Source organism: Nonomuraea antimicrobica (genome assembly GCF_039536965.1).
GTDB lineage: Bacteria > Actinomycetota > Actinomycetes > Streptosporangiales > Streptosporangiaceae > Nonomuraea > Nonomuraea antimicrobica.
Genome location: NZ_BAAAZP010000060.1, coordinates 1 through 51,290 on the forward strand (window position 1 = coordinate 1; position 51,290 = coordinate 51,290).

Annotated in this window: 55 protein-coding genes and 2 pseudogenes; 34 read left to right on the top strand and 23 right to left on the bottom strand. The window is 70.4% G+C overall.

Annotated elements, in window-relative coordinates; genetic code table 11:
- From ABD844_RS15860 to ABD844_RS15870, 3 genes are all read left to right on the top strand, one after another.
- A partial coding sequence (locus ABD844_RS15860) for a GyrI-like domain-containing protein (protein ID WP_344877547.1) occupies window positions 1-459 on the top strand: 459 nt, incomplete at its 5' end.
- The gene (locus ABD844_RS15865) at window positions 456-983 is read left to right on the top strand and encodes a hypothetical protein (RefSeq protein WP_344877549.1); all 528 of its coding nucleotides are present in this window, start codon (window positions 456-458) and stop codon (window positions 981-983) included. The genes ABD844_RS15860 and ABD844_RS15865, both read left to right, overlap by 4 nt.
- 441 nt (window positions 984-1,424) lie before the next feature.
- Window positions 1,425-3,941 carry an ATP-binding protein gene (locus ABD844_RS15870; RefSeq protein WP_344877551.1) on the top strand — a complete coding sequence of 839 codons (2,517 nt, stop codon included), beginning with the start codon at window positions 1,425-1,427 and terminating at the stop codon, window positions 3,939-3,941.
- A 46-nt stretch (window positions 3,942-3,987) separates the two neighbouring features.
- On the opposite strand, the gene ABD844_RS15875 is transcribed toward ABD844_RS15870, so the two are convergent.
- Window positions 3,988-4,689: a hypothetical protein gene (locus tag ABD844_RS15875; protein WP_344877553.1), complete on the bottom strand. Its 702-nt coding sequence runs from the start codon at window positions 4,687-4,689 to the stop codon at window positions 3,988-3,990.
- A 131-nt stretch (window positions 4,690-4,820) separates the two neighbouring features.
- Entirely contained in the window at window positions 4,821-5,774 is a 954-nt protein-coding gene (locus tag ABD844_RS15880) for a radical SAM protein (RefSeq protein WP_344877555.1), read from the bottom strand.
- Between the two features lie 126 nt (window positions 5,775-5,900).
- Between ABD844_RS15880 and ABD844_RS15885 the strand changes: the two genes are divergently transcribed.
- The 5 genes from ABD844_RS15885 to ABD844_RS15905 all read left to right on the top strand — a co-directional run bounded on the left by ABD844_RS15885 (window position 5,901) and on the right by ABD844_RS15905 (window position 8,126).
- The gene (locus ABD844_RS15885; protein ID WP_344877557.1) at window positions 5,901-6,224 is read left to right on the top strand and encodes a DMT family transporter; all 324 of its coding nucleotides are present in this window, start codon (window positions 5,901-5,903) and stop codon (window positions 6,222-6,224) included.
- The gene (locus ABD844_RS15890; RefSeq protein ID WP_344877559.1) at window positions 6,221-6,799 is read left to right on the top strand and encodes a TetR/AcrR family transcriptional regulator; all 579 of its coding nucleotides are present in this window, start codon (window positions 6,221-6,223) and stop codon (window positions 6,797-6,799) included. Before ABD844_RS15885 ends, ABD844_RS15890 begins: the two co-directional genes overlap by 4 nt.
- A gap of 20 nt (window positions 6,800-6,819) precedes the next feature.
- The gene (locus ABD844_RS15895; RefSeq protein WP_344877561.1) at window positions 6,820-7,374 is read left to right on the top strand and encodes a GNAT family N-acetyltransferase; all 555 of its coding nucleotides are present in this window, start codon (window positions 6,820-6,822) and stop codon (window positions 7,372-7,374) included.
- Window positions 7,371-7,685 (top strand): DUF952 domain-containing protein, encoded by a 315-nt coding sequence (locus ABD844_RS15900; RefSeq protein WP_344877563.1) that lies wholly within the window; start codon window positions 7,371-7,373, stop codon window positions 7,683-7,685. The genes ABD844_RS15895 and ABD844_RS15900 overlap by 4 nt, the downstream gene beginning before the upstream one ends.
- A 66-nt stretch (window positions 7,686-7,751) precedes the next feature.
- On the top strand, window positions 7,752-8,126 hold the full coding sequence (locus tag ABD844_RS15905) for a nuclear transport factor 2 family protein (protein ID WP_344877565.1): 375 nt from the start codon (window positions 7,752-7,754) through the stop codon (window positions 8,124-8,126).
- A gap of 55 nt (window positions 8,127-8,181) precedes the next feature.
- On the opposite strand, the gene ABD844_RS15910 is transcribed toward ABD844_RS15905, so the two are convergent.
- From ABD844_RS15910 to ABD844_RS15920, 3 genes are all read right to left on the bottom strand, one after another.
- On the bottom strand, window positions 8,182-8,379 hold the full coding sequence (locus ABD844_RS15910) for a hypothetical protein (protein WP_344877567.1): 198 nt from the start codon (window positions 8,377-8,379) through the stop codon (window positions 8,182-8,184).
- Between the two features lie 215 nt (window positions 8,380-8,594).
- Window positions 8,595-9,614 (bottom strand): beta propeller repeat protein, encoded by a 1,020-nt coding sequence (locus tag ABD844_RS15915; RefSeq protein WP_344877569.1) that lies wholly within the window; start codon window positions 9,612-9,614, stop codon window positions 8,595-8,597.
- 65 nt (window positions 9,615-9,679) lie between these two features.
- Window positions 9,680-10,642, bottom strand: a complete 963-nt coding sequence (locus ABD844_RS15920; RefSeq protein WP_344877571.1) for an LLM class flavin-dependent oxidoreductase — start codon at window positions 10,640-10,642, stop codon at window positions 9,680-9,682.
- Between the two features lie 88 nt (window positions 10,643-10,730).
- On the opposite strand from ABD844_RS15920, the gene ABD844_RS15925 reads away from it, so the two are divergent.
- Window positions 10,731-11,534 carry an MmyB family transcriptional regulator gene (locus ABD844_RS15925; protein ID WP_344877573.1) on the top strand — a complete coding sequence of 268 codons (804 nt, stop codon included), beginning with the start codon at window positions 10,731-10,733 and terminating at the stop codon, window positions 11,532-11,534.
- A gap of 159 nt (window positions 11,535-11,693) precedes the next feature.
- On the opposite strand, the gene ABD844_RS15930 is transcribed toward ABD844_RS15925, so the two are convergent.
- Both ABD844_RS15930 and ABD844_RS15935 read right to left on the bottom strand, forming a co-directional pair.
- Window positions 11,694-12,458 carry a class I SAM-dependent methyltransferase gene (locus tag ABD844_RS15930; RefSeq protein WP_344877575.1) on the bottom strand — a complete coding sequence of 255 codons (765 nt, stop codon included), beginning with the start codon at window positions 12,456-12,458 and terminating at the stop codon, window positions 11,694-11,696.
- Between the two features lie 925 nt (window positions 12,459-13,383).
- Window positions 13,384-13,710 carry a putative quinol monooxygenase gene (locus tag ABD844_RS15935; protein ID WP_344877577.1) on the bottom strand — a complete coding sequence of 109 codons (327 nt, stop codon included), beginning with the start codon at window positions 13,708-13,710 and terminating at the stop codon, window positions 13,384-13,386.
- A 56-nt stretch (window positions 13,711-13,766) separates the two neighbouring features.
- On the opposite strand from ABD844_RS15935, the gene ABD844_RS15940 reads away from it, so the two are divergent.
- From ABD844_RS15940 to ABD844_RS15955, 4 genes are all read left to right on the top strand, one after another.
- Window positions 13,767-14,081: an ArsR/SmtB family transcription factor gene (locus ABD844_RS15940; RefSeq protein WP_344877579.1), complete on the top strand. Its 315-nt coding sequence runs from the start codon at window positions 13,767-13,769 to the stop codon at window positions 14,079-14,081.
- Window positions 14,082-14,421: 340 nt separating this feature from the next.
- A complete protein-coding gene (locus tag ABD844_RS15945) occupies window positions 14,422-16,125 on the top strand; it encodes an enoyl-CoA hydratase-related protein (protein WP_344877581.1) in 1,704 nt (567 codons plus the stop codon).
- 16 nt (window positions 16,126-16,141) lie between these two features.
- Entirely contained in the window at window positions 16,142-17,671 is a 1,530-nt protein-coding gene (locus ABD844_RS15950; RefSeq protein ID WP_344877583.1) for a helix-turn-helix domain-containing protein, read from the top strand.
- Window positions 17,672-17,740: 69 nt separating this feature from the next.
- On the top strand, window positions 17,741-18,781 hold the full coding sequence (locus tag ABD844_RS15955; protein WP_344877585.1) for a tyrosine-type recombinase/integrase: 1,041 nt from the start codon (window positions 17,741-17,743) through the stop codon (window positions 18,779-18,781).
- Window positions 18,782-18,931: 150 nt separating this feature from the next.
- Here ABD844_RS15955 and ABD844_RS15960 read toward each other — a convergent pair whose 3' ends face one another.
- A complete protein-coding gene (locus ABD844_RS15960) occupies window positions 18,932-19,186 on the bottom strand; it encodes a helix-turn-helix domain-containing protein (RefSeq protein ID WP_344877587.1) in 255 nt (84 codons plus the stop codon).
- 165 nt (window positions 19,187-19,351) lie between these two features.
- A complete protein-coding gene (locus tag ABD844_RS15965) occupies window positions 19,352-19,813 on the bottom strand; it encodes a MarR family winged helix-turn-helix transcriptional regulator (RefSeq protein ID WP_344877589.1) in 462 nt (153 codons plus the stop codon).
- A gap of 124 nt (window positions 19,814-19,937) precedes the next feature.
- On the opposite strand from ABD844_RS15965, the gene ABD844_RS15970 reads away from it, so the two are divergent.
- Together ABD844_RS15970 and ABD844_RS15975 are read left to right on the top strand one after the other, a co-directional pair.
- The gene (locus ABD844_RS15970) at window positions 19,938-20,297 is read left to right on the top strand and encodes a DMT family transporter (protein WP_344877591.1); all 360 of its coding nucleotides are present in this window, start codon (window positions 19,938-19,940) and stop codon (window positions 20,295-20,297) included.
- Window positions 20,298-20,393: 96 nt separating this feature from the next.
- Entirely contained in the window at window positions 20,394-20,714 is a 321-nt protein-coding gene (locus tag ABD844_RS15975) for a DMT family transporter (protein ID WP_344877593.1), read from the top strand.
- A 36-nt stretch (window positions 20,715-20,750) separates the two neighbouring features.
- Here the strand turns inward: ABD844_RS15975 and ABD844_RS15980 are convergent, their stop codons facing one another.
- The 3 genes from ABD844_RS15980 to ABD844_RS15990 all read right to left on the bottom strand — a co-directional run bounded on the left by ABD844_RS15980 (window position 20,751) and on the right by ABD844_RS15990 (window position 25,312).
- Entirely contained in the window at window positions 20,751-21,944 is a 1,194-nt protein-coding gene (locus tag ABD844_RS15980; RefSeq protein WP_344877595.1) for a L,D-transpeptidase, read from the bottom strand.
- Between the two features lie 186 nt (window positions 21,945-22,130).
- Window positions 22,131-24,353 (bottom strand): SF1B family DNA helicase RecD2, encoded by a 2,223-nt coding sequence (recD2, locus tag ABD844_RS15985; protein ID WP_344877597.1) that lies wholly within the window; start codon window positions 24,351-24,353, stop codon window positions 22,131-22,133.
- Between the two features lie 215 nt (window positions 24,354-24,568).
- On the bottom strand, window positions 24,569-25,312 hold the full coding sequence (locus ABD844_RS15990) for a TetR/AcrR family transcriptional regulator (RefSeq protein ID WP_344877599.1): 744 nt from the start codon (window positions 25,310-25,312) through the stop codon (window positions 24,569-24,571).
- 64 nt (window positions 25,313-25,376) lie between these two features.
- On the opposite strand from ABD844_RS15990, the gene ABD844_RS15995 reads away from it, so the two are divergent.
- From ABD844_RS15995 to ABD844_RS16020, 6 genes and pseudogenes are all read left to right on the top strand, one after another.
- Window positions 25,377-26,579: an FAD-dependent oxidoreductase gene (locus ABD844_RS15995; protein WP_344877601.1), complete on the top strand. Its 1,203-nt coding sequence runs from the start codon at window positions 25,377-25,379 to the stop codon at window positions 26,577-26,579.
- Window positions 26,580-26,768: 189 nt separating this feature from the next.
- Window positions 26,769-28,880, top strand: coding sequence for an NACHT domain-containing protein (locus ABD844_RS16000; protein ID WP_344877603.1), 2,112 nt, complete (start codon window positions 26,769-26,771; stop codon window positions 28,878-28,880).
- Window positions 28,880-29,281: a S8 family serine peptidase gene (locus tag ABD844_RS16005; RefSeq protein ID WP_344877655.1), complete on the top strand. Its 402-nt coding sequence runs from the start codon at window positions 28,880-28,882 to the stop codon at window positions 29,279-29,281. Before ABD844_RS16000 ends, ABD844_RS16005 begins: the two co-directional genes overlap by 1 nt.
- Window positions 29,282-29,500: 219 nt before the next feature.
- Window positions 29,501-29,686, top strand: a pseudogene (locus ABD844_RS16010) (helix-turn-helix domain-containing protein); the annotation flags it as partial.
- Window positions 29,687-30,006: 320 nt separating this feature from the next.
- Entirely contained in the window at window positions 30,007-30,774 is a 768-nt protein-coding gene (locus tag ABD844_RS16015) for an alpha/beta fold hydrolase (RefSeq protein WP_344877605.1), read from the top strand.
- 58 nt (window positions 30,775-30,832) lie between these two features.
- Complete coding sequence (locus ABD844_RS16020; RefSeq protein ID WP_344877607.1) at window positions 30,833-31,054, top strand: hypothetical protein; 222 nt, start codon at window positions 30,833-30,835, stop codon at window positions 31,052-31,054.
- Window positions 31,055-31,135: 81 nt separating this feature from the next.
- Here the strand turns inward: ABD844_RS16020 and ABD844_RS16025 are convergent, their stop codons facing one another.
- Entirely contained in the window at window positions 31,136-31,411 is a 276-nt protein-coding gene (locus tag ABD844_RS16025; protein WP_344877609.1) for a hypothetical protein, read from the bottom strand.
- 496 nt (window positions 31,412-31,907) lie between these two features.
- Here ABD844_RS16025 and ABD844_RS16030 point away from each other — a divergent pair, with 496 nt between their 5' ends.
- Window positions 31,908-32,306: a hypothetical protein gene (locus ABD844_RS16030; protein ID WP_344877611.1), complete on the top strand. Its 399-nt coding sequence runs from the start codon at window positions 31,908-31,910 to the stop codon at window positions 32,304-32,306.
- A 506-nt stretch (window positions 32,307-32,812) separates the two neighbouring features.
- On the opposite strand, the gene ABD844_RS16035 is transcribed toward ABD844_RS16030, so the two are convergent.
- The gene (locus tag ABD844_RS16035) at window positions 32,813-33,481 is read right to left on the bottom strand and encodes a hypothetical protein (protein ID WP_344877613.1); all 669 of its coding nucleotides are present in this window, start codon (window positions 33,479-33,481) and stop codon (window positions 32,813-32,815) included.
- Window positions 33,482-33,955: 474 nt separating this feature from the next.
- Between ABD844_RS16035 and ABD844_RS16040 the strand changes: the two genes are divergently transcribed.
- The 3 genes from ABD844_RS16040 to ABD844_RS16050 all read left to right on the top strand — a co-directional run bounded on the left by ABD844_RS16040 (window position 33,956) and on the right by ABD844_RS16050 (window position 36,585).
- Window positions 33,956-34,114, top strand: coding sequence for a hypothetical protein (locus tag ABD844_RS16040; RefSeq protein WP_344877615.1), 159 nt, complete (start codon window positions 33,956-33,958; stop codon window positions 34,112-34,114).
- 618 nt (window positions 34,115-34,732) lie between these two features.
- Window positions 34,733-35,995, top strand: coding sequence for a phage major capsid protein (locus ABD844_RS16045; protein WP_344877617.1), 1,263 nt, complete (start codon window positions 34,733-34,735; stop codon window positions 35,993-35,995).
- Entirely contained in the window at window positions 35,992-36,585 is a 594-nt protein-coding gene (locus ABD844_RS16050; protein ID WP_344877619.1) for a phage major capsid protein, read from the top strand. The genes ABD844_RS16045 and ABD844_RS16050 overlap by 4 nt, the downstream gene beginning before the upstream one ends.
- 77 nt (window positions 36,586-36,662) lie before the next feature.
- On the opposite strand, the gene ABD844_RS16055 is transcribed toward ABD844_RS16050, so the two are convergent.
- The gene (locus ABD844_RS16055; protein ID WP_344877621.1) at window positions 36,663-36,890 is read right to left on the bottom strand and encodes a hypothetical protein; all 228 of its coding nucleotides are present in this window, start codon (window positions 36,888-36,890) and stop codon (window positions 36,663-36,665) included.
- Window positions 36,891-36,893: 3 nt separating this feature from the next.
- On the opposite strand from ABD844_RS16055, the gene ABD844_RS16060 reads away from it, so the two are divergent.
- Window positions 36,894-37,148: a LamG-like jellyroll fold domain-containing protein gene (locus tag ABD844_RS16060; protein WP_344877623.1), complete on the top strand. Its 255-nt coding sequence runs from the start codon at window positions 36,894-36,896 to the stop codon at window positions 37,146-37,148.
- A gap of 64 nt (window positions 37,149-37,212) precedes the next feature.
- Here ABD844_RS16060 and ABD844_RS16065 read toward each other — a convergent pair whose 3' ends face one another.
- Window positions 37,213-37,458 (bottom strand): hypothetical protein, encoded by a 246-nt coding sequence (locus tag ABD844_RS16065; RefSeq protein WP_344877625.1) that lies wholly within the window; start codon window positions 37,456-37,458, stop codon window positions 37,213-37,215.
- Window positions 37,459-37,682: 224 nt separating this feature from the next.
- Between ABD844_RS16065 and ABD844_RS16070 the strand changes: the two genes are divergently transcribed.
- The 4 genes from ABD844_RS16070 (at window position 37,683) to ABD844_RS16085 (ending at window position 40,897) form a co-directional block, all read left to right on the top strand.
- Window positions 37,683-39,125, top strand: coding sequence for an alpha/beta hydrolase (locus ABD844_RS16070; RefSeq protein WP_344877627.1), 1,443 nt, complete (start codon window positions 37,683-37,685; stop codon window positions 39,123-39,125).
- A 141-nt stretch (window positions 39,126-39,266) separates the two neighbouring features.
- Window positions 39,267-39,806, top strand: coding sequence for a GNAT family N-acetyltransferase (locus ABD844_RS16075; protein WP_344877629.1), 540 nt, complete (start codon window positions 39,267-39,269; stop codon window positions 39,804-39,806).
- A 188-nt stretch (window positions 39,807-39,994) separates the two neighbouring features.
- Window positions 39,995-40,339, top strand: a complete 345-nt coding sequence (locus tag ABD844_RS16080) for a hypothetical protein (RefSeq protein WP_344877631.1) — start codon at window positions 39,995-39,997, stop codon at window positions 40,337-40,339.
- A gap of 345 nt (window positions 40,340-40,684) precedes the next feature.
- On the top strand, window positions 40,685-40,897 hold the full coding sequence (locus ABD844_RS16085) for a hypothetical protein (RefSeq protein WP_344877633.1): 213 nt from the start codon (window positions 40,685-40,687) through the stop codon (window positions 40,895-40,897).
- A gap of 51 nt (window positions 40,898-40,948) precedes the next feature.
- Here ABD844_RS16085 and ABD844_RS16090 read toward each other — a convergent pair whose 3' ends face one another.
- Complete coding sequence (locus ABD844_RS16090) at window positions 40,949-41,839, bottom strand: UTP--glucose-1-phosphate uridylyltransferase (RefSeq protein ID WP_344877635.1); 891 nt, start codon at window positions 41,837-41,839, stop codon at window positions 40,949-40,951.
- Between the two features lie 223 nt (window positions 41,840-42,062).
- On the opposite strand from ABD844_RS16090, the gene ABD844_RS16095 reads away from it, so the two are divergent.
- Both ABD844_RS16095 and ABD844_RS16100 read left to right on the top strand, forming a co-directional pair.
- A complete protein-coding gene (locus ABD844_RS16095) occupies window positions 42,063-43,046 on the top strand; it encodes a CE1 family esterase (RefSeq protein ID WP_344877637.1) in 984 nt (327 codons plus the stop codon).
- 56 nt (window positions 43,047-43,102) lie between these two features.
- Window positions 43,103-44,434, top strand: a complete 1,332-nt coding sequence (locus tag ABD844_RS16100; RefSeq protein ID WP_344877639.1) for a serine hydrolase domain-containing protein — start codon at window positions 43,103-43,105, stop codon at window positions 44,432-44,434.
- Window positions 44,435-44,539: 105 nt separating this feature from the next.
- Here the strand turns inward: ABD844_RS16100 and ABD844_RS16105 are convergent, their stop codons facing one another.
- Window positions 44,540-44,968 carry an SRPBCC family protein gene (locus tag ABD844_RS16105; protein WP_344877641.1) on the bottom strand — a complete coding sequence of 143 codons (429 nt, stop codon included), beginning with the start codon at window positions 44,966-44,968 and terminating at the stop codon, window positions 44,540-44,542.
- Between the two features lie 226 nt (window positions 44,969-45,194).
- On the opposite strand from ABD844_RS16105, the gene ABD844_RS16110 reads away from it, so the two are divergent.
- The gene (locus tag ABD844_RS16110) at window positions 45,195-46,400 is read left to right on the top strand and encodes an MFS transporter (RefSeq protein WP_344877643.1); all 1,206 of its coding nucleotides are present in this window, start codon (window positions 45,195-45,197) and stop codon (window positions 46,398-46,400) included.
- Window positions 46,401-46,486: 86 nt separating this feature from the next.
- Here the strand turns inward: ABD844_RS16110 and ABD844_RS16115 are convergent, their stop codons facing one another.
- Window positions 46,487-46,756 (bottom strand): zinc-binding dehydrogenase, encoded by a 270-nt coding sequence (locus tag ABD844_RS16115; protein ID WP_344877645.1) that lies wholly within the window; start codon window positions 46,754-46,756, stop codon window positions 46,487-46,489.
- Between ABD844_RS16115 and ABD844_RS16120 the strand changes: the two genes are divergently transcribed.
- Entirely contained in the window at window positions 46,748-47,059 is a 312-nt protein-coding gene (locus tag ABD844_RS16120) for a hypothetical protein (protein ID WP_344877647.1), read from the top strand. The genes ABD844_RS16115 and ABD844_RS16120 overlap by 9 nt on opposite strands.
- Before the next feature lie 701 nt (window positions 47,060-47,760).
- Here the strand turns inward: ABD844_RS16120 and ABD844_RS16125 are convergent.
- The 4 genes and pseudogenes from ABD844_RS16125 to ABD844_RS16140 all read right to left on the bottom strand — a co-directional run.
- Entirely contained in the window at window positions 47,761-48,159 is a 399-nt protein-coding gene (locus tag ABD844_RS16125) for a hypothetical protein (RefSeq protein WP_344877649.1), read from the bottom strand.
- 72 nt (window positions 48,160-48,231) lie between these two features.
- On the bottom strand, window positions 48,232-49,254 hold the full coding sequence (locus ABD844_RS16130) for a cytochrome d ubiquinol oxidase subunit II (RefSeq protein WP_344877651.1): 1,023 nt from the start codon (window positions 49,252-49,254) through the stop codon (window positions 48,232-48,234).
- A 2-nt stretch (window positions 49,255-49,256) separates the two neighbouring features.
- Window positions 49,257-50,645, bottom strand: a complete 1,389-nt coding sequence (locus ABD844_RS16135) for a cytochrome ubiquinol oxidase subunit I (RefSeq protein WP_344877653.1) — start codon at window positions 50,643-50,645, stop codon at window positions 49,257-49,259.
- A gap of 161 nt (window positions 50,646-50,806) precedes the next feature.
- Window positions 50,807-51,290: pseudogene (locus tag ABD844_RS16140) on the bottom strand (SWIM zinc finger family protein); the annotation flags it as partial.

The following is a 51,290-nucleotide window of genomic DNA, read 5'->3' on the forward strand; positions in this document are numbered from 1 at the left end:
CGGCGTGTCGTGCTGGTGCGCGAGCGCGCCGCGGGCACCGAGGACATCGCCAGGGCCACCTCGGCCGCGGTGGCGCGGCTCACCGCCGCCCACGCCGGCAACGACCCGGGACCCGGGCCTGTTCGGCTGGTCGGGCTGTTCCCGATCGACCTGGAGGAGGTGGTCGACGTCGCGGTCGCCCTTGAGCCGCCGCGGACGGACTGGGAGACGGCCGCGCGCACGGCGCGGCAGGCGGCGGGCGAGGTGGACGTGCTGCCCGGCGGGCGGTTCGCCCGCGCCACCCACGTGGGCCCCTACGACCAGATGGCGCTGACCGTGCACGCCGTGCTGGCCTGGTGCGCGGAGCGGCGGCAGACGGCACGGGGCCCGATCCGGGAGGTGTACGTGTCCGACCCGGCCGTGACCTGCCCGGAGGAACTGGTGACACACGTGATGATCGGTATGGAGGAGCAATCATGAGTCCTGTGCTGGCCACGTACGGGCCGGTGACGTGCCTGAGCGTGACGGGGGTGGGCGCGCCGGGCGGCGACGAGCACACCGGCGCGATCCGGGCCCTGTACACGGTGGCCTCGGCGATGGGCGGCCCCCCGGCGCCGCTGGAGGGGCTGTGGTGGGTGGAGGAGGACGGCCCCCCGCTGGAGGTCCCGCGCGAGCGGTGGCGCTGGCACATCGTGCTGCCGCTCGCCCAGCCGCCCGCGCCCGGAGCGGTGGAACGCGCGCGCGAGGCGGTGCGGCCGTCCGGGGCCGCCGTCGACCGGGTACGCGTGACGTCCTTCACCGAGGGGGAGTGCGTGGAGGTGCTGCACGAGGGGCCGTTCAGCGAGGAGCACCGGTCGCTGGCGCTGATGGAGGCGTTCATGGCCGAGCGGGCGCTGGTTCCCAACGGGCCGCACCACGAGGTGTACCTGACCCCGCTGGACGACCCGTCCCCGCGCACCGTGCTGCGCCAGCCCGTCCGCCCCGCCGGCGACCCCCCGGCCTGACCCGCGAAAAAAGCAGGTACCCCTACGGGGATTTTCGCCCTCCTGCCCGGGGCGGGGGAGGGGGCACGCTGAGGGGGTGAGCACGATCCGCCCCGGCGCGACCCGATCGTGCGTCCCGAGTTCCCCCTCCCCGAGCCCGGCACGGCCCGCCCGCCGTGCCGGGCTCCCCGCATGACCGGCCACCCCGGCGCGCAACCCCATGTGACGAGCCCTGTGTGACGAGCCCCGTGCGCCGAGCCGCAGGTGCCAAGCCACGGTGTGACGAGCCGCCTGTGCCAAGCCGGACCCGCCTCGGCCCCATGGCATGGTCAAAACTTCCTGTGGCTTCTTGACCAGGGCATCCTCACCGGCCGGACGCGACATAACCTGGGTGCACGACGGCTGCCCGGCGTGCCACCGTGGCACGGCGGCGCACCTCGTCCAAGAGGCACCATGACAGCGGTGACGACCCACACCTCCCGCGGCCGCCCGGGCGGCCTCCCGGCGGAGGTGACGAGTTTCGTCGGACGTCGGCACGAGGTGACCGAGGTCCGGCGACTGCTGGCCGCGTCCAGGGCGGTGACGCTGACCGGCACCGGCGGCGTGGGCAAGACCCGGCTGGCCGTACGCGTCGGCCAGGAGGTCCGCCGCGCCTTCCGCGACGGCGTCTGGCTGGTCGAACTCGGCGCCCTCGACTGCCCCGACGTGCTGGCCGACGCCGTGGCCGAGGCGCTGGAGATCCGCGACGGCGCCGGGCCGCCGCTGACCGCGCTGACCGGCCACCTGCGCGACAAGCAGGCCCTGATCATCCTCGACAACTGCGAGCACCTGCTGGACGCCTGCGCCGTCCTGGCCGACACCCTGCTGCGCCGGGCCCCCGAACTGCGCATCCTGGCCACCAGCAGGCAGGCGCTGGGCATCGCCGGAGAGCAGTCACTGCCGGTGCCGCCGCTGAACCTGCCCGACTGCCGCACCGCGCGCACGTCCTCACTGGACGGCTTCCTGCAGAGCGAGTCAGTGCGCCTGTTCGCCGAACGCGGCCGCGCCGCCCACCCGGGCTTCGCCGTCACCGACGACAACCGCGAAGTGGTGTGCCACATCGTACGCCGCCTCGACGGCCTGCCCCTGGCGATCGAACTGGCCGCGGTGCGGCTGCGCGCACTGTCGGCCCAGCAACTGCTGGACCGCCTCGATGACCGTTTCCGCCTGCTCAGCGCCGGGAGGCGGGCCGTGCTGCCCCGCCACCAGACGCTGCGGGCGCTGATCGACTGGAGTTACGCCCTATGCTCACACGAGGAAAGGCTGCTGTGGCAGCGCGCGTCGGTGTTCGCCGGGGGGATGGACCTGGAGGCGGCCGAGGCGGTCTGCTCCGGCGACGGGATCGCCCGCCAGGACGTCGTGGACCTGGTGATCGCCCTGGTGGACAAGTGCGTGCTGATACGCGAGGACCATCCGGACGGCGTCCGCTACCAGATGCTGGAGACCCTGCGCGCCTACGGGGCCGAGCGCCTGGCCGGTCCGGGGGAGCGGGCTGCGCTGCGCGAGCGGCATCGAGGTTATTACCGCGACCTGGCCGCCCGGGCTCGGGCGGAACTCTTCGGTCCGGATCAGGTTCGGTGGCTGCGGCGCCTGCAGGCCGAGCACGCCAACCTGCGCACCGCCCTGGAATCGGGGCTGGCGTCGCGGGAGACGTCCGCGGAGAGCCTGAGCATGGCCACGGATCTGCTGTATCACTGGATCACCAGTTATTACCCCGGTGAGGGGCGCGGCTGGCTGGAACGAGCCCTGGCCACCGCGCCCGGCCCCGCCCGTAGCCCGGCCCCGCTGCGCGGCCGGGCGCTGTGGGCGGCGGCCTGGCTGGCGATCATCCAGGCCGACCTGCCCGCCGCCACCCGCCTGCTGCGGGAGAGCGAGCGGATCGGGCGGCGGCTGGGCGACGCGTCGATCCTCGGGTACGTGGCACTGTTTCGCGGCATGGCCGCCATGTGCGCGGGACGGGCGCCGGAGGCGATCGACCTGTACCGGCAGGCGCTGGAGCACCACCGCGGCACCGGCGACCCCGCGGCGGCCGCTCTGACGCTGATCCGGCTGTCGATGGCGTACTCCTTCCTGGGCCGCTCGCCCGAGGCGGTGCGGGCGGGACAGGAGTGCCTGGAGCTGTGCGACGCCCACGGGGAGGGCTGGCACCGGGCCTACATGATGACGGCGCTCGGGATGGAGATGTGGCGGCAGGGAGACCTGACGCGCGCCACCGAGCTGGAACGCGGCAGCCTGTCCTTCGACCGGTCGCTGGACGACCTGCTGGGGGCGGGCGTCACCATCGAGGTACTGGCGTGGATCGCCGCCACCCGCGGCGACTTCCAGCGGGCCGCGCGCCTGCTGGGGGTGCTGCGCGGGGTGTGGGGCGCGGTGGGGGCGCCCCTGTCCGGGTTCGGGCATCTGGCCGGATACCACGAGGAGTGCCGGGAACGTACGCGGGCGGCGCTGGGGGAGGCGGCCTACGAGACGGCGCTGCGGCGCGGGGCCGCGCTCGGCCCGCGGGAGGCGCTGGCGTACGCGCTGGGGGAGGACCCCGCCGGCGTACGGGCTTCGCGCACGCGCCCGGGCGACGGGGACGGCGCCGCGGTGCTGACCCGGCGCGAACACGAGATCGCCGGGCTCGTCGCGCGAGGGCTGACGAACAAGGAGATCGCGGCGGCCCTGGTGATCGCGCAGCGGACGGCCGAGGGGCACATCGAGCACATCCTGGCCAAGCTGGGGTTCAACTCGCGGGCGCAGATCGCGGTGTGGGTGGGGGACCACGCCCGCGACGAGCAGGCCACGGACGGCCCTCCGAACGGCTCACCGGACGGCTCTCCGGATGGTGACGGCGGGCACGTGAACGGGGCACGGGCACGCCGACCGGCCGCCCGCGACGCGGATGGGTGCGACGCCGGCGGATGCGCCGACGGGCGGGTGACGAGGGGAGGGCGGCGCTGACTCCGCCGCCTCCCGCGCACTCACCCGGCGGTTGAGGCCGGTCGAGTCATCCGGCGGCACCTCGCGTGCGCTCGCGATGGACGCCCGCGTGGCCGCCGGTGGGCAGCTCGAACCAGGTCACCTGGCCGGCCACCCCCCAGCAGCAGGCCAGGCTCTCCAGCAGCGGCGGGCACGGCGGCGGGCACGGCCGGGCCTGCGTCCGACGGCCGCTCTCCCGGGCCTCGCCCCTGCCCGGGCCGCTATCGAGGTCACTGTCGAAGTCACCGTCGAAGTCACTGCCGAGGCCATGGTCGAAGCCATGATCAAAGCCCGAGCCGAGGTCGCCGTCGATCCCGCGATCGGCGCCACGCCCGGGGCCGCCGCCCCGGCCGGCTCTGTGGACGGCTTTGTGGTCGATCTTGCCGCCCTCGACCTCGCCGCGCAGCAGCCCGTCCTCCAGCCCGATCGTGAGCCGAACGGTGCCCGCGCCGCGGCGTACGGCGTCTCCGACGAGTTCGGCCGCGAGCAGCGCGGCGGTGTCGGCGTGCTCGTTCAGCCCCCAGTGCGACAGCCGGGACGCGATCAGCCCGCGGGCGCTCAGCACCGCGGACGGGTGCCGCGTCAGCACCCACGACACGGCCCGATCGCGGCCGGTCCATCCAGCACGGGCGGCAAGGTGACTGGCCAGGGCCAGGAAGGTGTTCCACGACGGCAGCCGCAGCGCACGCCGGAACGGGCCACGGTGCCCCGGCCGGCAGGTGGTTCCCACGTCGATCCTCCCCCCAAGGTTGACGGGTGTACTTTCAGCCTGCGTACACCACGCCACCCACAACAACCGGAGATATCCCCATACCGATACCTATAGCGGGATTCAGGTAGTCGTCGGGTGGGACGTACCGGTCACACCAGCGCGAGCTGCGCCGCCCGCGGCTCACCCCGCCCGGCCACCGGCGCCCCGCACTCCATCCCGTACACCCGGCACAACTGCTCGATCTGCCCCGTGATGCGCCCCTCATACCCCGGCGACGGCAGCCCCGCCCGGTCGTACAGCTCCTCGTAGCGGCCCACGAGCTGCGGATGCGCCCGCTCCAGCCACTCCACGTACCACTCCCGCGTCCCCGCAGGCAGCCGCAGCACCACCGGCTCCACCACCCGCACCCCCGCCGAAGCGATCCGCCGCACCGTCGCCGCCAGCTGATCGGCGGCGTCACTGAGCAACGGCAGCACCGGCGCCATCAGCACCCGGCACTCCACACCCGCCTCCACCAGCGCCGACACCAGCTCCAGCCGCGCCTGCGCCGACGGCGCCCCCGGCTCCACCGCCCGCCGGATCCGCTCGTCGACGAACGCGATCGACACCGCCACCCGCGCCCCCGGCCGCGCCAGCAGCGGCGCGTCCCGCAACACCAGCGCGCTCTTGGTGTACACCGTGAACGGCGTGCCCGCATCCGCCAGCGCGCCGATCACCCCGGGCATCAGCCGATAGGTCTCCTCGGCCCGCTGGTAGCAGTCGCCGCCGACGCCCACCGCCAGCTCCTGGCCGTCCCAGCGGGCCAGCTCGGCCCGCAGCCGCTCCACCACGTTCGGACGCACCACGACCCGCGTGTCGAAATCACTCCCCGCGTCCAGCCCCAGACGCCGATGCCCGGCCCGGGCACCGCAGCCGCGGCAGGCATGGGCGCAGCCGCGGTAGGGGGAGATGGCCCACTGCTGGGCGACGCCCGCGGCCTGCGGCACCCGCTCGATCACCGTGCGGGCCTGCAGCTCGAAGAAATCGCCCCGCACCACCGCGCGCCGCTCGATCAGCGGGCGGTCGTCGGCGGCGTCAACAAGCGAAAGCGCGTCCCAACCCACACCCCCCAGTGGAACACGTATTCGACTGGGTTTTCAAGCAGTTCCCGCCACCCCGCCCAACCGGCGGGGGAGAAGAACCCCCTAAAATCCGGACGACCGTACCACTTCCAGTCAGGGAGAACCCCCATGGCCTGGCTCCTGCTCGCCTTCGCCATCGCCTCAGAAGTCCTCGCCACCTCCGCGCTCAAACTCAGCAACGGCTTCACCCACCTCGGCTGGAGCATCGTCGTCGCCGCCGGCTACATCACCTCCTTCGCCCTGCTCGCCCAGGTACTCAAACTCCAGCTCGACGTGGGCACCGCCTACGCCGTCTGGTCCGGCGCGGGCACCGCCGCCATCGCCCTCATCGGCGCCGCCTTCATGGGAGAGACCCTCACCCCCCTCAAGATCGGCGGTATCCTGCTCATCATCGGCGGCGTCGTCGTCCTCAACCTCGCAGGTGGCCATTGAACCCACACCACGAGCCCCCGGCACGCCCCCGCACCGCCCCCGCCCAAGCCCGCAGCAGGCACCGCCGCGCCACCCTCCTCAACGCCGCCGTCGACCTGCTCACCCAAGGCGGATTCGCCGCCGTCACCCACCGGGCCGTCGCCCACCACGCCCGCCTGCCCCTGGCCGCCACCACCTACTACTTCACCTCACGCCACCAGCTCCTCGCCGAAGCCTTCGCCCAGCTCGTCGAAACCGAACTCGCCACCACCCGCGCCTGGCTCACCCGCCACGGCCCCGCCGCCCTCATCGACCAGGTAGCCGCCGCCGACCACACCCGCCAGCTCGGCCTCTGGGAGCTGTACGTCCACGCCGGCCGCGACCCCGTACTCCAGCACATCGCCCGCCGCTGGAGCGACGGCTGCCTGCGCATCCTCGCCGACACCCTCCACCTCCCGCAGACCGACCCCCGCCTGCGCCTGCTCTACACCACCGTCTCCGCCCTCTGGCTCGAGCACCTCGTCGAACAACGCCCCCTCGACGAAGCCCGCGCCCTGCTCACCCTCGCGCTGCAAAACGCGTTGCCACCCACCTGACCACTCCCTACACTGCCCCCGTGCTCAAACCCAGCTACCCGATCATCACCCCCCGCCTCCACCTTCGCCCCTACACCCACGACGACCTCGACGCCGTCAACGCCTACGAATCCCTCCCCGACGTCACCCGCTACCTCTACTGGGACACCCGCGACCGCGACACCAGCCGCACCTTCCTCGACAAGAAGACCACCCGCACCGCCATCACCGAAGAAGGCGACGCCATCGACCTGGCCGTCACCCTCGCCACCACCGGCCGGCTCATCGGCAACTGCCTGCTCATCTGGACCAACCGCGAAAACCGCCAAGGCGAGATCGGCTACATCCTCCACCCCGACCACCACGGCCACGGCTACGCCACCGAGGCCGCCCGCGCCATGCTCGCCCTCGGCTTCACCGGGCTCGGCCTCCACCGCATCACCGGCCGCCTCGACAACCGCAACACCGCCTCCGCCCACGTCCTGGAAAAACTCGGCATGCGCCGCGAGGCCACCCTCGTCGACAACGGGTACGTCAAAGGCGAATGGACCAGCGAAACCATCTACGCCATCCTCGAAACCGAGTGGACCCCGTGACCACCCCCACCCTCATCCACCACCTCGCCCTGCGCACCGACTGGGAAGCCGCGCAGCAAGCGGGGGAGTACCGCATCTCCACCCTCGGCCGCACCCTCGAACAAGAGGGCTTCATCCACTGCAGCCGTGACCTCACCCAGCTCCACGGCGTCCACACCGCCTTCTACCACCACCTCACCCAGCCCCTGCTCATCCTCGACATCGACCCCACCGGCCTCGACCTCCGCATCGAGAACGGCTTCCCCCACCTGTACGGCCCCCTGCCCCTCACCGCCGTCACCGCCACCCACCCCTACACCGCCCCCCGATAAGCCCACCAGGGGCAGGCGCACCCGTTCACCCCCCGACGGGCCGGCGCCAGCCCCACAATGGACCCCATGGACACCCGAGCAGCCGCCCAACGCTTCGCCGACACCTGGCAGCACGGCTGGACCCACCACGACACCGCCGCCATCACCGCCCTCTACCGCGACGACGCCGTCCACACCAGCATGCCCTTCCGCCCCCCACACCAGGGCAGACAGGCCATCGCCGACTACATCACCTGGTCCTTCACCGGCGAGACCAACCCCCAGGTCACCTTCGCCGACCCCATCGTCGACGGCGACCAGGCAGCCATCGAGTTCCGGGTCCACGCCCACGACAACGGCCACCCCGTCACCCTCGCCGGCTGCGTCTTCGCCCGCTTCGACCCCGACGGGCTCGCCGTACAGACCCGCGACTACTGGCACACCACCGACGGCCACCACTGACCCGCACCCCTGCGCGGGCCACCCCCATCAAAAAGCCGTCACCATCACAAGAACGTCAGCGCGCCACCCGCAACGGCGCACGCCCCGCACCCACCACCGGCACCGGCCCCGTCGCGGGCCCCGGCATCGGAACGGGAGCAGGGGAGGGGGACTGCGACCGCGCCCTCTGCCGCTGCGCCTCCATCTGCGCCTGACGCTGGGCCTGCTGCTCGGCCACCTCGGCGCACCCGCCCTCGCAGTACCCGTTCGTCACGATCAGCCGCCCCCGAAGCGGCGTGTACGACTCCTTACCCGAAGCGGGCAGAACCCCCTGACACACCGGACATAACACCGACTGATTCCCCACGTGCTGCTCCTCTCGCGGCGCGATAGCAGAACTCCCACCCTAAAACCACGCACCACACCAAGGACAGCGAATCAACAGAACGTCAAGCCATCCGTCAACCCGCGAACCCCGGAACCAGACACTCAGACCAGACCGCGAAAGACCCCCCGAGCCCCGCCGATCACCCCCGTGACCAGGAGCGGGCCACCGGCAACGGCCGACAGCGAGGTCAGTTCGCCACCGCACGGAACCTTCGACCAGCGGCCCGAGGAATCCCGACGAGCCAACGCGGAATCACTGCCGTCGACGTCGGACGAACCGGCGAACCAGTGGCCACCCACACCATCAGGCACCGGCGCCAGGCCACGGACCATACGACCCGCCGTCACCGAGGTGTCCTCACCACGCCAGCCGGAACCCGTCTGGAAGACCAGGAACGACGACATCCCGATCTCCCCAATGATCCACACACCCGACGGATCGGCGGTGATCGCGCTCAGCCGAAAATCCGCCGGACCAGGAGGCGACTCATCGGACGGAGGCGGAGCCTGCGGCAACACCCCAGCCAGATCAACTACGGCCCACCCCACCCCGTCGAAGCGATACACCCAAGGCGCGGCGCCGTCGAGCACCCAGATATCGGAACCCGAACGAGCGCTGACCCGGAAAGCACTGAAAGGCACATCCCGCTCCGACCAGGTGACACCGTCGAAACGCCACGCCCTGCGGTCACCGAACACCCACACATCGTCGTCGGCGACGACGGCCAGGGCCGACGCAGGCGTCTCCCGCACGACCGTCCAGGAACGCCCGTCCCAGCGCACGACGGAACCGCCGGCCAGAGCCCACACATTGGACGGACCTGACGCGGCCACCGAGCCGACATCCCCCAACTCAACAGGGAAGTCACTCTTCCTCCAACGACCGCCGTCCCAGCGGAAGGCCGTGGGCCGGTGCGGCCCGTCAGCCACCGGGACCCAGGCGGCAATACCGAGAATGTCCCAGCCGAAGGCCCAAGCCTCACGCTCGCCGGTCGCGACGACCTCACCGTAAGCGACCGACCGCAGAGCGGCCACCAACTCCCAGCGATCGTTGCCACCCACCCAAGGAGCAGCCCGCAACAGCCACAACCACAGCCCGGCCACCGCCCGCCTCAAAAACACGATCGAAGCCTACGGAGACCACCGCCACGAAACCTGAGTACGCGTACTCAGACTCTCCGTCATCCTCACGGTCGACGGAGAAGCGGAACGAGGCCCGCGATCCGACGCAACTGATCCCGCTGCCCCTCGAGATCGAGGGCACCGATCCGGCAGACGAGATGCCGGGCCCCGGCATCGACGTAACCGCGCAGCCGAGCCGCCACATGCTCCGGCGGCCCGGTGACGACGGCCTGGACCTTTTCAAGCTCGTCAAGCGCAAGCCCATAGTTGGCCCTGCCGAAGCCCTCCAGAGCCTGCCGCCCACCCACCACACTGTCGGCGACCAACACGACGACGTAGCAAGCGGGCATGACCACATCCGGGGCACGACCCGCGTCGGCAGAAGCCCGCCGGATCCGGGCCAGGCCGGTCCGATAGTCCGCCGAGTCGGGAGGATAGGGCAGCCACCCGTCATAGAGACGGCCAGTACGGGCCAGCGCCGCCGGGCCGGCACCGCCCAGCCAGATGGGCGGCCCACCCGCCCGGTACGGCGGCGTCGCCGGCGGGATCTCGTCGAAACGCACGAACTCGCCGTGGAAAGACGTGACGCCGTCGCTCGCCCACAGACGCCGCCACAGCGCGACGGTCTCATCCAGCCTGGCGAACCGTCGCTCCCACGGCACCTCCGACAGGTCGTACAGCGGCCGCCCGAAACGACCGGGGAAACCGGCCCCCACGGCCACGGTCAGGCGTCCACCGGACAGCAGGTCGATGGCGGCCAGAGTCTGCGCCACCTGCACCGGCCGGCGCAGCACCGGAAGGAGCGCCGCAGTGCCGAGTGTGACGCGATCGGTCACCGCAGCCGCCGCGGCCAGCATGGTCAGCGCTTCGATGCGAGGGCTCAGCAGCGTGTCATTGGCCCACAGAGAGTCATAGCCGAGCCCCTCGGCCCGGACCGCGAAGTCGATGAGATCTCGAGGATCCGCGCCCTCGCCCCATTGGGCCCTTCCCGTCGGCAGCAGCACGCCGAAACGGATGTCGTCGTCCATGGACCGCATCCTGAGCGCCACCGGTGAATGGCGGCAATTCCCCTGAGGGAATGACCCGGCCCGGATGGCGGGCGGTACAACTGGTCGAGTGGACTTTCCCCAAGCACTCCGCGAACACCGGACCCGCCACCGCCTCAGCCAGCTCGAACTCGCGCTGAAAGCCGGCACCACTCAGCGGTACGTCAGCTTCCTGGAGAGCGGCCGGTCGCAGCCAGGCCGGGAGATCGTCATACGCCTGGGGGAGTCACTGGACCTTCCACTCCGGGAACGCAACAGCCTGCTGCTCGCGGCCGGCTACGCCCCCGCCTACCCGCAGACCCCCCTGGACGACCCGGCGCTGGCCCCGGTGCACACCGCGCTGACACACATCCTGGCCGCCCACCAGCCCTATCCCGCGATCGTCATCGACCGCCACGGCGACCTGGTCGCCGCCAACGCGGCATTCGCGCTCATCACCGACGGCGCGGCACCGGACCTGCTCGAACCTCCGGCGAACGTCTACCGCCTCGCTCTGCACCCCAACGGCCTCGCTCCGCGGATCGCGAACTTCGGCGAATGGGCCCAGCACATCCTCGAACGCCTCCACACCGAGGTCCTGCGAAACCCCAACGAGCGGCTCACCGACCTCCACGCCGAACTCCAACAGCACGTATCGGGCCGTCCCTTGGAGCCCGGCCACCTCGGCTTCGCCGTTCCGCTGCGGCTCCGTACGGTGCAGGGCGAACTGCACCTCATCACCACCATCACCACCTTCGCCACCGCTGTCGACATCACCCTCGCCGAACTGAAGCTCGAGGCCTTTCTCCCAGCAGACGAGATCTCGTCCTCGATCCTTGCCCGAACGGCCCGCAAGGGCCCCGACGCCGCTGATGTCCCGTCTCAATTGATGTGACCCACAGATGTTCGTCCACCTCGGGTGTGCCAGTTCTATTGAGACAGCAGAGGAGCGCGGAGTCTCAAAACAACTGACACAACTGTGACTGAGCGCTTCGGTTGGCGAGATCGCCCGCTGAAACGCTGAGTCACCACAGCCGATCGTGACCAGGAGCCGTTAGCTGGCTTCCAGAACGAAGAACAGGAAGCACACGAACCTCGTGCCGGTGATCTCGCGGAACTCCTCGGGGAACAGTTCGCGGGCTTCCGGCACATACGGCGGTTCGCTGATGACGTTGATACGAAAGCCCGCCGTGGTGAAGGCTTCGGTCATCGCGTGCAGCGGCCGGTTCCAGAAGCTCATCTGGGCGGTCTGCCCACCCATGGTCCATTCTTCGGTCCGGGTACGGGTCTCGAAATACTTGGGCTTTTCACCGGCCATGTGCTGATAGAGGGTGACCGAGAAAGGATGATCGACCGAGACGAGGAGTCGGCCGCCAGGCCTCAGCACGCGTCGCAGCTCGGCCAGCGTCGGCCCCCAGTCTTCCAGGTAGTGCAGCACCAGGGACGCGATGACGTCGTCGAACACGTCGTCGGGGAAGGACAGCGGGCCGGCCAGGTCGGCGACCCGCAGATCCGCGTCGGCACCCAGCCGCCGTCGAGCCTGCTCCAGCATCCCGGCGCTCGCATCGATGCCGGTGACGAGGGCGCCTCGATCGCGCAGCTCGGCGAACAGGGGACCCGAGCCGCAACCGGCGTCGAGGATGCGCCGGCCGGACACATCCCCGGCGAGCTCCAGCATCGCGGGCCGCTCGTAGTACGCGTTCAGGAGACTGGTCTCGTTCTCGGCCGTGTACCCCTCGGCGATCCTGTCGTAGTCGTTGAATCGCGACGGATGGGCGGTCCTGACATGGTTCTCGGGCGTAGTCGTCATGCGGGACATTTTGACCCACCCGCTGAGACTGTGTCGGCTCAGTTGAGACCCGACAGCCCGCAAGGGCCCCGACGCCGCTGAAGGCGCCGGCCCACTCCCAGAGGAGCCTTACTTGACATAATGTTCATTATCAAGCAACGACAGAAGGACCCAAGCTCCCGCGAACGACACGCTTACCAACGTCAGCGCCTGCGCCTACAAAGGACGGCTTTCGTCACCATGGAGGGACGGAACTTCGGCAACGGCGACGACCGCGCCGACACCTGATCGCCGACCGGATCGGTCACCGCACCCTGCTACGGTTTCGGGTGCTGTGCTACCGCCATACGATTCACGGTGTTCTCTCCGCCGGATTGAACGCCAGGCTGGCTCCGCCCGACTCGGGCTCCTTGCGGTTCTTCGCCTTGCCCGCCTTTTTCTTCTCTTGATTCGTCGATCCGGGCCACCTCGGAGGGCTTGGCCTCCGTACTTCCTCCTGGCCCTCGCGAGCAGACTCCAGCGGAACGGCTTCCAAGCCGTCCTGAATCTCCGTCTGATGAGCGTGAGGCGTGATCACCTCGGAAGCATGCCCGCATGTCGGCACGGCGCAATGGGTTGCCGGCGAAACAGCGGTGTTGACCTCAAATTCGGTGCCGCATGCGAGAGACGGACGAAGTCGGTGCAATCCTCGCTCCAGGCACTAAATGATGTCATACCAGACAGAAGGTGGATTCTGTTTGGTATGGCAAAGGTTCTATCGACCTCAGCTCAAACCGCCGACAAACATCCAGGTCACTGTCCTGTCCCCGTTGAGCTGACATGCGCGGCCGCCAGGGTGTCGATCGAACGCGGAGCATCGGCAACGCCGCGTTCGCCCGGGAAGCGTGACACCGGCCGGGCGCCGATCGGACTTCTCGGCGTCAGGGTGTACTCCCCCGGTCCAGGCTGGGGTGGGTCAGGGGGTTGTGGTGAGTGGTGTGAGCCAGTGGATCTCGAGGTCTTCTCGCAGGTAGTCCATGCGGTGCTGCTGGAAGTGGGTGAGTTCGGGGCGGGTGAGGTGGGCGCGCAGGTCGTCGGCTGAGCGCCAGAGTTCGTAGAAGACGAATGCGGTGGGGTCGGTGGTGTCGCGGTGGACCTGGTAGTGCAGTGAGCCTGGTTCGGCTCGGGTGGGCTGGACGAAGGACAGCAGGAGTTGTTCCAGTTCTGCGGCGCGTTCGGGTTTGGGGCGGGCGAAGCCGTAGAGGGCGATGGTGCCGCTTGCTTCAGGTATGACGATTTTCATACCTGGGGACGTTAGCCGCCCCGTTAGGTATGATGCAGGTCGTACCTGGGAGGGGCATGGATCTGGGCAAGGTGTTCGCGGCGCTGGCCGACGACTCCCGCCGCCGGGTGGTGGCCGAGCTCGCGGCCGATCCCGGGGACGGTGAGCGTGCCTGTGGGTCGTTCGAGCTGCCGGTGAAGAAGGCCACGCGTACGCATCACTTCCGGGTGTTGCGTGAGGCGGGGTTGATCGTGCAGCGTGACCACGGCAATGGCAGTGCCGTCTCGTTGTGCAGGCGGGACATCGAGCGTCACCTGCCGGGCCTGCTGGCACTTCTGACCGGGGAGCTGGAGTCCGGTGGTGGGCCGAGGCGGCGGGATGGGGTGCGGTAGGGCGAGAGGGTCGTCGCTGCCGGGTGGGTTCGTTGTCGCCGGGGTGTCCGTCGGGGCCGCCCCCCCGCTCCCCCGCTCCCCCGTTCGGGTGCGGCTGGTGTGGCGGGTGTGGCATGGTGATGGTGGGATCTTTTGGGCAAAGTGGGGCAATTGGGGTTAGTTGGGGTGGGTTTTTGCGGTGAACGGTCACCAGTAGTAGGCGATTCGTGTCAGCATCGAAGGTATGTATGGGTCGTATGGGTCTGCCATAAATGCGTGTGACGTGTGGGGCAGCCCGCCGTCCATCCGGTAGTGCTCCGCCCCGATACCGTCTGCTCCCCCGCCCGGAAAGAAGCCCCCGTTGCGTATCCTGCTGCTCTGCTCATCCTTCAACGGCCTCACCCAGCGTGCCTGGCTGGAGTTGCGCCGTGCCGGTCATGACGTCGCCGTGGAGCTGGCGCTCTCCGAGGAGCTGATGGTGGAGGCGGCCGAGCTGGTCAAGCCGGATCTGATCATCTGCCCGTTCCTGAAGGAGCGGGTGCCGTCGGCGTTGTGGCGGGGCTACCGTACGGTGATCATCCACCCGGGGCCGCCCGGGGACCGGGGGCCGTCGTCGCTGGACTGGGCGATCACCGACGCCGAGACGGAGTGGGGCGTGACGGCGCTGCAGGCGGTGGAGGAGATGGACGCCGGCCCGATCTGGGGCTACCGGACGTTCCCGCTGCCGGGTGAGGCGCCGCGCAAGTCGGCGCTGTACAACGGGCCGGTGGCGGACGCGGCGGTGGAGCTGGTGGCGGAGGTGGCGGCCAGGGCGGCCGATCCGGCGTTCGTGCCGGAGCCGCTGGACTACCGCTCCCCCGAGGTGCGCGGGCGGCTGCGGCGGGCGATGCGGCATGCCGACCGGGAGTTCTCGTGGGAGGAGCCGACGGAGGAGATCCTGCGGCGGGTGCGGGCGGCCGACGGGGCGCCGGGCGGGCGGGCGCGGTTGTTCGACCTGCCGGTGCGGGTGTTCGACGTGTACCGGGGGCCGGAGGTTGCGGGTCCGGCAGGTGAGGTGTCGGCGCGGCGTGAGGGCGCGGTGCTGGTGCACACCGGCGACGGGACGGTGTGGGTGGGGCACGTGCGGGTGGAGCAGGAGGGCGCGGTCAAGCTGCCGGCCGCGCTGGCGTTGGGTGAGCTGGTGGCGGAGGTGCCGCAGCGGCCCGGCTACAGCGAGATCACCTACGATCGCAGCGAGGGTGTGGGGGTGGTGAGCTTCGACTTCTACAACGGGGCGATGTCGACCGATCAGTGTCGTCGGCTGGCTTCGGCGTTGCGGTACGCGGTGGCGCAGGACACGCGGGTGCTGGTGGTGCGGGGCGGGGAGGTGTTCTCGAACGGCATCCATCTGAACGTGATCGATGCGGCGCGTCACCCGGAGCTGGAGGCGTGGATGAACATCAACGCGATCAACGCGGTGTGCCGGGAGATCGTGGGGTGCACGAGCCAGTTGGTGGTGACCTCGATCGGGGGGAACGCGGGGGCGGGTGGCGTGATGATGGGGCTGGGGGCCGATCGGGTGATCGTGCGGGAGTCGGTGGTGCTCAATCCGCACTATCGGACGATGGGGTTGTTCGGCAGTGAGTACTGGACGTATGTGCTGCCGCGCCGGGTGGGTGCGGAGCGGGCGCGGCGGCTGACGCAGGAGGCGTTGCCGATCGGGGCGGTGGAGGCGGTGGAGTGCGGGCTGGCGGACAAGGCGCTGGGTGGTTCGCGGCTGGACTTCGAGCGGCGGGTGCTGGAGTACGCCGAGCGGCTGGCGGCCGATACGGGCTACGATCGGTTGCTGACGGGGCGGCGGCAGGTGCGTGAGGTGGACGAGCGGCGTAAGCCGCTGGACGCCTACCGGGCCGAGGAGCTGGCGGAGATGAGCCGGGACATGTTCGATGATCGCAACGGGTTCCGGCAGGCGCGGCGGGCGTTCGTGCACAAGGTGAAGGCGCAGGCGACGCCGGAGCATCTGGCGGGTCATCGGGAGTTGTCCGGCGCGTCGGACCCCTCTGGCGCAGTGGCATCTCATATGTGAGATATGGTCTGCTGTTGTGGCAGATGATTACCTTGTGCGGATCGGCCGGTTGATCCGTGACGCGCGTCAGCATCGCGGTTGGACACAGCTCCAGCTCGCCGATGCGCTGGCGACGAGCCAGAGCGCGGTGAACCGGATCGAGCGCGGCAACCAGAACATCAGTCTTGAGATGATCGCCCGGATCGGTGAGGCGCTCGACAGTGAGATCGTCTCGCTGGGTTATGCCGGGCCGATGCATCTTCGGGTGGTGGGCGGTCGCCGGTTGTCGGGCAGCATCGATGTCAAGACGTCGAAGAACGCGTGTGTGGCGCTGCTGTGCGCGTCGCTGCTGAACTCCGGGCGCACGATCTTGCGGAAGGTGGCGCGGATCGAGGAGGTGTACCGGATCCTGGAGGTGCTGGCCTCGATCGGGGTCCGGGCGCGGTGGATCAACGAGGGCAGCGACCTGGAGATCGTGCCTCCGGCGCGGCTGGAGCTGGAGGCGATGGACACCGAGGCGGCCCGCCGTACCAGGAGTGTGATCATGTTCCTGGGGCCGTTGATGCATCGTACGGAGCAGTTCCAGATCCCGTACGCGGGCGGCTGTGATCTGGGCACCCGTACGGTGCAGCCGCACATGTCGGCCCTGAAGCACTTCGGGCTGGACATCACCGCGACCGGTGGCTTCTACCACGCGCGGGTGGATCGGGGGGCGGCGCCGTCGCGGCCGATCGTGCTGACCGAGCGCGGTGACACCGTGACGGAGAACGCGCTGCTGGCGGCGGCCCGGCACGACGGGGTGACGGTGATCCGCAACGCCTCGTCCAACTACATGGTGCAGGATCTGTGCTTCTTCCTGGAGCAGCTCGGGGTGCGGGTGGAAGGAGTGGGGACGACGACGCTGACGGTGCACGGGCTGCCGTTCATCGAGCGGGACGTCGACTACTCCCCCTCCGAGGATCCGGTCGAGGCGATGAGCCTGCTGGCGGCGGCGGTGGTGACCTCCTCGGAGCTGACGATCTGCCGGGTGCCGGTGGAGTTCCTGGAGATCGAGCTGGCGGTGCTGGAGGAGATGGGCCTGGATCACGATCGGGGGCGGGAGTACGCGGCGGCCAACGGGCGTACGCGGCTGGTGGACCTGACGGTCCGGCCCTCGAAGCTGGTCTCCCCCATCGACAAGATCCATCCGATGCCGTTCCCGGGGCTGAACATCGACAACGTGCCGTTCTTCGCCGCGATCGCGGCCTCGGCGCAGGGTTCGACGTTGATCCACGACTGGGTGTATGACAACCGGGCGATCTATCTGACGGAGCTGACGCGGCTGGGGGCGTCGGTGAAGCTGCTGGATCCGCATCGGGTGCTGGTGGAGGGGCCGACGCGGTGGCGCAGCGCGGAGATGATGTGCCCGCCGGCGTTGCGTCCCGCGGTGGTGGTGCTGCTGGCGATGATGGCGGCCGAGGGCACGTCGGTGCTGCGCAACGTGTACGTGATCAACCGGGGGTATGAGGACCTGGCGGAGCGGCTGAACGCGCTGGGGGCTCGGATCGAGACGTTCCGCGACATCTAGCAGGAGGTTTTGTCGGTGCCGGCCGCTACCGTCGTGGGTGGATCTTCGACCTGACGGAGGGGGTGGCCGGTGCGGCCTGCGGAGCTCGACCGGGTGACGGTGGCGGAGGCGGTGGCGCGCTATGTGGAGCTGGTGCGGGCCAAGACGCTGACGGGGGCGCTGGCGGCCTCGACGGCGGAGCTGTACGCGCGTGACGTGGCCACGCTGGTGGAGCTGGCCGGTGAGCAGGTGGTGCTGGACGATCTGACCGGCGTGGATGTCGACGCGATCCTGCTGGCGTTCGCGCGCCGGCCCGACGGCCGGTCGGCGGGCCGGTCTGCCGGGGTGCCCGCCGCCGTGTCGGGGGCGGGGCAGTCGGCGTCGTCGCAGGCGCGTTTTCGCCGGTCGGTGTCGGCGTTGTTCAAGCATGCGGTGCTGGTGGGGTGGGTGCAGGTCAATCCGATGACGCAGTCGACGGTGACGGCCAAGGAGCGGGGCGGGCTGCGGGCCGAGCGGCGGGCGCTGACGCGTGAGCAGGCGCAGGGGCTGGTCGGGGCGGCGCGGGCGCTGCTGGAGGCGCCGGCGCAGGAGGCCAAGCGGCGTGATCAGCGTACCGGGTTGCGTGACGCGGTGATCGTGCTGCTGCTGGCGACGGTGGGGCCGCGGGTGTCGGAGCTGGTGCGGGCGAACGTGGAGGATTTCTTCACCAACGACGGGGTGCGTTACTGGCGGATCTTCGGCAAGGGCGGGCGCACGCGGGATGTGCCGTTGCCGGGTGATGTGGGGCGGGTGCTGGAGGCGTACCTGGAGCGGGGGCGGGCGCGGGTGGACGACAAGGCGCTGCTGCTGTCGTGGCGGGGGCGGCGGCTGGCGCGCGGTGACGTGCAGGCGGTGATCGACCGGGTGCAGCAGGGGGTGGCGGCCGATCAGCGGCGGTCGGTGACGCCGCACGGGCTGCGGCACACCACGGCCACGCATCTGCTGGCCGACGCGGTGGACATGGACGCGGTACGGCGGGTGCTGGGGCACAGCGACCTGTCGACGCTGGGGCGATACCGGGACGAGTTGCCGGGTGAGCTGGAGGTGGCGATGCGGACGCACCCGCTGCTGCGCTCCCGCCCGCCGTCGTGAACCGCCGTCGTGAGCCACTGCCGTGAGTCGTCGCCGTATCGGCGTCGGCGGCACGGTCGGCGGCAGGTGGGTACGCGTGGTTGCGGGAGTGGTCGTGCTCGGAGAGTGCGCCCGGTTGCCCTTTCCGTGATCGGCGGGCTGGGCGCGCGGTCAGGGAGCGGGGGCGGGGGTGGAACGGATGGTGAGGTGGTCGAGGGAGATGTCGAGGACGTCGGCCAGGGCGGCGATGGTGAAGAACGCCGGGGTGGCGATGCGCCCGGTCTCGATCTTGCGGAGGGTCTCTGCGGACATGCCCGCCGCGGCGGCGACCTCGACGATGCTGCGCTCGCCACGTGCCTCGCGCAGCACCAGGCCGAGTTGCTCGCCGCGGAGCCGCTCTTCGGGGGTCAGCGGTGGTCGCACCATGCTCCCACTGTATACCCGAGGCGGCGGGCGGGGCTGCGGTGACGGGCGCGCCCCGAAGCCCCCGTCTGAGTGGCCCGTCTGAGTGGCCCGGGTGGGTTCTCCGCGTGAGTGCTGTGGGTGGGGGTGGCGTGTGGGGGTGGCTCGCGCCCGGAGGGTGGCGGGTCGTCAGCGCAGCGCGCCCAGGGCCGTGAGGGCGGCGGCGAGGCCCGGGTCCGCCTGTCCCGCCTCCGCCAGGGCTGCGCTCAGCGTCTCCTCGTAGGTACGGCTCGCCTCGGCGAACTTGACCCGGCCCGTCTCGGTGACGACCGTGTAGACCCCTCGCTTGTCGTCGGGGCACAGGTCCCGGTAGGCGAAGTCCGCCGCGTGCAGGCGGGCCACCAGGCGGGTCACCGAGCTCTGGTTGAGCCCGACCTTGTCGGCCAGTTCCTGCATGCGCAGTTCGCCGTTGGCGGACGTGGTCAGGTGGCCGAGCGCGCGGTACTCCGACAGGCCGATGCCGTGCCCGCGTTGCAAGGCGGTGGCCAGGTGGCTCTCCACGCGGGCGTGCAGGAGCAGCATGCGGTGCCAGGCGGCGGCGGTGTCCGAGACGGGCGGCGCGGGGACCGGGGTGGGGGTTGCGGGGGTCATGGAACCTCCTCGTTCGGCGACCGTTCCGATCCTTGTGAGACCGGCTTGACACCAGCATACATGTACATGCATCATTCTGCGGGATAGTTACTTGCATACACATACAAACAGGAGGGCCTCTCTCGTGGCCTGGATATATCTGCTCATCGCGTCCGTCTTCGAAGTCGTCTTCGCCCTGGCCACCAACGCCACCGAGGGCTTCACACAGCTCTGGCCGTCCCTGCTCACGGCGGGCGCGGCGGCCGGTGGCATCTTCTTCCTCAGCCTGGCGCTCAAGACGCTGGACGTCGGCGTCGGCTACACCGTCTGGACCGGCATCGGCTCGGTCGGCACGGTCGTGCTGGGCTCGGTGATCTTCGGAGAGGAGATCACCATCTGGAAGGCCCTGGCCTTCCTCCTGATCATCGGCGGCGTGCTCGGGCTGAAGCTCGCCGACCGCCTGACTGCGGGCCCCGGCGCCGCCGACAAGCCGTCCGCAGCCTGAACGCCTGCCAACGCCTGCCAACGCCTCCCGAACGCCTCTCCCCCACCACCCGAACACGCCCCGGCTCCGCCGCCAAGCCCCAAAGGAAACCTCGTCATGGCCTGGATCTACCTCTCGATCGCGATCATCTTCGAGATCGGCTTCGCCCTCGGCACCAACGCCACCAACGGCTTCACCCGCCTGTGGCCGTCGGTCTTCACCCTGGTGTCGGCCGCCGGCGGCATCTTCTTCCTGAGCCTCGCGCTCAGGACGCTGGACGTCGGCGTCGGCTACACCGTCTGGACCGGCATCGGCTCCATCGGAACGGTCCTGCTCGGCGCGCTCATCTTCAAGGAGCGGATCACCCCGGCCAAGCTGGGCTCGTTCGCCGCGATCATCGGCGGCGTCGTCCTGCTCAGGCTCGCCGCCGGGGTCTGACCCACCGAGGGCCGGTGCCGGTGCCGGTCGGCGTGGCTACTTGTCGTCGTCCAGGGCGCTGCCCTTCTTCCACTGGGAGAACGACATCTGCCAGTAGCCCCAGCCGTTGTTCCACTCCAGCTCGCGGTCGGTGCCGACGATTTCGACGACGTCGCCGCGCTGGACGTTGTCGTAGAACCACTTGGCCTGGTCGGGGCGGGCGTTGATGCAGCCGTGGCTGACGTTGCGCACGCCCTGGGCCCACACGTTGTCCTTGGCGTGGACGTACTCGCCGGAGTTGGAGATGCGCACGGCGTGGTTGATCATCACGTCGTAGAAGCCGGGGTCGCCCTTCTCGCGGCCCGGGGAGATCATCCGGACCGGGTTGCCGCGTTCCATGGTGAGGTGGACGCCGGAGGTGGTGGTGTATTCGCGGGTGGTGGCCATGCCGGCGCTGATGCGCATGGTCTGGACGCGCTTGCCGTCCTTGTAGACGTACATCATCTTCTTGCGGGTGTCGACCTTGCTGATCTGCTTGGCGCCGATCTTGAGGTTGGCCGTGTAGTCCTTGACCCCGTACAGGCCCTTGCCGCCCTTGATGCCGTCGATGTCGGCGGTGAAGGTGACCTCCTGGTGGGCGGGCCAGTATTTGGCGGTGCGGTAGATGACGACGGTGTCGTTGATCCACCGCCAGGCGCCGTCCACCGGCTTTTCGGCCTCGACCTGCAGGGCGCGCTCGATGGTGGCCTTGTTGGTGACCGGCTGGTTGAAGGTGACGATGATGGGCGCGCCGACCCCGAGGGTCTCGCCCTTGGCGTTGGGGGTCACGTCGGCGACCTGCAGGGCGCGTTCGGCCTTGGCCGTGCTGAACGTGCTGGTCTTCGTGGTGACGCCGGCCCGGGCGGTGACGGTGTAGCTGGTGGACGGCTTCAGCGCGGTCTTGGACATCCAGCGGGTCTTGTCGGTGTTGTACTTGCCCTCGAGCTGTTCGCCGTCGGCCTCGACGACGACGTCCTCGAGGGCGCCGCCCGCGGAGGTGACGACGACCTTCTTGTCGGGGTTGACCTTGCTGGTGCCCTCGGTGGGGGTGATGGCGACGGTGGGCGCCTGGGGGGTCGCGGTGATGGTGGCCTCGGGCGCGTCCGGCTCCTGGGCGGTGGGGCCGCCGCCGGAGCATGAGGCTGTCAGGGCAGCCGCCGTGAGCAGCGCGAGGGCTGTGGCGGGTCTCCTCCAGGCGGGCGCAACGTTCAAGATCGTCCTCTCCCCAAGGGCACCAAAAGGCACCCCAAAAACCTTAATGCTCCTGCATGTAAGACGCGGAATCATTTGGGAGAGTTCGATCACATTTCGATTACTGATCGGGCGCAGATCGGGCGCAGGTCTGCGACGGGCGCCGGCGGGCGTCGGCGGGGGTGCGCCGTGGGCCGGGCGGGTGTGTCAGGCGGGGCGGTGGCGGTTGAGGCGGTGCGTCAGGCCGGTGTGGCGGCGTCCCGCTCCCCTGGTGCGTACGGCCTGGGCCAGCGCCCGCCGCGAGCCGACGATGACGACGAGCTTCTTGGCCCGGGTGATCGCGGTGTAGAGGAGGTTGCGCTGCAGCATCATCCACGCGCTGGTGGCCAGCGGAATGACGACGGCGGGATATTCGCTGCCCTGCGAGCGGTGGATGGAGACGGCGTAGGCGTGGGCCAGCTCGTCGAGTTCGTCGAAGGCGTAGTCGACGGCCTCGTCCTCGTCGGTCAGGACGGTGAGCTTGTGCTCGTCGGGACGGATGTCGGTGACGATGCCGACCGTGCCGTTGAACACCCCCGCCGCGCCCTTGTCGTAGTTGTTGCGCAACTGGGTGACCTTGTCGCCGACGCGGAAGACGCGGCCGCCGTAGCGGCGTTCCGGCATGCCCTCGCGGGCGGGGGTCAGGGCCTCCTGCAGGGCGGTGTTGAGCGCGCCGGCGCCGGCGGCGCCGCGGTGCATGGGCGCCAGGACCTGGACGTCGCGGCGGGGGTCGAGGCGGAAGCGGCGCGGGATGCGGCGGGCCACGACGTCGACGGTGAGGGCGGCGATCTCCTCCGGCTCCTCGCAGGGGAACAGGAAGAAGTCCTTCATGCCCTCCAGGACGGGGTGGCGGCCGGTGTTGACGCGGTGGGCGTTGACGACGACGCCCGACTCCTGCGCCTGGCGGAAGATCTGGGTCAGCCGGACGCGCGGGATGTCGTCGGCGGCCAGCAGGTCCTTGAGCACCTCGCCGGCGCCGACCGAGGGAAGCTGGTCGACGTCGCCGACGAACAGCAGGTGCGCGCCGGGCGCGACCGCCTTGACGAGTTTGTTGGCCAGCAGCAGGTCGAGCATGGACGCCTCGTCCACCACGACGAGGTCGGCGTCGAGGGGGTTGTCGCGGTCGAAGGTGGCCTCGCCGCCGGGCCGTAGCTGCAGCAGGCGGTGCACGGTGGTGGCCTCGTGGCCGGTCAGCTCGGCCAGGCGCTTGGCGGCGCGGCCGGTGGGGGCGGCCAGGATCACCCTGGCACGCTTGGCGCGGGCCAGCAGCACGATGGAGCGTACGGTGAAGCTCTTGCCGCAGCCGGGCCCGCCGGTCAGCACGGCCACCTTCTCGGTCAGGGCCAGGCGGACGGCCTGGCGCTGCTCGGCGGCCAGTTCGGCGCCGGTCTGGCCGTGCAGCCAGGTCTCGGCGCGTTCCCAGTCGACGTCGGCGAACGCCTTGAGCCGGTCGTGGCCGCCGTTGAGCAGGCTCAGCAGGCCGCCGGCCAGGGAGGTCTCGGCGCGGTGGAAGGGCGGCAGGTAGACGGCGGGCACGAGGGTGTCGCCCGCGGGGACCTGCTCGCGTACGACGCCCTCCTCGGTGACGAGCTCCTCCAGGCAGGTGGTGACGAGGTCGGCGCCCACCTCTAGGATCTTGACGGCGTCGGCGGCGAGGTTGGGGGCGGGCAGGTAGCAGTGGCCGTCGTCGGCGGCCTGGGACAGGGTGTAGCGCAGGCCGGCCTTGACGCGTTCGGGGCTGTCGTGGGGGATGCCGACGGCCTGGGCGATGGTGTCGGCGGTCTTGAAGCCGATCCCCCACACGTCGTCGGCGAGTTTGTAGGGCTGGGTGCGTACGACGGTGATGGAGTTCTCGCCGTACTGCTTGAAGATGCGCACGGCGATGGAGGTGGACACGCCAACCCCCTGCAGGAAGATCATCACCTCTTTGATGATCTTCTGTTCCTCCCAGGCGGCGGCGATCATCTTGGTGCGCTTGGGCCCCAGGCCGGGCACCTCGACCAGGCGTTCGGGGTGCTGCTCGATGACGTCGAGGGTGCCGGTGCCGAAGTGGTCGACGATGCGCTCGGCCATCTTCGGGCCGATGCCCTTGATCAGGCCGGAGCCGAGGTAGCGGCGGATGCCCTGGACGGTGGCCGGCAGCACGGTGGTGTAGGACCAGACCTCGAACTGACGGCCGTAGCGGGGGTGGGAGGTCCAGCGGCCCTGCAGCCGCAGCGACTCGCCGACCTGCGCGCCGAGCAGCGGCCCGACGACGGTGAGCAGCTCGGAGCCGGTACGCTCGGTGGCCACGCGGGCGATGGTGTAGCCGGTCTCCTCATTGGCGTAGGTGACGCGTTCGAGAACGGCGTCTAAGGCTACAGCGACCGAACCGTCTGGACCATGCGCCACGGAAACTCTCACTCCCCTGCCGTTCTGGGCCCAGATTAGAGCAACAGCCGGGCGGCCACGGACTGCCACGCGATGCCGGGGCGGGCACACCCGACGGGTGGGAGCTCGCGCCTTACCCGCAGCCGGCATCTCCCGCGCCCGGCTCACCGCGCGTTCGCCGTGAACCGTCTGACCACTTCCCGGCCGCCGACGTCGTGGGGGCGGGTGCGTTCCTGCTAGGAGGCCGGTGCGCAGGCGTGGATCAGGGCTTGGACGCCGTCCAGGATCCTGGCCAGGCCGAAGCGGTAGTCCAGCCGCCGCTCCTGCTGTGGCATGTCGCTCGGGTAGGCGTAGGCGCCGGCGTCGATCGCGGTGCGCAGGGCGGGGAAGCGCCGCGCGTCCACCAGGTGGCCGAGCAGTGCGCTGTAGGCGGCGATGGACTCTGCGCGGGCGGTCTGCCCCAGTTCGGCGGCCAGTCGTGCGGTGGCGTGCATGTAGTTGGCGATGAGCAGTACGACCCCGACCTTGTCGGCCTCGGTGAGCCCGGTGCCGGCCAGGGCCGCCAGGGCGCGCTCGGTCCAGGCGAGCTGGTTGGGCGTGATCGGCGGCCCGGTGATGGGCAGATGCACGATCCAGGCATGGGCTCGCAGCATTTCCCACTGGGCACGGCACCAGCGCTCCAGGCCCATCCGCCAGTCGTCGCCGGGTTCGTCGAGCTCGGCGGGCAGCGCCGCGACCGCGTCCAGCATCATCAGCAGCAGCTCGTTCTTGCTTTTGACGTACCGGTACAGCGACATCGGGGTGTAGCCGAGCCGTTCGGCGATCTTGGCCATGGACACGGCGTCAAGGCCCTCGGCGTCGGCCGCCTCCACCGCCGCCTGCACGATGCGTGAGGCGCTCAGGCCGGGTCTTGGAGTCGGCTCCGGGTGGTCGAACCGGTCCCAGAGGCTGCGGAGCCCCGGCGGCAGGTCGCCGTTCATGTGTCGCCCCCAATGCTCGATCACGCCTTGCGGTCCACCGAAGTATATGGCATAGATTTGGTATATGGCATATACAGCGATGGTCATCGGTGGCGGCATCGCGGGCACAGCGAGCGCGATCGCCCTGCACAAGGCCGGATTCGAGGCAGTGATCTACGAGGCGTACGACCGGCCGGCCGACGACGTGGGCGCCTTCCTCACACTCGCGGTCAACGCCCTGGACGCCTTACGCGCCCTCGACTTCGACATCACCCATCTCGGCTTCGAGACCCCGCGCATCACCGTCACCAGCGGCTCCGGCAAGCGGATCGGCCGGCTACCCCACGGCCAGGCCCTGCCGGACGGCACGGTCAGCCGTACCGTCAAGCGCGCCGAGCTCTATCGCGCCCTGCGCGAGCAGGCCGTCCGGCACGGGGTGCGCATCGAGTACGGCAAACGCCTGGCCGACGCCGACAGCACCGAAAGGGGCGTACGGGCGACGTTCGCCGACGGCAGCACCGCCGAAGGCGGCCTGCTGATCGGCGCCGACGGGTTGCGCTCACGCACCCGCCAGATCATCGACCCGGCCGCGCCCCGGGAGCGCTACGGCGGCATGATCAACGTGGGCGGCTACACCCACGGCATCCAGACCGGCGGCGAGCCGGGCACGATGCACGCGATCTTCGGCAGGCGCGCGTTCTTCGCCCACACCACGCACCCCGACGGCGAGGTGTGGTGGGCGGCGAACCTGATGCGTCCCACCGAGCCCACCCCCGCCGGCCTGGCCTCGATCCGGCCGCCGCAGTGGCGGGCCGAACTCGTCGAGGCGTTCCGGCCTGACCACGGCCCGGCCCTGGCCCTCATCGAGGCGACCGATCGGCTCGTCACCGGCTGGACCACCTACGACGTCCCCTCCGTGCCGAACTGGCACCGCGACCGCCTGATCATCATCGGGGACGCCGCCCACGCGACCGTCCCGTCCATCGGCCAAGGGGCCGCCATGGCTCTCGAGGACGCCGTGGTGCTGGCCAAATGCCTGCGCGACAGCCCGGACATCGCCTCCGCCTTCGCCACCTACGAACAGGTGCGCCGCGACCGGGTGGAACGCGTCGTCGCGCAGGGCAGGCGCACCGACAGTTGGAAAACCCTCGGTCCCATCGCCCGGATACCCCGCGACCTGATCATGAGCCTGGCCCTGAAACGCCTGGCCCGCACCGGCCATGACCCGAGCCGATGGATCTATGAGCACCACGTCGACTGGGACCAACCAGCCGCCCGGCACCACTGAGACCGGCCGCGCCGTCACCGTGGCCCTCCGGCGCCACGATCAACGGCGCCACGATCGCCGCATCGGGCCCCACCTGACAGCCGCAACAATTCGCACGCGGATGGCATCCGACGGATGCGGCCGACGCCAGGCGGCGGCGATGATGTCAGGGTGAGCCGACGCCCGACACGCTGGCGGATCCTGGCCGCTGTGCCGGCCATCGCTGCGCTGTCCGGAGCGGTCGCCGTGGTGGCGCGCGCGGTGGACCCGGACGACAAGGTCAACCTGGCGGACCTGGCCGCGGTGGCGATCGCCGCGGCCGTGGCGATCGCGGCCGTGGTGGTCTGGGCCAGGCGGCGCGACCTCACCGCCAACGAGCCGGCCTTCCCTGATGTACAGAAGGCCGCCGACGTGCTGGCCGACCGAGTCCGCCTGCAGTGGGAAGCAGAAGCCCGCCACCGATCGCTGAGCGATCCGGAACCCATCCCCGTGCGCTGGCAGCTCACCGCCGATGAAGCGGTGATGAGCCCTCCCCGGCTGATCAGCGGCGCGGCCGGGTACGCCTTCACCGGGCGCAGCGACGACATCGCCGCCCTGGCCGCCGCCTTCCGGGCTCTGTCCCGTCGGCGGCTGGTCATCACTGGTGGTTCGGGCATGGGCAAGACCACGCTGGCCGTGCAGTTGCTGCTGCGACTGCTGGCCACCCGCGCCGCCGACCAAGCGGCCGCCACGGACGGGGAGGTCGTCCCGGTGCCGGTGCTGCTGCCGATCTCCGGCTGGGATCTGCGAAGGCACCCCGGCCTGCAGGGCTGGCTGGCCGAACGCCTGGCCCAGGAATACCCGGCGCTGAACAGCACCCCCCAGCTCGGCCCCCAAGCCGCCGCCGCGCTGATCGCCGGCGGACACGTCCTTCCCGTTCTGGACGGCCTGGACGAGATCGGCGACCAAGCCCGAGCGGACGTCATCACCGCGCTGAACGCATCCCTCGGCAACGCGGATCAGCTCATCCTGACCAGCCGTACCACAGAGTTCACCACCGCCGTGAAGTCTGCAGGCAGGCCGCTCACGGGCGCCGCCGTCATCACCCCTGCCCAGCTCAGCCCACAAGCCGCAGCCGACTACCTGCGCGCCTGCTTACCCACCGCCCCATCCGAGAGCTGGCGAAAAGTCCTGTCCGCGCTGGAGACCCGCACGGTCGCCGGTCTGAGCGAACTGGCCGCCACCCCGCTGGGCCTGTGGCTGATCCGCACCATCTTCGCCGCCTCGGGCGCCGACCCCGCCCCACTGGCCGGGCCGCTCGGCGGCGAGGCCGCCGCGCTCCGCGCCCACCTGCTCGACCGGCTTATTCCGACCCTCATCAAGGCACGGCCGCCCAGCACCGTCCCCGGTGACCACTTCCGGCCCAGGCACCGGCTCCATCCGGACGCCACCCGCCGCTATCTCACCTACCTTGCCCGAGCCTTTCCGCCCGACGAGACCCGCGACATCGCCTGGTGGCGCATCGCCGCCACCCTCCCCCACACCCAGCGCACCATCACACTCGTGACCGGGCTCATCGCAGGGCTCGTCATCGGACTTGTGGCGGGGCTGCCGACCGGACTCGCGGCCGGGCTCATCGTCGCGGTCATCGTCGGACTTGTGACGGATCTCCGCAGCAGGTCGTGGGCCAATGAGCTTCCAGGTCATGCCGACCTCCGTTTCCGCGGTGAGGGGCGCTCCCTTCTTCGCGCCATCCGGAGAAGAATGGCGGGCATCCTCGGGACCGGACTCGTGATCGGGTTCCTGGCCGGTGTGCTCACGGTTGTGTTCCTGGCAAGCGCGCCCACGATCGCGCCTGAAGCGACCCTTGCCATCGGGCTCGCAGTCACGCTGGTGCTCGGGCTCACGTTCGTGCTCGTGTTCGGCATCATGCTCGGGCTGGTGGAGTGGGCAGAGCATCCCGCTCGCATGTCGAGCAGCACTCCCAGCTCGAGCTGGCGATCCGACCAGGCCCTCACCCTTCTGCGCATGCTCACGATCGGGCTCCCGGTCGGTCTCACGGCCGGGCTCGTAGCCGGAGTGCTGCTGACCGGGCTCGTGACCGGTCTCACGGTCGGAGTCGTGACAGGGCTCTTGTTCGGACTTCTGGTAGGCGAGCATCGTGCATGGCTTGCCTGTACCGTCGCGAGCGGCCGGATCGCTCTCACGCGACAACTGCCTTGGCAGATCATGCCGTTTCTCGATGATGCCCACCGGTTGGGTCTGCTCCGGGCGGTCGGCCCGGTCTACCAGTTTCGTCACGCCGTCCTGCACGACCACCTCGCCACGGCGCCACTCCCCTGATCGTCGCGCTCAATCGGCCGGGCAGCCGCAGGCCGACGATCGACGGCCGGCGCAAGCCGGACCTGCCGAGCTACACCGGCGTGAGCACGTTCACCGGCGGGACCGGCACGCGCAGGCTCGCCGGCACCTCCGTCGCCGCCGCGCACGTCACGGGCGCGGCCGCGCTGCTGTTCCGGGCGAACCCGAGCCTCGACGCCTCGCAGGCGCAGTCCGAGCTCACCTGGCGCGCCTACCCGCCCGGCCTCGACAACGACCGGGGGAACGGGCTGATGGAGCTGCTGGTGTCGAACAGCACGTTCTTCTATAAGCAGAGCAACGTGGCGCTCACCCCGCTCGGCGCCTCCCGCACGCTCGACGTCCGCAACAACAACGGGTTCAGCCATGTCGGCCTGGACCTGTGAAGCTGCTCGCCCTGCTGTACGCCGAGCACCAGGACTACAGGAAGGAAGTGGACGCCGTGACCGACGACTGGGAGGTCGGCCCTGACGCTGCGAGCTCCGTCGGGGAGCCGCCCGAGCGGGTGGAGGCGCGCGTGCTGCTTCTGTTCGGTTCGCAGGCCGAAGTCGTGACCGCGCACCCCCGAGCAGTGATCCACTGCGAGTGCCTGCGGCCGAGCTCGCGCTGCAGCCGCGGCTGTGGCCGGGCGGTATGCCGCAGGCGGCTCCGTCCGCGAGATCGCCGAGTCGATCGGCCGCTCGTACGGGTTCGTCCATCGCCTCCTCGAGGAGGCGGGCGTCGAGCTGCGATACCGCGGCGGCGACCACCGGCCCCGCCCCGCCAGCACGACCACCGGAGTGGGAGAGTGACGTCCACCGAACGGTCCGCCGCGAAGGCGGCAAGATGCGTTGGTTTGGCGAGTAAGTTCAGGGGCCCAGATTCGGGTGAGTCCTGGTGCAAGTTGGTGATCTTCAGGGGTTGGCCGGCGAATGAGGTTTGGTACCACTCTCTGGCTCGGCAAGATGGGGCTTTGTCCCCGTAGTCGCATTCGCCGAAGCGTCGCCTCTGCCCAGTCGAGAGCGTGTGGTCGTGGCCGAATTGCGCCAGCCGCTAGATTGGATCTCGCGGCGGTCTAGCGCCCTACTACCGGGGGAGACGATCTCCTGCCCCGCATACGAGGAGGAATCGCATGGGCCGTGTGACGTCGAAGGACGGTACGTCGATCGCGTACGAGCGGCAGGGAAGCGGGCGGGCCGTCATTCTGGTGGGCGGGGGCCTCGACGACGGCTCGGAGAACGCGCCGCTGGCCGCAGCGCTGGCAGAGCATTTCACGGTGTACAACTACGCGCGACGCGGCAGGGGCGAGAGCGGCGACTCCCCCACGTACGCCGTGGAGCGCGAGATCGAGGACCTGCGGGCGCTGATTGGCGAGGCCGGTGGAGTGGCGCATGTGTACGGGGTTTCGTCGGGCGGCATGTTCGCGCTGGAAGCCGCGGCGGCGGGGCTCGCGATCGACAGGCTCGCGGTATACGACGTGCCCTATGACACGGCCGAGGACGCGCCGCAGCGGTATCGGGGTTACCGCGAGCAGTTGGCAGCGGCCCTCGCGGCTGGGCGGCGCGGTGAGGCGGTCGAACTGTTCATGCGCCTGGCGGGGTCGTCGGAGGAGGACGTCGCAGGGGCCAAGGGCTCACCGTACTGGCCGGGGCTGGAGGCGTTGGCGCACACGCTCGCCTACGACGCGGCCTGCTACGGGCCGCCACCGACCGCCCGCCTCGCCGCGATCACCCAGCCGACACTGGTGGCCACCGGCGAGGGAAACCCGTTGTACGAGTCGGCTGCGGAGGCGATCATCATCGGCATCCCCCAGGCCGAACGTCACGTCTTTCCCGGTCAGGGCCATGTGGCCGATCCAAAGGCGGTCGCTCCCGTTCTCGCGCGGTTCTTCGGACGCTAACGTCTCGTCGGCATTCCGACACAGCCCGAACAACTCGGGCGGGTCGTCCACGAAGCGGATGCGAGCGCACCGAAGGGCCGTGGCCCGCCACTTCCGGGGCCCTGACCGGCCCAGCGCCGACGAGTGCCAGCACTGCGGCAAGACGATGCACGTCCAAGGGCGGATCGACACGTTGGAAGGCGGACACGTCTGCCCTGGCGACTGGATCATCACAGGCGTAGCTGGCGAGCGCTGCCCGTGCAAGCCCGGCATCTTCGACGCCACGTACGAGCCCGCCTGACGGGCGCGCCGCACCGCACGAACGGCGAGGGGGGTACATCCCAAAAATCGGAACGTTGGCTTGCCGCATCAGGTCTCGTGATCAAGGCACAAGGATGTTGATCATGATGCCGACCGGAATCGACACGGCCACACCCAGAGCGAAGAAGATCCACTGCTGGCGTCGTTCCGCGCGGATAGTCTCCTTCGTCTGATCGAAGAGGAACCCATCCCCGGTGAGGCGATGGACCACCTCGACCAGGCCACCGTCTCGATCCTCATCGCAATCGACCTGATCCAGGTCGCCATGAGTGAAGGGATCGAGTGGCGATCTGCCACGGCGGCGGACCGCACAGGGTCCGCCGCCAGCCAACGTCAAAGGGCCCGGGAGGGAGGGCCGAAGCCCAAGATGGCAGCCCTGCCAGGCCCGCAGATTGACCTCCAGAGGAGTTCACTCACAGGGTAACCCCGCGAGGCGTCATCGCCTCCGAGATCGCCGCCCAGTACGGCCGCGCACTCCGCACCGTTCGCGAAGTCTGGACCAAGCACCCCGCCTGGCCGGCCCCCACCGGCAAGCGCGGCCGGTGGAACGAGTACGACGCCCAGGCCGTCGAGGCCGTCGTACGCGAGCACTTCCTCCGTGAACCGACGCCCATCGAGGGACGCTCCGACGACCTCCTCACCATCGCGGACATCGTCGAGTACACAGGCCTGAAGCGCGGCACCATTGACGCTGACATCTCCCGCCACCGCATCCCACCGCCGGACGACGCCGAGGACGGCGTGAAGCGGTGGCGGCGCAGCACCATCGACACCGCCATGAGCGGGCGGCGCGGCTACCGCCGCGCTCAGACCGAGAAAGGAAACCGGGAAGCATGACTACTGCCCAGTCCACCGAGCCCGGCACCCTCCTCGCGTTCGTCCGCCAGCGCCTCGCCGACACGGCTTCGCCCCTCGACGCTGCCGTGAACGCCGCCTGGCCCGGCCTCCCCGCCGGCATCACCCTCGACGAAGCCCGCCGCCGCACCAGCGCCGCGCTCACCGCCGCCGGGATCGACGACACGAACCTCGTGCTCCGCCAGGCCATCACCCTGTACGAACAGGCCGTCGACCAGGCCGCATCGCTCCGAGCCCAGCTCGGTGACAACGCCGGGAAGGGTTCCGGGATCGCCGCCCAGTTCTACCTCAACGTGATCCGGCTGCACGCCGCCCGCTGGGCCGGCCATGACGAGTACCGTCCGGAGTTCCGGCACGGCTGGATGGAAGAGCTGTGACCCAGGCACCTTGACCGGAGCCTCACCAGCAGGATCAGCCGGTCCCGCTCCAGCCATGATTCGTAGCCGATATGGTCGCTGGTAGTTGATGACCAGTGCCAGCCGGCGAAGCCCCGGCCTCCCTTGGCCCAGCGGAACCCCCGCACCGGCCGCCCGTGCTCGAACCGGACGCTCCAGCCGTCGCCTAACCGGGTCCGCAGCCGCCGCTCGCCATCGAAGAAGTCCAGGTCGAAGGCGCCGAGCACAGGGTTACCGTACGCACTCGCCAGTTCCTCCATGGTCTCTCCTGGGAACTCAAGCGTCCCTTCCGAGTGAAGTTGGCGGGAGGGACACGCGCTGACTTGCGGCACGTCACCTTGGTTCGAACGGATCCGAACGCAGTCGTTCAGGTCTTCCTGTCGGTGAGATGAGTCTCCGCTGACCATGACACGGAGGCATCACGCCCCTGGGGCACTGCCAGGGCTCAGCGCCGTGGTCACGGCGGTGGTATGCGATACCGGCCCCGCTCAACCTCGCGCGCCTATTCGTCCCACGTTTGGATAGTTCGACTTGCGCGCCAGCCACCACCAGCCGTCACCCAGCCGGCTGCACCACCAGTAATCGTCGAACGTGGTCGCGGTGAGATCACAGGGACTTACCCACGCGGCCTCAGGCCGGTCATAGATGTAGAGGAACATGTTCTCTGACACTTCCTCGTTCGACAGTCCCATCATGAGAACACGTCCGGGATAAAGCTCGATCGGCACATCCTGCGTACTGAGATGATCAAAATGCAGGACATCGAATTCATCAGGCAGATGCACCCAGCCACCCGAAGGCATGTCCGCCGACAGCTTCCTGTCCTCGGCCAGCTGGGCCAGCGCGGTGAACTTGCCGTGATGGACCGCGAACCACGTACGCCCGAAGATCCCGTTCCAGGGCAGCAGCACAACGGCGGCACACAGAACGACCGCCGCGCCGGTCGCGCCGTAACCGCGGATGTCACCACGTCGGCGTATGAGTCTCTGCGCCCACCACGACGTGGAAAGCACGGCCACGACGAACGCGATCCCAAGGATCAGCTGCTCGATGATCCGATCGTAGTACTCCAGCCACAGCAGATACCGTCCAGTCACGACCACGAGCCAGCTCGCCACCATGGTCGCGGTCAACGCATGCGATCGCTTCTCGATCACGTCTCCAGCCCCGGTCGGCGAGCACTGCTCCACGTGCGGACGGCCTCCCGCCAACCTGTGAACCCAACCCGCGCACTGCAACCCGCCTCATCTAACGGGACACCGCACAACCCGCGGCCCTCTGCGACGTACCAAACCTCAAACGCGCTGTCGGCGAGGCTCAACGGACATCAAGCTCCAGCAGTCACTCAACCTTCGGTGAGACACCGTAGTCGTCATCAACCTTCGATGACAATGCTCACTTTTCGCTGCGACAGGACACCTGAAACGACAAGATCCCGCCTGATCGCGATGATCAGACGGGATCCCGTCAACTTCGGTCCGGCCGTTTCAAGAACGGCCCGGATAGTCCGTGGGCTTGGTTCAACTGGTCCGCGCGTAGGGCGAATCAAAACATTGAGGGCCCCGGCATTGCTTTGCCGAGGACCTCGGGGCCGCTCAAGGCTCCTCGCCCCGGGACCGCGAGCGTCGCTCGTGCACGCCGGCCTGCTCAGCGTGCAGCTACAGCCGCCCGGCACGAAGTTCGACCAGCCGGACGAGGGCCAGCGGCCAGACGAGAACGAAGAGGACCCCGAGACCGAGGAAGGGCCCGCCGACGGCGCCGTCCTTGAAGAGGAGGAAGAGCAGCCGTGAAGCAGCGTGAGACCTGATCACCGTGAGGGCGTACGCAGCCCCTGTCAGCCTCCTGCCTCGGGCCGCCGCTGAGGCCGAGCCGTCGCCCGAAGCCGGGGATGAGGCGGGACTGCGCGCGGGCGGCTACGGCAGCTCGTTCATGTTCAACGTGCTCGACGAAATCTGGAACCACGAGCCGGAGGAGTCCGAGCACAACCCGGAAGGTCTGCCCGAGCGCAGCATCCTCCAGGTCCGCCTGTTCGAGTGCGGTCCGGTTACGTGGCCGGCCTCGCACGCGGCCACCGCGGGGATGCGTTCCGGCGTGGCCGGGCTCACTGACTGGTATGGCGAGCAGCTGAGCCGCCGCGACTCCGGCCGCTACGAAGCACTCGTACGCGGCTTCAACGACTTCCGTGCCAAGCACGGACTCCGCACCTCCGACGGCGAGGCCGTCCCGCCCGCCGTCGACCAGCAGCAGCCGGTCGACGAGCGGCAGGACACCGCGCCCGAGGAGGCCGCGACCACCCCGACCGACGCGCCGGACACCCCGGTAGTACACCACGCGACAGGTCTCACCCCGTCACAGCGCACCGCCCGACTGCGGGCGCAGCGCTACCCCTTCCTGACGAAGGAGTCCCGATGGACGAGATCGAGCGCAGGCTCGCCGAGATCGAGACCGAGATGCGCGCACTGCACGAGGCCGCGGCTGGCGCGGCGTTCACCGATGAGCAGCAGGCACGCTGGACCGAGCTGGAGGAGCAGCGCGCTGAGCAGCTGCGCCTGCAGGAGGAGGAGCGTGCCCGCCAGGCCGACCTGGAGCGGCGCCGCAACGCGGTTGCCGGATTCGCGGCCCGCGGCAACACCGAGGCCGGCGACGGCAACCTCGACGTCCGCGGTGTGCAGGTGATGCAGCGCGTCGACCCGTGGGACGGTGCCAACGTTCGGGCCCTGCCGGACCTGAAGGCGCGAGACAAGGCGCTGGAGGACCGCTCGCTGACGGAGCACGCCAGCGACGAGCAGATCGCGCGGGCCGCTAGGGTCCTGCGGACCCGCACTCGGGACTGCAACGGCGCGCACGTCGCCCGCCGCCTGCTGATCACCGAGAACGTGCACTACCGCAGTGCGTTCATGAAGCTCATCACGCGGGCCCACCCGGTGCTGACTCCTGAAGAGCAGCACGCGGTGGAGGTGTACGAGGAGTACCGGGCGATGTCGATCGGCTCGGACGCCGGCGGTGGGTTCGGCGTCCCGGTAATGATCGATCCCACCATCATCCTGACCGCGCAGGGCTCCCCGAACGACATCCTCAACCTCGCCCGGGTCGAGACCATCACCAACGACGAGTGGAAGGGCGTCTCGTCTGCCGGAATCGTCCTGGTCGTTCGACCCGGAGTCGAGCGAGGTCTCGGACGACAGCCCAACCCTCGCACAGCCGTCGGTTCCCACCCACAAGGCCCAGGGCTACATCCCGTACACGATCGAGGTCGGGATGGACTACCCGGGCTTCGCCGGAGAGATGGCGACGATCCTGGACGAGGGCTACCGCGAACTGCTGGCGCAGAACCTCACCACGGGCACGGCGTCAACGCGCCTACGGGTGTGGTCACCAAGCTCGACGCCGCCACCACCAGTGAGGTCGTGGTCACGACCGACGGCGCGTTCGGCGCAGTCGACATCTACAAGCTGTGGGACGCGCTGCCGATCAAGTACCGCAACCGCATGCCGTCCTGGATGAGCAGCACCGACGTCATGAACGAGGTCCGGCAGTTCGGCTCCGCCGGCGCAGGCGGCTCGAACTTCTCGATCAACCTCACCCAGGAGTCGATCCCGCGCCTGTTCGGCAAGCCATACTACGAGAACGGGACGACTTCACCGGCACCACCGGCGCGGCCAACCTGGTGATCCTGGGCGACTTCAAGAACTACCTGGTCGCTCAGCGAGCGGGCATGAGCGTCGAGTTGGTGCCGCACGTGTTCGGCAACACCAACAACCGGCCTATCGGCCAGAGGGCGTGGTACGCCTGGGCCCGCGTCGGTGCCGACGTGATCAACACGGCCGGGTTCAGGGTTCAGGTCGCCCCGGACGGGATGTGCGGCTGGAAGGTGCGGCCGTTCCCGACGGTCTACGACTGGGGGCAGGACCCGCAAGGCACGTTCGGTTTCCATGTGCGGAGAGACTACACGCCGAACGCGCTCACACAGGTAGCGGGAACGGGTGCCACGTGCCTGCTGGTTCACCGGTCTGCGGCAGAGAAGGTCCGCGCCGAGGCGGGTGATGTCTGGTTCAACCCCGTGGCCTTCACCGATGGTCGGCCGGTGAGCGAAGACCTCTCGTTCTGCTACCGCCTGAACAGGGCGGGGATCCCAGTGTTCGTGCACACGGGCGTGCCGACCAGCCACCACAAGCAGATCTGGGTGGGCGAGGACGAGTACCGATTGTTCGAGGCGGCCTACCGCGCCGCAGCCGAGCCTGAGCCGGTGGTGGCTTCGTGACGGCCGCCGTTCAACGCGCCGCGCAGGCGCTGGTGAAGTGACAGAGAGGGATAGGTGAGCGACTTCGCGATGTGGGGCTACTTCGTCGGCGGCGAGGCCGTCGCCCCTGCCCCGCTGCCGGCGCCGAACGGCTGGTGGAGGTTCGACGAGGGCACGGGCGACACGATCGCCGACTCGTCCGGCGGCGGCCGTGCCGCGACCCGTACCGGCGGGATGACCTGGATCGGCGGGCGCGATGGCGGCGGCGCGGTACGGTTCGAGGCACCGGGTTCGCGGCCCCGCCCGTCCTTGACCAGTGGACCCATCTGGTGGGCGACTACGACGCGCCGTCCAGGCAGACGCGGCTCTACGTCAACGGCGCTCTGGTCGGGCGGCTCGACGGCGTCACGTTGTGGCAGGCCGCGACGCCGGGTCCGTTCGTCATCGGGGCGTCGAAGTGGCTCGGCAACCGGGTCGATCACTTCGCGGGCTCCGTCGACGACGTACGGGCCTACGCCACCGCGCTCGACGAGTACGAGATCAGCCGCCTCCACCACACCGCGGCGCTCGCCGGGCGCGACTGACGGACGTTCCTTCTCGCCGCCCGGCACGGTGACGTCGGGGTCCCCACCCGGACCCCGACGGCCGTCAACCGTGGTACGGAGGGACCGGGCGGCCGTTGCGCACCAGGAGTGTCAGGGGACGGGTGGGCTCGCTCTCCTGCACCGCTCCCCCGGGGACGACGGTCCGGCCCGACAGGTCGAGGGTGTCGACCCGCACGAACCCCCATGGCCGGCCGAACCGTTCGTCGTCGGCCGAGGCTCGGACGAAGAGACGGCCGCGGACGTCGATGACGAGGTCACCAGGCCACCACGCCTCCGGCCCGGCGACCACCAGGTGCTACGGGACGGCCCAGGGGCCCTCATATCCGCGCCCGCGCGGTTGTCATCCTTCCCCCCGGCCAGACGTTTCCCGCCGATGTGCTGATCGATGAACTGTCGCGAGCACCCGGCATCTGCTCGGCGCAACGGCTGCGAGCGGTGAGATGACATCTGTCATCAGATTTCGGGTGTGCCGGACACTATGACGGCTTCGCGGAGATCGCCAGCATGGTCGCTATGCGAAAAGCGTTGATCCCCATGGTGGCTCTGCTGCTCACGGTCGGTACGGCTCCCGCCGTAGCCGCGACTGCCGCCACTCCCGCGATCACCTGGGCCGCGTGCACAGGTCTGCCGGGCCCGGCAGACCTGGAGTGCGGCACACTCACCGCCCCCCTCGACTACGACGATCCGGACGGCAAGACGATCGACCTCGCCGTCCTGCGCGCGAAGGCCGGCGGCGACCGGCTCGGTTCGCTGGTGTTCAACTTCGGCGGCCCCGGCGCCCCGGCGGTCGAGACGCTGGCCGCGGCCCTCGGCAGCTACACGGAACTGCGCGAACGCTACGACCTCGTGGCCATCGACCCGCGGGGCGTGGGCAGGAGCTCACCCATCACCTGCGGCACCACGGCCGAGCTCGACCGGTACTTCGCCACGGACGGCAGCATCTCCAAGCCCGCCGAACGCCCCAAGATCCTCGCAGCGACCAAGAAGTACATCGACGCCTGCGTGAAGAACTCGGGTGAGATCCTGCCGCATGTCGGCACCCCGAACGTGGCTCGCGACCTCGACCGCCTGCGCACCGCGCTCGGCGAGGACAAGCTCGACTTCCTGGGCTACTCCTACGGCACGATGCTGGGCGCGACGTTCGCGACGCTCTATCCGCGCAACGTCGGCCGCATGGTCCTGGACGCCGCGGCCGACATGACCCAGCCCTATCTGGACATGGCCGAAGCGGGGGTCGCCGGGCGCGAGCACACCTACCGCCTGTTCCTGGACGACTGCGTAAAGAACGGTTGCGACCTCGGCACCACGACGAAGGCCGCGAACCGGACCGTGGAGCGCCTGGTCAACCGGCTCAAGGCCACCCCGCTCCAGGTCGGTGAGCGTCAGCTGAGCGGGGCGCTGGCGACCATGGGTGTCGCCATCGGCCTGTACACCAAGTCGACGTGGCCCATCATCGAATCCGCCGTGAGCAAGGCGGTCAAGGGCGACGGGCGTGAACTGCTGGCGCTGTCGGACGTCTACACCGGCAGATCGCCGAACGGGCGCTACTCCACGATGCTCCAGGCGGCCTTCGCCGTCGCCTGCCGCGACGCGGTCGAGTCGCCGACGCTGCGGCAGACGATCGAGGCCGACCGGCGGCTGCGGAAGGTGTCGCCGCTGTTCGGCGGGGGGTCGCCGATGTGCGCGATGTGGCCGGTCCCGGCCCAGCCGAACGACCGGATCGACGCGACAGGCTCGGGCCCGATCGTGGTCATCGGCGGGAAGGCGGACCCGGCGACGCCGTACGAGTGGGCGGAGAGCATGGCGCGCAAGCTGAAGACGGGCGTGCTGGTCACCTTCGAGGGCGAGGGGCACGGCTCGTTCGGGCAGGGCAACACGTGCGTGGACGCGCTGGTCCACGCGTACTACTTCGACGGGACGGTACCGGCGCCGGGCAGTTCCTGCCCGGCAGGCTGATCGCCGCACCTCACGACGGGCAGGTCTCGGGGCGGGTCGATGACGGTTCGTCCAGGACGGGCCGCGGCGGTTTCTGGGTGGCGGTGTCACGCAGAACAAAAGTGATTGCCTCGGGACCAGGGCTCATGTTGGCTGTGCGGCATGGCTGAACTGCGCACCGATCGCCTCATCTTGCGCCGATGGCGTGACTCCGACCTCGAACCGTGGGCGGCGATGAATGCCGATCCCGAAGTCCGGGAGCACTTGGGCGACCTGCTCACCCGCGAACAGAGCGATGCCTCCGTGTCGCGATTTCAGGCGGAGTTCGACCAGCGAGGCTATGGGTGGTGGGCGGTTGAGGTGGAGGCCATGGGCGAGTTCATCGGCTTCGCAGGCTTGGATGAAGTGGACGACCACATGCCGTTCACAGGAGTGGAGATCGGCTGGCGGCTCGCCCGCTCGGCCTGGGGCCAGGGCTACGCTACCGAGGCTGCGCTGACAGTCCTGGCCCACGGCTTTGACGCTCTTGAGCTTCCTGAGATCCTCGCTGTCACGACGGCCACCAACCTTCGTTCCCAGGCGGTGATGCGCCGGATCGGCATGACCCGGGACCCGGCCGACGACTTCGACGACCCCACCGAGCCCGAAGGGCCACTGCGTCCGAACGTGTTGTACCGCATCGCCCGTAGTGCGAGGATCTAACGTTCTGCGCTGGGGTCGTTTGATCAGGCTGCGGCGGCGACGGGGCGTCCGACACCACGGCGAAGCTCTGCGGTCAGAGCACCAGCCGGCCCGGCGCGACCGGAGTGGATCAAGAAATTCGCCCGTACGGAGACGATTGTGAAGGCGGCGTCAACCGGAACGTCAGCCAACCTCGATACCAAGATCACATGAAGATCAACCGTAACGTCATGGCCGCCACGGCGATCGCCATGACCGCCGCCGCCACCTTCGCCGCCCAGCCGGCCACCGCCGCGAGCCAGATCGCGGCCGTCTGCCCGACCGGTTACCTGTGCCTGCAGCCGAGCGCGTCGTCGGCCAAGGCCGTGCTCGTCAAGCAGGGGGACAGCCGGTCCTTCTCCGGCGGGCTGCAGGTCAGCCAGGTGACCAACCAGACCGGCGTGGCCTACTGCGTCAGCAGCGCGCCCTACGGCTACACCCTGGGCGCCAGGAAGACGGTGACCCGTACCCACACCGTGCTGTCGGTCAAGCCGGCCGGATTCTGCGCGGCCTGAACGTGACGAAGCCCGGGTTTCGGAACATCCGGGCTTCGTGCCGTGCGTTCAGTACGAAACGCCGGAGGTAGCGGCCGGGTCGCACACGCGGCCCTGCCCCGGGCCCGTCCCGTTCGGCACGGCAGCCATGTCATCACGGTCATCGAGCCCGCCTGGGCCGCTGTCCGGGGCGATCTCGCGTCGTTCAAGCGGGAACGGCCGTGGCAAGGCCGCCTGTGAGCGCAGCGCTTGAGAGAATTCCCGCACCGAATCTGTGGCGCGTACTTCTCCGTCCCTTTCGTTCGGATGCACGCCTGCTGTCCGCCATGATGTTACTTTCAGCGACAGATCGGATACGGTGTGTTTGTGAGACGTCTCCAGCTTGTCCTGCCCGCCGCCGCTCTCCTCCTCGGTGCGGTCGCCGCCGTCGGGCTCTTGCGCCGGTATCTGCAGATCCGGACCTGCAACCACCTGATGGTGCAGACGAAGCCCGGCCGCTGGGAGGTGCCCGCGCCGCACGACGACGTGCCCGCCCAGTTCGGCGCGGACTTCATCGACGCAGGGACACTGGCGCGGTGAACGGGTGACGGGTGGTCCCGCCTGAGCGCGGGCCCGGACCGGAGTGCGCCGTCACGTCCCGGCGGGGTCGCCGTCCTGGGATTGAGCGAGTTTACGCAGTTCGGGGCCGTAGTCCGGGTGAGCGAGAGCGGCGGCGAACTGGGCCTTGAGGTAGTTGAGCGGCGACCCCGTGTCCCACCAGGTGCCATCGATGACCTGCCCGTACACCTCGTGCGTGCGCGCATGGTCGTTCAGCGCGTCCGTGAGGTAGATCTCGCCGACCGGGTTCTCGTGCCAGCTTCGGGTACGGGCTTCCAGCGCGTCGACGACGCCCGGCGTGATCACGTACCCGCCGATCGCGGCGTAGCGGGAGGGCGCCCGTTCGGGGGACGGCTTCTCCACCAGGCCGCCGATCAGCAGGCGCCCCTGCCCGAGGTCCTCCTTGACGACGGGGACGCCGTAGCGCGGGGCGTCTTCCGCAGCCATAGGCATCAGGGCCAGGACGGGGGCCCGCGTGGCCTCGTACGCCGCCTTGAGCTGCTTGGCCCGCGGCACCTCGGCCACGAAGACGTCATCGGCCCACAGCACCATGAAGGGCTCGTCCCCGATGACGCGGGCCGCGTTGAGCACGGGAGTGCCGTTGCCGTAGGGCCCGTCCTGGTACAGGTACGTGATGCGGGCCAGCGACGACAGCTCGGCGACCGCGTCGGCCAGTTCGGGCTTGCCGGTCGTACGGAGCTGGAGTTCGAGATCGGCGTCCGGGGCGAAGTGCTGCTGGATGAGGTGCTTGCGGCCCGAGGTGACGATGGTGATCTCCTCGATGCCCGACTCCACCAGCTCCCGGATGGTGTGCTCGATGACGGGCCTGTCGCCGATCGGCAACATCTCCTTGGGAAGCGCCCTGGTCAGGGGCAGCAACCGGCTGCCCAGGCCGGCGACCGGAATCACGGCTTTGTGGATCACGTCGTCTCCTGCTCACGCCTGCGTTGAGGCCACGACGCTACCGCAGCAGACGATCTCCTCCCGATCCGGTCCACCGGCCGTCGCGGGTCGAGGTCGTCCAGGGTTGAGATCGTCCGGAGTTGAGCCGTCCCGGGTTGAGGTTGTCCAGCGAGTGCGCTCGCGCCGTCCCGTTCCGGTCGCGCACACTGGCAGAGGGATCTCTGGCGCGGCGGGAGGCACGACGATGCCCACACGCATGACCCTGCTGATGGCGGCCCTGCTGATGGCCGCCGGCTGCACGGCCGCGCCACCGCCACCATCGTCAACACTGCCACCGCCACCATCGCCGTCGCCGAGCCCGCCCGCGCGGGCCGCCCCCACCAGCGGCTGCCAGGCCGCCCGACGCCTGGAGCCGGGCACCCACCGCATCCGGCACGGCGGGCTGGAGCGGCGCTTCCTGCTGTCGGTGCCGGACGGGCCCGGCCCCCACCCCGTCATCCTCGACCTGCACGGCCTCAACTCCGACGCCGCCCGCCAGAGCGCCTACAGCCGCCTGGCCGACACCGGAGCCCGGCGCGGCTACATCGTGGCCACCCCGCAGGCCGCCGAGGGACGCATGGGCTGGACGCTGCCCCACACCGCCGGCCCCGACGACACCGGCTTCCTCACCGCCCTGCTCGACCACCTCGAACGCGGCCTGTGCGTACGGTCCGGCCGCGAGTTCGCCGCCGGCATGTCGTACGGCGCCGCGATGGCCACCGCGCTCATCTGCGAACTGAACGGCCGCCTGACCGCCGTCGCCGCCGTGGCCGGGCTCAACCTCGTCCGCCCCTGCCCACGGGCCGTACCGCCCGTCACCGTCGTGGCCTTCCACGGCACCGCCGACCGCATCGTCCCCTACCGGGGCGGCCATCCCCTGCGCGACGCCACCGGCGGCCTGCGCGAACTCGCCGACCTCGTCGTGCTCGACCCCGTCGAGCAGGCCGCCGACGGCTGGGCCGCGCTGCTCGGCTGCACCGGCCGCACCACCGCCGCCCAGGCCCGGAAGGTACGCGTACGCGACTGGAAGACCTGCCGCGGCGGCGCCACCCTGCGCCTGTACACGATCGACGGAGGCGGCCACACCTGGCCCGGCCCCATCGACGTGCCCTGGCTCGGGACCACCGCCCGCGACCTGGACGCCACCGCCCTCATCCTCGACACCTTCGACCGCGCCCCCGCCCGCTGAGGCGGGGAGGCGTCCGGAAGCGTCCCGGGCCGGTCAAACGGCTACTCTTGTCGCTCATGACTCAGGTGGGACACCCGACGGCGCGCGCCCTGCTGCGCAGACTGGCCGTCGAACAGGCCGAATGCAGAGTGCCGTCGCTGACGGCCGCGATCGTGCGCGACGGGCGGCCGGTCTGGTTCGGCGGACGCGGCCGGGTCGGCGACGACGCCCCGTCCGCCGCCACCCAATACCGCATCGGCTCGATCACCAAGAGCATGGTCGCCGTCGTCGTCATGCGGCTGCGCGACGAGGGCCTCCTCGACCTGGCCGACCCCCTCGAACGGCACCTTCCCGGCACACCGTTCGGCCACCTGACCGTCGCCCAGTTGCTGTCGCACACCGCCGGCCTGACCGCCGAGCCGCCCACCGCCTGGTGGGAACGCACCCCCGGCCTGCCCGCCGACGACCTGCGCGCCCGCCTGGGCCCCGCCGCGCTCAAACACCGGCCCGGACGCCGCTTCCACTACTCCAACGTCGGCTTCGCGCTACTGGGCGAACTCGTCGGCCGCCTGCGCGGCACCACCTGGCTCAAGGCCCTGCGCACCGAGGTGCTCGACCCGCTCGGCATGCACGACACCACCCCCCGCCCGCGCACCCCGCACGCCACCGGCTACGCCGTGCACCCGTGGGCGGACGTCGTCCTGGCCGAGCCCGAACACGACGCCGACGCCATGGGCCCGGCAGGGCAACTCTGGTCCACCCCGTACGACCTGGCGCGCTGGGCCGCGTTCCTGTGCGGGGAGAGCGCCGGCGTGCTGTGCCCCGGCACGCTGGCCGAGATGCGCGAACCGGCCGGCGTCGAGGACGGCGACACCTGGACCAGCGGGTACGGGCTCGGCCTGCAGCTCGCCCGCCTCCGCGGACGCCGCCTGGCCGGGCACACCGGCTCCATGCCCGGCTTCCTGGCCACCGTGTGGGCCGACGCCGCCGAAGGGCTGGGGGTGCTGTTCATGGCCAACACCACCGCAGGCATGAGCGGCACCCTGCTCCCCGACCTGCTCGACATCCTGGAAGAGCACGAGCCGCGCCTGCCCGACGAATGGCGTCCCGCTCCGGCCGACGCCGGCCTGCTCGCCCTGACGGGGCTGTGGCACTGGGGGCCCAAACCGTACGCGCTGCGGCTGCTGTCCGACCGGGCCCTGTCGCTGGAACCGATCGGCGGGGGCGGGCGCGCCTCGCGGTTCGTGCCGCAGCAGGACGGGACGTGGCTCGGGCTGGACGGCTACTACGCCGGTGAAACCCTGCGTGTGGCGGCCGACCACCTCGACCTCAACACCTTCGTCTTCACCCGCGAACCGTACGACCCGGCCGCACCGGTGCCCGGCGGGACGAGCGACTGGCACGCCTGAACCCGGCGGGCGAGGTGGCGCGACAGGCCAGGCGACAGGGAAGGCCGCGCGGCTGTCGGCGTTCGGCGCGGCGGTTCGGGGCGCGATGGTTCAGGGCGCGATGGTTCAGGGCGTGGCGGTCAGCAGCCCGGCCAGCCTGCGCAACGAAAGCCGGAGCAGCACCAGCGCGGGCGGGCGTACCAGCGGCCACAGCGCCCGCCCCAGCGGCCCGAACGGCAGCTCCAGCTCCTCCGCCCACACCACGCGGCTGCCGTCCCGATGCGGGCGCACCCGGATCGCGCCCCGCCCGCGTACGAAGCGGCCGGTGTGCGTGACGCGCACCAGCTCCGGCGGACGCCAGCAGGTGATCGTCATCGTGTCCAGGAAACCGAACGGCCACACCCCCGTGAAGGCGGCCACCTCGTGCTCGCCCACCAGCCTGGCCGAGGTCAGCACCATCCACTCCCGGTGCCGTGGCCAGTCGGTGATCAGCGCGAACACCTGCTCCGGCGGCGCACCGACCTCGACGGCCGCCGCCGCGTACACCGGTCTCATCCCGACCTACCCCCCCGCTCGCCGCCGTCCTCGCGGGCACCTCGCCGAACGGCCGGACCCGCCGACCATTGTCGGCTCTCATGAAATACCTGCTCGCGATCGGGCTCGACGAATCCGACATGCACTGAGGAGATCGCCCGGCACGATTGCGGCCCACCCCCTGGTCGCGCCCAACCGCGCACACAGGGCCGCACGACGCCTGCGCCCCGGTGGCATGATCGAGGTCATGGCCTCCACTCCCCTCGGCCCGGCCTACCACCGCCTGTGGACGGCCACGGCCCTGTCGAACTTCGGCGACGGCATCAGGAGCGCGGCGCTGCCGCTGCTGGCCGCCTCGATCACCACCGATCCGGTCCTGGTGGCGGGCGTGGCCGTGGCCGGGCAGCTTCCGTGGCTGCTGCTGGGGCTGGCGGCCGGGGCGCTGGTGGACCGGTTCGACCAGCGCCGCCTGGCGGTCCTCGTCGACTGCGGGCGCACGGTGGCGCTGGGCGCGCTGATCGTGGCCGCGGCCACCGGCAACGCCACCGTGGCGTGGATCTACGCGGTGGCGTTCCTGTGCGGCGTGGGCGAGACCCTGCGCGACACCGCCACCGCCACGCTGCTGCCTCCCCTCGTGGCCGACACCGACCTCGAACGGGCGAACGGACGCCTGGTCAACGCCGAAGTGGCGGGCAACGAGCTGATCGGCCCGCCCGTCGGCGGCTACCTGTTCGGGGTCGCGGTGGTGCTGCCCTTCGCGGTCAACGGCGGCGTGCTGGCCCTGGCCGCGGCGCTGATCTTCAGCCTGCCGAACGTGTTCGCGCCCGCCCGGGACGGCGAGCGGAAGGGGCGCATCTGGGGTGACACGGTGGCGGGCCTGCGCTGGCTGGCGGGCCAGAGACGCATGCTCACGCTGACCCTGCTGTCCGGCCTGTTCGCCTTCGCCGACAGCATGTGGTTCGTCGTGCTCGTGCTCTATGTGCAGCAAGTGCTGCTGCTGCCCGCCGCCGCATACGGGCTGCTGGTGGGCGTCGGCGCCCTGGGCGGGCTGGCCGGCGGCTTCCTGGCCGGTCGCATCGCGCGGGCCACCGGCCCCGCGGTGGCGCTGGCCGGGTGCTTCGCCGCGGGCGCGGTCGGGCAACTGCTGCTGGGCCTGACGTCGGAGGTCGTCGTGGCGGGGCTGGGGCTGGTGGTCACCAGTGGCGCGTTCGGCGTCTGGGCGGTCGTGGCGCGTACGCTGCGCCAGCGGAGCACCCCGCGCGAGCTGCTCGGCCGGGTGACCAGCTCCGCCACGACCGTCGTGATGACCGCCTCGCCCCTGGGCGCCCTCATCGGCGGTCTCATCGGCGCGGAGTTCGGCCTGCGCGCCCCCATCCTGATCGGCGTCCCGGCGCTGGCCGTGGGCGCCTGCGTCGCGTACGCGGTCCTGCGCGACAAACCGCGCTCGCCGTGACGGCCCCGTCCCGGTAGAGGGAGCGAGGGCAGGGCTGGTGACGCGGGATCAACCGGTTCCGCCCTCTGACCTCCTGGCGGGACGACTCACCGTACGACGAGGACGACCTTTCCTGTGGTGCGGCCCGTCTCACCGTGGGTGTGGGCCTTGGCGGCCTCGGCGAGTGGGAAGGTCGCGTCGATGTGGGCGCGGAGTTTGCCCTCCTCGGCGAGCGCGGCGATCGCGAGCATGCCCGAAGGGTCGGCCTCCACGAGCATCGGTGCCAGTCGAACGCCCAGCTCGGCAGCCTTCCTCGCGCCGGCGTCGATGCCGATCGGCAGGATACCGGCATCTCGGCGATCCAGCCGATGCCACACGCCAGCGGCCTGGGCCCACTGATGGCCGCCGCCCGCAACTATCTCTACTCCCTCAACGCCGAACTCGCCGACGCCGGCGTCTACGCCGGCACCCTCTCGGTCGCGGCACTGATCGCCCGCAGCCAGACCGCCGAGGCCGTCGAGGCTCAGACCGGTGCCCCGGTCGGGTCCGGGCCTGTCAAGATGCCCAACGGTTTCGAGTTCCCCGTCGTCGACCCGGACGGCCTTGCTGAGCACTACTGGGACATGCACACCAAGCGGGACCGGGTCGAGCGCATCCACCCCGAGCCCGAGGCCCTGTAGAGCGGCACCACCGCGGCCGTCCCTCCGCGGGTCTCGTCATCGAACCGCGGGCCGGGCAGCCGGTCCACGAATGCACTTCCAGCAGCACCTCGGGCAGGTCAACGACCGACATGCAGGCCTCGACGTCGGCGCGCAGCGCGGTCAGCGCGGCGGGTTCGTCCGCGGGCTGGGTGAGCAGCCGCTGCACCAGGCCCGACTCGCGCAGGCCGCGGTAGTAGACGTCGCCGGCCGTCGGGTCGAAGTACGCGGAGCGTTCGCCGCGCAGCGTCACCACGCGTTCGGCCATGACGCACAGATTGTCCTGCGCGAAGGCAGGCCTTGTGTCTGGCGATCGTGGTCACGGCAGGGGTGGTAGTGATCGTCCGGGCTTGCGATGATCGCTATTCGGTCGAGATCAGACGGCCCCAGTGCGGTATCCCGCACATCCTCGCCCATGAGCATGGGAGCCGCGGCTACGGCTTTGGGTAATAATCCGTACTTTCACTTCGCAGACGGTAGAAAACACGCCCCGGCGCCGTCGTCCCGCTGAAGAGCACTTCTGGCAATTGGCTCTCAAGCACCACGGTATGGGCCTGGCCAACTGACCTCGGCCCGGAAACCGGCCTGCCCGATGGCCAGGTCGGAGTCCTGATAGGAGACCGCGACCCTCGGCGGCGATCCGGCGGGCCTGCCGACGGCGCCGCAGGCGGCGGTTCAGGGGGTCAGCCGCGCCCGCCCGTGAACGGGGCCTCGCCCTCCTTCAGCGGCCGGAAGCGCAGCGCCGACCACACCTCGTCCACGGCCACCTGCCCGTTGGGGCGCAGGCCGTACTCGCCGACGATGGGCCACAGGGTGTCGCGGTTGATGTCGGACCTGTTGCCCTTGGGGTAGGCCACCCAGAGGACGGCGGGCTCGGTGAGGCGGTCGCGATGCCGCTCCAGCAGTCGCCTGGCCGCGGCGGCGTCGGTGGCGAAGAACACCGCGACGGCCGCGTCCTTCAGGTCGTCGGCGTAGCGGGCGCCCTCGGGCAGCGGTGCGACCAGCGGGCGGTGGGCGCCGTCGGAGACCCACACCACGGTCTCGGGCTTGACGAGCAGCTTGTCGGCGACGGTCCTGGCCATGGTCTTCTCGGCTCCTTGGTCGTTCGGGACGCCCCCACACTTCCACCGACAAATCAAGTTGGCAAGGCAGTTCTATTGGTCGGCTGTGGGCGCCGTGGGATGGGTGTGCTCGCGCTGGAAGGTGGCGTACAACCACCACAGGGACGGCAGGAGCAGCACCGCGCCCACGGCCAGCGAGACGAGCGTGGCCGCCAGGACCGAGTCCGTCGCGGCGGCCTGGCGCAGCGTCAGCCCGGGCAGCAACGTCGGATACTGCCCCATGCCCCACCCCCACAACAGCCCCACCACCGCCAGCGCCGCCGTCACCCGCACCGCCACGTAGGACCGCAGCCACAGCAGCACCAGCGACGCGAGCCCGGCCAGCACCGACAGCACCAGGAACGGCAGCGCGCGCCCCGACGTCAGCTCCGCGAACAGGCGGGGCGCGTCCGCCCGCAGCACCAGCAGGCCCGCCGCCGACAGCACCCCCACCACCGCGCCGCAACCCAGCGCGCGCCGCCGGAACGCCTCGGTCAGCCCCGCGTCCCCGGTACGCTGCGCGTCCCTGGCCAGATAGACCGCCGCCAGGTACGCCGCCGTCCCCACCGCCAGCAGCCCGCCCACCAGCGAGGTCGGCCCCAGCCAACTGCCCACCAGGTCGCCGCGCGCCAGACCGGGCGGCACCCGTCCGGAGGCGATGGCGCCGGCCGCCGTGCCCAGGAAGAACGGCGTCAGCACCGACGACACCGCGAACGTGCCGCCCAGTAGGCGCTGCTGCCACAACTCGGCGGACACCTTGCGGAAGGCGAAGGCCGCGCCCCGGCCGATGATGCCGAGCGCGGCCAGCGTGAGCGGGATGTAGAGGGTGGAGGTCACGGCGGCGAACACCGGCGGGATGCCCGTCCACATGAGCACGATCACGAAGATCAGCCACACGTGGTTGGCCTCCCAGACGGGGCCGATCGAATGCTCGATGAGCGCCCGCTGCCGCCGCCCCGCCCGCGCGCCGCCGGCCACCAGGTCCCAGAACCCGCCGCCGAAGTCGGCCCCGCCGAACAGCACGTACGCGGTCAGCCCCACCCACAGCACGGCCAGTGTGATCTCCGGCAACGGCATGGTCACACCACCTTGTAGCCGGTGACGTCGCTCTCCTGCGGCGCGATCGGCACCGGCACGTCACGCGCCAGGCGGCGCAGCACGTAGACCACCGCCGCGGTCAGCACCACGTAGACCAGCGCGACCAGCACGAACCCGTACACCAGGCCCGGCGCGGGGTTGACCGCCTCGGAGGTGCGCAGCACGCCGTAGACCGTCCACGGCTGGCGGCCCACCTCGGTCACCACCCACCCCGCCTCCAGCGCCAGCACCGCCGCCACGCCGGAGACGGCCACCGCCCGCAGGAACCACCGTGAGCCCGGCAGGTCCCGCCGCCGTCGCCAGCTCACCGCCAGCCACACCGACAGGGCCAGCAGCGCCAGGCCCAGCCCGACCATGATCTGGAACGCCCAGTGCACGACGTTGACCGGCGGCCGGTCGGCGGGCGCGATGCCGTCGAGCCCGGCGATCACGGCGTCCGGGCTGCCGTGGGCCAGCAGCGACAGCGCGTACGGGATCTCCAGGGCGTAACGCAGCTCCCCATCGACCACCACGCCGCCCACGTGCAACGGGGCGCCGCGCTCGGTCCTGAACAGCCCCTCCATCGCCGCCAGTTTGATCGGCTGGTGGTCGGCCACGACCCTCGCCGCCCAGTCCCCCACCACCACCTGCGCGGGCGTGACGAGCGCCGCCACGGTCAGCGGCAGCAGCAGCCCGAGCCGGTGATAGCGGTCGCGCCGGCCGCGCAGCATGGCCACCGCGTACACCCCGGCCATGCAGAACCCGGCCACCATGAACGCGGCCAGGATCATGTGCACCGTCTGCGCCGGCGTGGCCGGGTTGAACATCGCCGCCCACGGCTCGACGCTCACCACCTTGCCGCCCTCCACGGCGAACGCGGTCGGCGTCTGCATCCAGGCGTTGGCCGCCACCACGAAGAACGCGCTGGCCACCCCGGCCACCACGATCGGCACGCCGGTCAGCAGGTGCGCCCGGGGCGGGAGCCGGTCCCACGCGTACAGGTAGATGCCCAGGAAGATGGCCTCGACGAAGAACGCGATCGCCTCCAGGGCGAACGGCAGCCCGATGACCTCTCCGTACACGCCCATCAGCCCCGGCCAGAGCAGCCCCATCTCGAACGACAGGATCGTGCCCGACACCGCGCCCACCGCGAACAGCACGCCCAGCGCCCGCGCCCACCGGCGGGCCAGCAGCCGGTAGTGCACGTCACCGGTACGCTGCCCGCGCCACTCGGTTAGCAGCGTGATGGCCGGCATGCCCACCCCCAGGCAGGCCAGCACGATGTGCCAGCCGAGCGACAACGCCATCTGCGAGCGCGCCGCCGCCAGGTCGACGGGGCCGGCCCCCGCCGCCCAGGCCGGGCCGGCCGCCGTCAGGACACGCGCGAGCACCAGATCCTCCACAGGGGTCGTCCGACTTCCGCACCCGCCGCCACACTGAGTGACTTTTCGCAGGTCACACGCGTTGCCGGGCCTACCCCTTACGCCGCCCGCTCAATCCGCGCCGGGCGTCGGCGATCACGCGCACGCCGGGCCGCCTCCGCGCGGGGCGCTCACGCCAGGAGGGCGGACGGGTCGCGTTCCGGCGGGCCTGCGGGCCACCACTCGCCCTCGCGGAGGGTGAAGGGGTACCAGCGTCCGTCACGGCCGTACCGCAGTTGCCGGGGGCCGAGGGTCCAGCGGTTGCGCCACGCCTCGACGGGCGGCGGCCGTTCGCCCTCCCAGCCGGACTCCAGCAGCGCCCGCGCCCTGGCCAGGTCGCGGCGGGGCGGCGTCCAGGAGTGTTCCAGGACCTCCAGGGCCGGTGCGCCGCCGTAGCGCCACGCCTGCACGGCGGCCTCGGAGCCGGGGCCGGGGCTGAGATCGTGCTCGGCGGCCAGCCGGACGCGGTCCTGGTGCTCGGTCAGCTCCGGCAGCTCCCCGCGCAGCAGCAGCTCGCGGGCCCGCGCCGACTCGGCGGCCGCCAGCACCGCCAGCGCGGCCGGGTCGGCGCCGGGAGCGGGGTGCAGGGCGGGCGCGGTGTAGCCGACGTCGTAC

Bases quoted from the DNA above. Each gene is read 5' to 3' on its own strand.
- ABD844_RS15865 (WP_344877549.1), top strand. From the start codon at position 456: ATGAGTCCTGTGCTGGCCACGTACGGGCCGGTGACGTGCCTGAGCGTG.
- ABD844_RS15885 (WP_344877557.1), top strand. From the start codon at position 5,901: ATGGCCTGGCTCCTGCTCGCCTTCGCCATCGCCTCAGAAGTCCTCGCC.
- ABD844_RS15905 (WP_344877565.1), top strand. From the start codon at position 7,752: ATGGACACCCGAGCAGCCGCCCAACGCTTCGCCGACACCTGGCAGCAC.
- ABD844_RS15920 (WP_344877571.1), bottom strand. From the start codon at position 10,642: ATGGACGACGACATCCGTTTCGGCGTGCTGCTGCCGACGGGAAGGGCC.
- ABD844_RS15930 (WP_344877575.1), bottom strand. From the start codon at position 12,458: ATGTCCCGCATGACGACTACGCCCGAGAACCATGTCAGGACCGCCCAT.
- ABD844_RS15935 (WP_344877577.1), bottom strand. From the start codon at position 13,710: ATGAAAATCGTCATACCTGAAGCAAGCGGCACCATCGCCCTCTACGGC.
- ABD844_RS15940 (WP_344877579.1), top strand. From the start codon at position 13,767: ATGGATCTGGGCAAGGTGTTCGCGGCGCTGGCCGACGACTCCCGCCGC.
- ABD844_RS15960 (WP_344877587.1), bottom strand. From the start codon at position 19,186: ATGGTGCGACCACCGCTGACCCCCGAAGAGCGGCTCCGCGGCGAGCAA.
- ABD844_RS15965 (WP_344877589.1), bottom strand. From the start codon at position 19,813: ATGACCCCCGCAACCCCCACCCCGGTCCCCGCGCCGCCCGTCTCGGAC.
- ABD844_RS15975 (WP_344877593.1), top strand. From the start codon at position 20,394: ATGGCCTGGATCTACCTCTCGATCGCGATCATCTTCGAGATCGGCTTC.
- ABD844_RS15990 (WP_344877599.1), bottom strand. From the start codon at position 25,312: ATGAACGGCGACCTGCCGCCGGGGCTCCGCAGCCTCTGGGACCGGTTC.
- ABD844_RS15995 (WP_344877601.1), top strand. From the start codon at position 25,377: ATGGCATATACAGCGATGGTCATCGGTGGCGGCATCGCGGGCACAGCG.
- ABD844_RS16015 (WP_344877605.1), top strand. From the start codon at position 30,007: ATGGGCCGTGTGACGTCGAAGGACGGTACGTCGATCGCGTACGAGCGG.
- ABD844_RS16020 (WP_344877607.1), top strand. From the start codon at position 30,833: ATGCGAGCGCACCGAAGGGCCGTGGCCCGCCACTTCCGGGGCCCTGAC.
- ABD844_RS16030 (WP_344877611.1), top strand. From the start codon at position 31,908: ATGACTACTGCCCAGTCCACCGAGCCCGGCACCCTCCTCGCGTTCGTC.
- ABD844_RS16045 (WP_344877617.1), top strand. From the start codon at position 34,733: ATGGACGAGATCGAGCGCAGGCTCGCCGAGATCGAGACCGAGATGCGC.
- ABD844_RS16055 (WP_344877621.1), bottom strand. From the start codon at position 36,890: ATGGGTCCACTGGTCAAGGACGGGCGGGGCCGCGAACCCGGTGCCTCG.
- ABD844_RS16070 (WP_344877627.1), top strand. From the start codon at position 37,683: ATGCGAAAAGCGTTGATCCCCATGGTGGCTCTGCTGCTCACGGTCGGT.
- ABD844_RS16075 (WP_344877629.1), top strand. From the start codon at position 39,267: ATGGCTGAACTGCGCACCGATCGCCTCATCTTGCGCCGATGGCGTGAC.
- ABD844_RS16080 (WP_344877631.1), top strand. From the start codon at position 39,995: ATGAAGATCAACCGTAACGTCATGGCCGCCACGGCGATCGCCATGACC.
- ABD844_RS16095 (WP_344877637.1), top strand. From the start codon at position 42,063: ATGCCCACACGCATGACCCTGCTGATGGCGGCCCTGCTGATGGCCGCC.
- ABD844_RS16100 (WP_344877639.1), top strand. From the start codon at position 43,103: ATGACTCAGGTGGGACACCCGACGGCGCGCGCCCTGCTGCGCAGACTG.
- ABD844_RS16105 (WP_344877641.1), bottom strand. From the start codon at position 44,968: ATGAGACCGGTGTACGCGGCGGCGGCCGTCGAGGTCGGTGCGCCGCCG.
- ABD844_RS16110 (WP_344877643.1), top strand. From the start codon at position 45,195: ATGGCCTCCACTCCCCTCGGCCCGGCCTACCACCGCCTGTGGACGGCC.
- ABD844_RS16120 (WP_344877647.1), top strand. From the start codon at position 46,748: ATGCCACACGCCAGCGGCCTGGGCCCACTGATGGCCGCCGCCCGCAAC.
- ABD844_RS16125 (WP_344877649.1), bottom strand. From the start codon at position 48,159: ATGGCCAGGACCGTCGCCGACAAGCTGCTCGTCAAGCCCGAGACCGTG.
- ABD844_RS16130 (WP_344877651.1), bottom strand. From the start codon at position 49,254: ATGCCGTTGCCGGAGATCACACTGGCCGTGCTGTGGGTGGGGCTGACC.